35 protein-coding genes are annotated in these 57,541 nt (G+C 48.5%); 19 read left to right on the top strand and 16 right to left on the bottom strand.

What is annotated here, in order from left to right:
* The first annotated feature begins 186 nt into the window (after window positions 1–186).
* On the top strand, window positions 187–1,200 hold the full coding sequence (locus ACTHMC_RS21295; RefSeq protein WP_440416217.1) for a LacI family DNA-binding transcriptional regulator: 1,014 nt from the start codon (window positions 187–189) through the stop codon (window positions 1,198–1,200).
* Between the two features lie 12 nt (window positions 1,201–1,212).
* On the opposite strand, the gene ACTHMC_RS21290 is transcribed toward ACTHMC_RS21295, so the two are convergent.
* Complete coding sequence (locus ACTHMC_RS21290) at window positions 1,213–2,745, bottom strand: hypothetical protein (protein ID WP_440416216.1); 1,533 nt, start codon at window positions 2,743–2,745, stop codon at window positions 1,213–1,215.
* A 176-nt stretch (window positions 2,746–2,921) separates the two neighbouring features.
* On the opposite strand from ACTHMC_RS21290, the gene ACTHMC_RS21285 reads away from it, so the two are divergent.
* Complete coding sequence (locus ACTHMC_RS21285) at window positions 2,922–4,976, top strand: hypothetical protein (protein ID WP_440416214.1); 2,055 nt, start codon at window positions 2,922–2,924, stop codon at window positions 4,974–4,976.
* 151 nt (window positions 4,977–5,127) lie between these two features.
* Here the strand turns inward: ACTHMC_RS21285 and ACTHMC_RS21280 are convergent, their stop codons facing one another.
* The 5 genes from ACTHMC_RS21280 to ACTHMC_RS21260 form a co-directional block, all read right to left on the bottom strand.
* Window positions 5,128–6,183: an alkene reductase gene (locus ACTHMC_RS21280; protein WP_440416212.1), complete on the bottom strand. Its 1,056-nt coding sequence runs from the start codon at window positions 6,181–6,183 to the stop codon at window positions 5,128–5,130.
* Between the two features lie 150 nt (window positions 6,184–6,333).
* Window positions 6,334–8,718, bottom strand: coding sequence for a glycoside hydrolase family 3 N-terminal domain-containing protein (locus tag ACTHMC_RS21275; protein WP_440416210.1), 2,385 nt, complete (start codon window positions 8,716–8,718; stop codon window positions 6,334–6,336).
* 35 nt (window positions 8,719–8,753) lie between these two features.
* Window positions 8,754–9,572, bottom strand: a complete 819-nt coding sequence (locus ACTHMC_RS21270) for an ATP-binding protein (RefSeq protein WP_440416208.1) — start codon at window positions 9,570–9,572, stop codon at window positions 8,754–8,756.
* A 28-nt stretch (window positions 9,573–9,600) separates the two neighbouring features.
* Entirely contained in the window at window positions 9,601–11,751 is a 2,151-nt protein-coding gene (locus ACTHMC_RS21265) for an alpha-galactosidase (RefSeq protein ID WP_440416206.1), read from the bottom strand.
* Between the two features lie 12 nt (window positions 11,752–11,763).
* The gene (locus tag ACTHMC_RS21260; protein ID WP_440416205.1) at window positions 11,764–12,630 is read right to left on the bottom strand and encodes an AraC family transcriptional regulator; all 867 of its coding nucleotides are present in this window, start codon (window positions 12,628–12,630) and stop codon (window positions 11,764–11,766) included.
* Window positions 12,631–13,324: 694 nt separating this feature from the next.
* Here ACTHMC_RS21260 and ACTHMC_RS21255 point away from each other — a divergent pair.
* Both ACTHMC_RS21255 and uxuA read left to right on the top strand, forming a co-directional pair.
* A complete protein-coding gene (locus tag ACTHMC_RS21255; protein WP_440416203.1) occupies window positions 13,325–14,983 on the top strand; it encodes a UxaA family hydrolase in 1,659 nt (552 codons plus the stop codon).
* A gap of 37 nt (window positions 14,984–15,020) precedes the next feature.
* On the top strand, window positions 15,021–16,202 hold the full coding sequence (gene uxuA, locus ACTHMC_RS21250) for a mannonate dehydratase (RefSeq protein ID WP_440416201.1): 1,182 nt from the start codon (window positions 15,021–15,023) through the stop codon (window positions 16,200–16,202).
* A 16-nt stretch (window positions 16,203–16,218) separates the two neighbouring features.
* On the opposite strand, the gene ACTHMC_RS21245 is transcribed toward uxuA, so the two are convergent.
* The gene (locus tag ACTHMC_RS21245) at window positions 16,219–16,641 is read right to left on the bottom strand and encodes a winged helix-turn-helix transcriptional regulator (protein ID WP_440416199.1); all 423 of its coding nucleotides are present in this window, start codon (window positions 16,639–16,641) and stop codon (window positions 16,219–16,221) included.
* A gap of 74 nt (window positions 16,642–16,715) precedes the next feature.
* On the opposite strand from ACTHMC_RS21245, the gene ACTHMC_RS21240 reads away from it, so the two are divergent.
* The 6 genes from ACTHMC_RS21240 (at window position 16,716) to ACTHMC_RS21215 (ending at window position 24,003) form a co-directional block, all read left to right on the top strand.
* Window positions 16,716–17,456, top strand: coding sequence for an SDR family NAD(P)-dependent oxidoreductase (locus ACTHMC_RS21240; protein ID WP_440416197.1), 741 nt, complete (start codon window positions 16,716–16,718; stop codon window positions 17,454–17,456).
* Window positions 17,457–17,576: 120 nt separating this feature from the next.
* On the top strand, window positions 17,577–17,930 hold the full coding sequence (locus ACTHMC_RS21235; RefSeq protein WP_440416195.1) for a hypothetical protein: 354 nt from the start codon (window positions 17,577–17,579) through the stop codon (window positions 17,928–17,930).
* 75 nt (window positions 17,931–18,005) lie between these two features.
* Complete coding sequence (locus tag ACTHMC_RS21230) at window positions 18,006–18,707, top strand: ABC transporter ATP-binding protein (RefSeq protein WP_440416193.1); 702 nt, start codon at window positions 18,006–18,008, stop codon at window positions 18,705–18,707.
* A gap of 12 nt (window positions 18,708–18,719) precedes the next feature.
* Window positions 18,720–21,203 carry a TonB-dependent siderophore receptor gene (locus ACTHMC_RS21225; RefSeq protein ID WP_440416192.1) on the top strand — a complete coding sequence of 828 codons (2,484 nt, stop codon included), beginning with the start codon at window positions 18,720–18,722 and terminating at the stop codon, window positions 21,201–21,203.
* Between the two features lie 20 nt (window positions 21,204–21,223).
* Window positions 21,224–22,648: an ABC transporter permease gene (locus ACTHMC_RS21220; RefSeq protein WP_440416190.1), complete on the top strand. Its 1,425-nt coding sequence runs from the start codon at window positions 21,224–21,226 to the stop codon at window positions 22,646–22,648.
* Between the two features lie 2 nt (window positions 22,649–22,650).
* Window positions 22,651–24,003 (top strand): DUF3526 domain-containing protein, encoded by a 1,353-nt coding sequence (locus tag ACTHMC_RS21215; protein ID WP_440416188.1) that lies wholly within the window; start codon window positions 22,651–22,653, stop codon window positions 24,001–24,003.
* A 148-nt stretch (window positions 24,004–24,151) separates the two neighbouring features.
* Here ACTHMC_RS21215 and ACTHMC_RS21210 read toward each other — a convergent pair whose 3' ends face one another.
* The 3 genes from ACTHMC_RS21210 to ACTHMC_RS21200 form a co-directional block, all read right to left on the bottom strand.
* Window positions 24,152–26,479, bottom strand: coding sequence for a TonB-dependent receptor (locus tag ACTHMC_RS21210; protein WP_440416186.1), 2,328 nt, complete (start codon window positions 26,477–26,479; stop codon window positions 24,152–24,154).
* Between the two features lie 252 nt (window positions 26,480–26,731).
* Window positions 26,732–28,657, bottom strand: a complete 1,926-nt coding sequence (gene nagB, locus ACTHMC_RS21205) for a glucosamine-6-phosphate deaminase (RefSeq protein ID WP_440416184.1) — start codon at window positions 28,655–28,657, stop codon at window positions 26,732–26,734.
* Between the two features lie 102 nt (window positions 28,658–28,759).
* Window positions 28,760–29,344: an RNA polymerase sigma factor gene (locus tag ACTHMC_RS21200; protein WP_440416183.1), complete on the bottom strand. Its 585-nt coding sequence runs from the start codon at window positions 29,342–29,344 to the stop codon at window positions 28,760–28,762.
* Window positions 29,345–29,478: 134 nt separating this feature from the next.
* On the opposite strand from ACTHMC_RS21200, the gene ACTHMC_RS21195 reads away from it, so the two are divergent.
* The 3 genes from ACTHMC_RS21195 (at window position 29,479) to ACTHMC_RS21185 (ending at window position 35,878) form a co-directional block, all read left to right on the top strand.
* A complete protein-coding gene (locus ACTHMC_RS21195) occupies window positions 29,479–30,474 on the top strand; it encodes a FecR family protein (protein ID WP_440416182.1) in 996 nt (331 codons plus the stop codon).
* A 274-nt stretch (window positions 30,475–30,748) separates the two neighbouring features.
* Window positions 30,749–34,255 (top strand): SusC/RagA family TonB-linked outer membrane protein, encoded by a 3,507-nt coding sequence (locus ACTHMC_RS21190; RefSeq protein WP_440416180.1) that lies wholly within the window; start codon window positions 30,749–30,751, stop codon window positions 34,253–34,255.
* 24 nt (window positions 34,256–34,279) lie between these two features.
* Window positions 34,280–35,878: a SusD/RagB family nutrient-binding outer membrane lipoprotein gene (locus ACTHMC_RS21185; RefSeq protein ID WP_440416178.1), complete on the top strand. Its 1,599-nt coding sequence runs from the start codon at window positions 34,280–34,282 to the stop codon at window positions 35,876–35,878.
* 229 nt (window positions 35,879–36,107) lie between these two features.
* Here the strand turns inward: ACTHMC_RS21185 and ACTHMC_RS21180 are convergent, their stop codons facing one another.
* Window positions 36,108–38,012: a CocE/NonD family hydrolase gene (locus ACTHMC_RS21180; protein ID WP_440416177.1), complete on the bottom strand. Its 1,905-nt coding sequence runs from the start codon at window positions 38,010–38,012 to the stop codon at window positions 36,108–36,110.
* A 64-nt stretch (window positions 38,013–38,076) separates the two neighbouring features.
* Here ACTHMC_RS21180 and ACTHMC_RS21175 point away from each other — a divergent pair, with 64 nt between their 5' ends.
* The 3 genes from ACTHMC_RS21175 to ACTHMC_RS21165 are packed head-to-tail and all read left to right on the top strand — an operon-like array spanning window position 38,077 to window position 40,313.
* Window positions 38,077–38,553, top strand: coding sequence for a nuclear transport factor 2 family protein (locus tag ACTHMC_RS21175; RefSeq protein ID WP_440416176.1), 477 nt, complete (start codon window positions 38,077–38,079; stop codon window positions 38,551–38,553).
* 30 nt (window positions 38,554–38,583) lie between these two features.
* Entirely contained in the window at window positions 38,584–39,588 is a 1,005-nt protein-coding gene (locus ACTHMC_RS21170; RefSeq protein ID WP_440416175.1) for a N(4)-(beta-N-acetylglucosaminyl)-L-asparaginase, read from the top strand.
* Between the two features lie 8 nt (window positions 39,589–39,596).
* Window positions 39,597–40,313 (top strand): copper homeostasis protein CutC, encoded by a 717-nt coding sequence (locus ACTHMC_RS21165; protein WP_440416173.1) that lies wholly within the window; start codon window positions 39,597–39,599, stop codon window positions 40,311–40,313.
* 181 nt (window positions 40,314–40,494) lie between these two features.
* On the opposite strand, the gene pyk is transcribed toward ACTHMC_RS21165, so the two are convergent.
* From pyk to ACTHMC_RS21150, 3 genes are all read right to left on the bottom strand, one after another.
* Window positions 40,495–41,988, bottom strand: coding sequence for a pyruvate kinase (gene pyk / locus ACTHMC_RS21160; RefSeq protein ID WP_440416171.1), 1,494 nt, complete (start codon window positions 41,986–41,988; stop codon window positions 40,495–40,497).
* 48 nt (window positions 41,989–42,036) lie between these two features.
* Window positions 42,037–43,020 carry a 6-phosphofructokinase gene (pfkA, locus tag ACTHMC_RS21155; RefSeq protein WP_440416170.1) on the bottom strand — a complete coding sequence of 328 codons (984 nt, stop codon included), beginning with the start codon at window positions 43,018–43,020 and terminating at the stop codon, window positions 42,037–42,039.
* Window positions 43,021–43,413: 393 nt separating this feature from the next.
* Complete coding sequence (locus tag ACTHMC_RS21150; protein ID WP_440416168.1) at window positions 43,414–44,523, bottom strand: DUF2911 domain-containing protein; 1,110 nt, start codon at window positions 44,521–44,523, stop codon at window positions 43,414–43,416.
* 467 nt (window positions 44,524–44,990) lie between these two features.
* On the opposite strand from ACTHMC_RS21150, the gene ACTHMC_RS21145 reads away from it, so the two are divergent.
* The 3 genes from ACTHMC_RS21145 to ACTHMC_RS21135 all read left to right on the top strand — a co-directional run bounded on the left by ACTHMC_RS21145 (window position 44,991) and on the right by ACTHMC_RS21135 (window position 51,895).
* Complete coding sequence (locus tag ACTHMC_RS21145) at window positions 44,991–46,370, top strand: hypothetical protein (protein ID WP_440416167.1); 1,380 nt, start codon at window positions 44,991–44,993, stop codon at window positions 46,368–46,370.
* Between the two features lie 78 nt (window positions 46,371–46,448).
* Window positions 46,449–51,524 (top strand): DUF6443 domain-containing protein, encoded by a 5,076-nt coding sequence (locus tag ACTHMC_RS21140; protein WP_440416165.1) that lies wholly within the window; start codon window positions 46,449–46,451, stop codon window positions 51,522–51,524.
* Window positions 51,525–51,541: 17 nt separating this feature from the next.
* Window positions 51,542–51,895: a DUF1493 family protein gene (locus tag ACTHMC_RS21135; RefSeq protein ID WP_440416163.1), complete on the top strand. Its 354-nt coding sequence runs from the start codon at window positions 51,542–51,544 to the stop codon at window positions 51,893–51,895.
* Window positions 51,896–51,971: 76 nt separating this feature from the next.
* Here the strand turns inward: ACTHMC_RS21135 and ACTHMC_RS21130 are convergent, their stop codons facing one another.
* Window positions 51,972–54,380 (bottom strand): transglycosylase domain-containing protein, encoded by a 2,409-nt coding sequence (locus ACTHMC_RS21130; RefSeq protein ID WP_440416161.1) that lies wholly within the window; start codon window positions 54,378–54,380, stop codon window positions 51,972–51,974.
* A gap of 181 nt (window positions 54,381–54,561) precedes the next feature.
* Window positions 54,562–57,541, bottom strand: a 2,980-nt coding sequence (locus ACTHMC_RS21125) for a type IX secretion system periplasmic lipoprotein PorW/SprE (RefSeq protein WP_440416160.1), incomplete at its 5' end; no start/stop codon positions are given.

The raw sequence follows: 57,541 nt of genomic DNA, 5'->3' as shown, positions 1-57,541 counted from the left end.
ACCAGTTCTCTGGTGTGCTGCGGCATTGTTGAGAAAATAATAGTCGCCATTTATAAAGCGCAGTTTGTCAGAGACTTATAGTTTCTGGCAGGCTGCGTTTTGGCATATCCGCCGGAAATTCTCCGGAAACGATTCCGGAACCGGTACATTATTTATATTTGGAAGCCCCATTTATAAAACTGAAACATGGCAACGGTAGATCTGAAAAGACTGGCAAAAGAACTGAACCTGGCGGTTTCAACCGTGAGCCGGGCTTTGAGAGATAGTTATGAGATCAGTGCGGAAACCAAACAAAGAGTTTTTGAACTGGCGCGTAAGCTCAATTATGTTCCCAATCCATATGCAAGCAGTCTGCGCAAACAAAAGAGCAAGACCATTGCCGTGGTGATACCGGAGATCGCCAATAATTTCTTTGCACTGGCCATTAACGGCATTGAAAGTATTGCCCAGGAAAAAGGGTACCATGTACTTATTTATCTCACCCATGAACAGTACTCCCGCGAAGTGAGCATTGCCCGTCACCTTCAAAGTGGCAGGGTAGATGGCCTGCTGCTCAGCCTGTCTGGTGAAACCAATAATTATGAACACCTGCAGGACCTGAAACAGACCGGTGTGCCCATCGTGTTCTTCGACAGGATCAGTGAATCCCTCAACAGTGCGCGTGTGATCACCAACGATTTTGAAAGTGGCATGAAGGCCGCTGATCACCTGATAGAGCGGGGATGCAGGCGTATTGCGTATTTATCAATTTCCAATAACCTGAGCATTGCCAATAAACGGATGGATGGATACCTGAAGGCGCTGGAGAAGCATGGAATAGCTCATGATCCCAAACTGGTGCTGCAATGCAGCGCCAATGATAACGAGGCCAACTATAAAGCCATCTGCAACCTGCTGAAGAAGAAGAACAGACCCGATGGTATTTTTGCTTCGGTGGAAAAACTGGCTATACTCAGTTACCAGGCCTGTGAGGAATTGAAGCTGCGGATCCCCGGAGATGTGAAAGTGCTGGGCTTCTCCAATCTTGAAACGGCCGCCTGGCTGAATCCTTCGCTCACCACCATTACCCAGCCTGCTTTCGAGATCGGCAAGGAAGCGGCGGCACTTCTTTTTAAAACGATAGAAAAAAAGAGCATGAACTTCTCTGACGAAAAGCTCGTGCTCAATTCAACACTGATCGTTCGTAATTCAACAAAATAATCAGGCTGGAGATTATTTCTTTTGCAGCCTGGCTTCCAGTTGCGCTTTGTAAAGTGATGGAGGTTGCAACCCTTCTTTGTTCAGTCCTTCCCATTCCGCATCCATCCTGTCTTTGAAGCGGCCTGGTGTTTTCCGGCCATTCACGCCGATGGCATAATTCTTTCCGCTGGCCCAGGGATTCTGAACGGCGGCGGCTTTCACCTTGCAGTTCCAGAGCACCTGTGTTACACCGGCCCAGCCATGACCACTGCCGTAATTGCCACGGTCCTGCACATTGATCTCTCCGTCAGTCGTGATATTGTCGTACAGCGTGCCAACCGCCCAGCGGTGGTGTGGCCCGATATCGGCATGTGTGGCAGTTGAAGAACAATTGTAGAATACATTCGGTCCAAGTGTTTTGGCGCCGGTCACATAATCATGGCGGCCGTCGGAAGTTGTACAGTTGAAGAAAAGATTCTGCTGCCCGTCGTTATTGAAAGAATAACGGCGTCCGCCGGTGATCTTTGATTTGTGATCGAAACAGCGGCTGTCAGAGACTGTTATGTTCTTCGCTCCCGGACTTAGATTCACACAGGCATACGCAAAATAGCGGGCCGTAACATTGCGCACCCAGCCGTTTTCGATATTCTGAAAGCTTACGGCATCCCAGGAATGATCTTCCGCAGTATCGCTGCTGGCAGGTGATTCACAGTAAAGGTTCTCGATACCGATATGCTGCAGGCGGCCATCGAATGTGTATTTGAAGAGGGCTGCGCCGCCATAACCGGCATCGATGGGCATCATCACGGGGTTGTCCAGTACCACAGTATTTCCTTGAACGCTGACTATCTGTCTTTCGAACTGAAGATTGTATTCACTGGCCCTCCATTGTTTGGTGCCATTGCGTTCAACGATCTGGTCCATTTTCAGATCGGAGATCCATTTGTCGTTAGCAGCCTGAAAGAGGATCACTTTATCACCTGCGGCAAATTTTGAGCCTTGCTCTACATTTATACTTGAAGCACCGGTTGGTACATATTTATCAGTGATGGCAACGCGGGTGCCGGGAACTTCCCGGATACCGGCTTTGATATTCACATCGATGAGTGGTTTCTGATTGGGGGCAGTGGCGATAAGTTTAGTACCATCTTCCGTATTGCCTTCGCCGCGCAGCACAATGCCGCTGGTATTGATAAGCAAAGAGCCCGGAATATTATAAGTACCGCGTTTCAGCAGGATAGCCCCGCGGAAACCACTGGCATCGGGCTTTTGGGCTGAGAGCTTATCGATAGCAGCCTGGATCTGCTGCATGGCGTTTTCTGAAGGGGAAACCGTGATGGCAACCGGAACATCAGGAATGGGTTTGTTGCTATGATAAAATCCCACGGCACTGAAATCAGGGATGGTATTGCCCTGTTTGTCGGCCCGGTATTCAAGACTGCCGTTCTTCAGTTGTTTGACGAATTTCGATTCCCAGGCAGGCATGCCGGTGAAAGCGATAGCGGATACGGAAGTTGTGATGGCAACCGCTGCGATGAGGCGGTTCCTGGATGGTGATGAGGTCATGCAATCGGGTTTACTTCTTTCTATAATATTCCAACAAAAATCGTTTCGTTGCGTGCTGATGCCAGAATAGTTGAATAATTGGCCAATTACCCGGCGGAGCCCTTGTTCGTATACAAATTCAATCGAATAATTTAGCAAACGCAAACAGGTTGTTTCAGCAACTGCAACTAATATATATGACGAATATTCAAACCGTAAAATTGCTTGCCCTCGCTTTTTTATCGCCCCTGAGTTTGCTGGCGCAAACAGCTCCGGTGGCTGAACAAGAGGACCGCTGGACTATCCGGCCCGATGGCGGCATCCACTGGAAGGTGGAAGGCCGCCTGCCGCATATGGATCATATTGAAATGAGCGGGGAAAAGGTTTCCCTCTGGGTAAGATATGGTGCCGATGCAGAGGGGCGTCCTTCTGTGGACCGTACCATGGTATTCCCTGCGTTCAGGCTGCTGCCGGTAAGGACCATTGCCAGCATGACCTACAATGTTACAGATAATGATCTGCCACGCTTTCTCATCAACGATAAGCCCCTGCGCGCCGCTGTTTACAATGCCACGGTATTTGAAGCCATGCCTGAACAGGCAACGGATTTCGATCATACCAATGGTGTGCTCACCATCAACAGCCGGATCGGAAAGGATAAGAACCTGCTGCTGCGCCGCCGTCTGTATCCTTCAACAGACAAGGCCATTGCCATTGAAGAGTTCACTTTCACCAATACCAGTGCGCAGCCTGTAAAACTGGAAATGGAGTTCCTGCGCAGGGAAGTCAAGCCGGCGAAAGAGCGCTCCACACCTGCACAACACAGTTTTGTAGTAACCACAATGAATGAAGGAGTGGTGAACCTGCAACCTGATGCAACAATTAGTTTTTATGTCGGCTTTGCTGCTGCCAGCCAGGGCAGGCCGGAAGCATCAATTTCTGCCAATGAGTTTCAGAACCGCGTGAACAGGGTGCAGGATATCAAATCGAAACTGGTGCTCGAAACTCCTGATAACCTGCTCAACACCGCCTTCGCTTTTGCAAAGCTTCGCGGTACGGAAAGCATATTTCTCACCAAAGGCGGCTATATGCACGGCCCCGGTGGCTTGCGCTACTATGCTGCCATCTGGGCCAACGATCAGGCGGAGTATAATAACCCTTTTTTTGCTTTCCTGGGAGATGATATCGGTAATAAATCCGCGATGAACTCTTACCGGATGTTCGCAGCTTATATGAACCCGGAATACAAACCCATTCCCAGTTCCATCATTGCCGAAGGTGATGCCGTATGGCAGGGTGCTAAGGATCGTGGTGATATGGCTATGATTGCGTATGGGGCTGGCCGCTACGCCCTGGCAAACGGAAATGCTGATTCTGCCAGCGTGCTCTGGCCACTGATCGAATGGAGCCTGGAGTATCTGCATCGCAAACTGAATGCCGATGGAGTTGTCAGCAGCAACAGTGATGAGCTGGAGGGCAGGTTCCCGGCTGGTTCTGCCAACCTGCATACCAGCATCCTTTATTATGATGCGCTGCGTTCCGCAGGTATGTTGGGCAAATCATTAGGATTGCCAGCTGCTCAATTGAAAACCTATGCCGGAAGGGAAAAAGACATCCGGAAAAATATAGAAAAGTATTTCGGCGCAACCGTGGAAGGTTTTCAAACCTACCGTTATTATGCCGGTAACGATACCCTCCGCGCCTGGATCTGTGGTCCGTTAACGGTTGATATCTTCAACAGGAAACAGGGCACTATCGATGCGCTGTTCTCGCCACGTCTCTGGACGGAAGATGGGCTGGCGTCCCTGGCCGGTAACAAAACTTTCTGGGACCGCTCCACGCTGTATGCATTACGGGGTGTGTTTGCAGCAGGCGAAACACAGAAGGCGCTCGATTTCCTGAAATACTATTCCCGCAGGCGATTACTCGGTGAGCATGTGCCTTATCCGGTGGAAGCCTATCCGGAAGGCAATCAGCGCCATCTCTCTGCAGAAAGCGGACTCTACTGCCGGATCTTTACTGAAGGTGTATTCGGCATGCGCCCTACAGGTTTCAACAGCTTCGATTGCAGCCCAAGGCTGCCAAAAGATTGGAACGAAATGGCGCTGAAAAATATCCATTCATTCGGTCATGTATTTGACCTGAAAGTGGCGCGCGTTGGCCCAGGCAAATTGCAGGTGATTATTACGGAGAATGGGAAAGAAAAGAAGTACAATGTGAAAGATGGAGCAACAGTTGCCGTCAAATTATAATGCTGTAACAAATCAACACTACAGCGGGGCTGGCTCTCAAGAGCCGGCCCTATTTTATTTCGCAGTGTCCAGTCGCTCGCGTCCCCGCGAGTGACTGCAATTCCGGCGCCTCCCGGCGGCACGGTGTTCGCCGGAGACGAAAAAATATAAGTCACTCGCCAGAGGCGAGCGACTGGTCCCCGAGTGTGGGATAATCCGTATAACCTTGAGCACCGCCGCCATACATCTTACCGAAGTCAGGCGCATTCAGCGCAGCATTCAACCTGAATCTTTCCACTAAGTCAGGGTTGGCAAGAAATGATTTTCCGAATGCTACCAGGTCAGCAGCTTTTGATTCCAGTAATGTTTCCGCAGAAGCGGCAGTCTGGCCATTGGCGAGGATCAAAGTGCCGGTGAAGGATTCACGGATAGCGGTGAGCGTTTCTTTGGGAATAAGTTTGTTAAGGGAAATATGGAGATAGACAAGTCCAAGCGCATTCAGCGATGTGGCAAGATGCACATACGTGTCGTGCGTTTCCTTTGCATCGTAAGCCGGCATTTCATTGGTGGTGGCAAAGGGAGAGATCCTGATGCCTGTTCTTTCTTTGCCGATGGCTTTGATACAGGCTGCGGCCGTTTCAATCACGAACCTGCTCCTGTTGATAAGATCGCCACCGTATTCATCACTGCGCGTATTGAAATGCGGGTTGAGGAATTGTTCAAGCAGATAACCATGCGCACCATGTAGCTCGATGCCGTCGAAACCCGCTGCTATAGCGTTTTCTGCGGCCTGTGCATGTTCTCTTACCAATTGTTGAACGTGCTCCGTGCTGAGCGGAACAGGCTCTTTGCCTTCCTGGTGAATTGCTGTTACATGAATGCGTTTCGCCTCTTTGGGGAGATTACGGATCTCATTGATCCTTCCGGTATGCATAAGTTGCACGAAGATCTTTCCGCCTTTTTCATGCACGGCATCGGTGACCATTTTCCAGCCGGCTATCTGCTCTTTGTTGAAGATGCCCGGTGTTTTGTAGTAGCCCAGTCCCTCCTGTGCAGGGGCCGTGCCTTCCGTTATGATCAGCCCGGCAGTGGCGCGCTGCGCATAGTACTCGGCCATCATTGTATTGGGAAGATACCCGGCTGCGCGGGAGCGGGTCATTGGCGACATCACCATATGATTGCGGAGGTCCAGGCCATTGGCGTGAAAAGGAGCGAGGAGGATATTCATGTATAGATGCTGTTTGTGTCCCCTAAAAATAAAAAGACCGGATGAATAATCGGCGTATTCATCCGGTTAATTACGCAGCGCCCAGTAGCTCGCCTCCGGCGACGGAATAAAAGTCACTCGCGGGAACGCGAGCCACTGGGCACACTCAAACTACTTTACGATGAAACTTTTCTTCAGCCTGATATCCGTTGATGAACTGCCGATCTGTACTTCGAATTCCCCCGGCTCTACGGTCCAGTTCATGTCTTTATCCAGCAATGCCAGGTCATCCGGGCTCAGCTGAAAGCGAACAGTTTTTGTTTCGCCCGGTTGCAGGTGGATACGTTCGAAGCCACGAAGCTGTGTTTCATACTGCGTTACACTGCTGATCCTGTCCTTCAGATAAAGCTGCACCACTTCATCACCTTTTACTTTTCCGTTGTTGGTGATGTCTGCAGTAACTGTTACGGAAGCCTGTGCACGCAGACTGTCCGGTGTTACGCTGAGATTGCTGTAGGTAAAACTGGTATAGCTCAATCCATGTCCGAATGGATACAGCGGCCCGTTCACGGCCGTTTTACCATAACCGTTAGGTCCATCGCCGGGCTGCCCTGCGTGTGAGCCTGGTTTGTAAGGGAAGTTCAGTTCCAGTTGTCCGGTGGTTTTAGGAAAGGTAACGGCCAGTTTACCGCCGGGATTATAATCCCCGAAGAGTGTTTCGGCAATGGCCTTACCGCCGGTAGCACCGGGGAACCATGCTTCGAGGATGGCCGGTGTATATTTCTGCGCCCAGTTGATAGTGAGCGGGCGGCCATTGATCAGAACCAGGATCACCGGTTTGCCGGTGGCCTGCATCGCCTGTAATAACTCTAATTGCCTGGCCGGAAGATCAAGCCCGGTCCGGGTCTTGCTTTCTCCTACCATCTTTTCATCTTCTCCTAAAACAATTATTATGGCGTCAGATTTCTTAGCGAGCGCAACTGCGGAGTCTATGCCGGATTGTTCCGCTTTGGTGATAGGGGTTGGCAGGATCTCGCTTTCAGGCCAGTTGGGATCCGTGATTGCACAACCCCTGGTGTATTGCACTTTGATGTTTTTTCCTGCGTATTGCTGCAATCCTTCCAGAACAGAGATCACATGCACATTGGAAGGGCCGTAGCGGCTGATGCTGTGATTGGTTTCAGCAGCCAGCGGACCGGTCACCAGTATCGATCTTGTTTTTGCAGGGTTGAGCGGTAAAGTGTTGTTGTCGTTCTTCAGCAATACCAGCACTTCCCTGGAAAGTTGCTCCTGCATAGCTTTTGCGTCTGCATTGTACACCAGCGTATCCGCTGCGGCGGGATCAGTCACAAAGGGATGGTCAAAGAGGCCAAGCCTGAACTTTACACGGAGCACGGCTGCCACGCGTTCATTGATGGTCTTCACGGAAAGCGAGCCTTCATTGATCAGTTCGCGAAGCGGCAATACATAGTCTTCCGGCTTAGTGAAGTCTGTGCGCACATCCAGTCCTGCTTCCACCACCTGCCGGATGGCTTCCTTGTAATTACCCGCCACCATATGTTTCTTGTATAGAAATTCAACAGCGCGGCTGTCTGATACCACATAACCATTGAAACCATATTGCTGTCTCAACAGTTCCGTAAGAAAATATTTACTGCCGCTGACGGGAACGCCATCATAATCATTATAACTGCTCATCACGCCCATTACATGGGCTTCCTGCACTACGCGGCGAAAGGGGTAGAGGTGAATCTGGTGCAACTCACGGGGGGTGATATGCGGATCTGTTCTTGCGTCGCCATCACGGCCACCCTTGGGCATACTGTAGGCTGCAAAATGTTTGATGGTGCTTGCAACGCCCTGGTGCTGGATGCCCAGTGCCATCTGCTTGCCAAGCTCTGCGATATGGAATGGATCTTCCCCATAACATTCCACCACACGGCCCCAGCGGGGATCGCGGGCCAGGTCAAGGATGGGGGCATATACGTTTGTATAACCGGTGGCGGCTGCCTCGCGGCCTACTACCATACCGGCGTGATACACCAACTGCCTGTTCCAGGTGCTGCCGATAGCAATAGGCGCAGGCAGCAAAGTGGCGCGGTCGTGGTTCAGGCCATGAATGCCTTCATTGGTGAAGTCAACCGGAATACCCAGTCTTGTTTCCTCCACAAACCAGCGCTGCACCGTATTGATAGCAGAAGCATGTTTGCTCTGCGGGAAGGAATACCGGGTTACGGCTTTCTTATTGTAAGGAAGACTGTTCAGATGTTCATCGATATTGGCGATGCCATCTTTCCAGAGGCTTTGTTTCCATTGCGGGGCAGGCAGTTCATCTTTGAGCACGCGGCCAAAACCATAGAGCGTCACCATCTGGCAGGTCTTCTCGTCGGTGTTCATCTGGCTGATCAGGTCACTGATGCGCGCCTCGGTGGGTTGCTTCGGATCTTCATAAATATCCTTCTTCCCGTTCTTGTTGAAATCGATCCAGCCCTCATGATAAATGGAAGATTGCTGTGCCTGCAAAAAAAATGGTACTGCAATAACAGGCAGTACCATAAGAAGCGAATGTTTTTTCACTATAAGCTGTTTGTTTATTTCAGTTGATAAGCTGCAACGGTCTTGCCATTGAATGTAGGCACATAAATGATCTTTTTGGCAGGATCATAACCGATATCAGCTGTATTCTTTTTCTGCTGGTGTGTTTCCAGCAGCGTATCCACTTTCCCGTCTTTATGAACATAAAAGATATAACCTGACCAGGCAGTCACAATGAAATCGCCATTGCCAACAGGCTCCACGCCATCGCCACCCTGTGGCAGTGTGGCAACCGGGGTGATGTTCTTATTCGCATCCGCTTTTCTGAAATCTTTACCTGCAGCGATGTAAAGATCGGTGCCGATGGCTTTCAGTCCATTCACGCCTTTCTGATCTGTGAGATATTGTGTGGGTACATCATTCTCTAATTTCCAGATGATGCCGGTACGGGAATCCGAAACATATACGATGCCTTTACCGGTAATGGTTACATCGTTGAGCATTTTAGCGCTGTCAGGGCTGATCTTCTTTTCGATCTTTCCTTTTTTGATATCGATGATCACGATCTCTGTTACATCGGCCACAAACATGCGGTTCCCATAAATGCCGATGCCCTTGGGGGCATTGAGGCCCGTGATCCAGGCGCTGTCCCATTTCTTTCCATCGGGGCTCATTTTACCCACACCGCCTTTGCCGTCCACGGCCCATCCGGGACCGTCGATCAGCGATACATACATGATCTTGTTCTTTCCATCGAAGTATACGGATTCCGGAATAGCGATAACAGTGTCGGTTTCCCAGATCTTTTCAAGCTGGTGCTGAGCGCTTGCGCCCAGTGATGTAAGGATGAAGGCTGCAAAGAAGATCTTTCTCATATTGAAGAATTTTTAAGTGTGACCATGATCATTCGGCTTCGATCTCAAATACATTGCTGGTTACGGCAAATCCCCTGGGTGCAATATTCAGGCCAATGCTCATCAGGTATTCGCCTGTGTATTGCTTATCATTCTCCGGACTGCCGGATTTGGTGCCGGGGTACAGATTGATCTCCCTGATGCGATAGATCTTTAGGGGATCGAGGCCCTGCAGGCGGACATTCGTAAAGATATTCTTTCTGCGTGGAGTGGTGAAGTACTGGAAGAGAATGCTGCTGGTCTTTGTTTCGTTCACATACATCAGCACGGCGCGATCCTCCTCATAAGGAGATACCAGTCTGTACTGATCGCCCTGCTGGATGACCGGGCTGATCCTTTTGTATGTTTTGATGGCATTGCTGGTGAACTCAATATCCTGTGGCGTGAAAGTATTGGTGCGGATATCATATCCCAGTCTGCCCATCATGGCCACATCCGTGCGGTACTTGAGGCTCTGGTTCTTGCCCATACTTGTAACGTGCGCAGAAATGGTATTGGCGGGAAAGAAATAAGAATAGCCCCACTGGATGAATACGCGCTCCAGTCCATCCGTATTATCACTGGGCCAGAACTCCGTGAAATATTTCATGGCGCCATAATCCGTACGGCCACCACCGCCTGCACAAAGCATGATGGGAAGCTTCGGGTATTTGACGCGGATACGGTCCAGCACCTTGTATAACGACCTCGTATATTCGATGTATAAATGCGATTGTTTTTCTTTCAGATAAGGGGAATATGCATTGGTCATGCTCCGGTTGCAATCCCATTTGATATAGGCCAGTCCGGGATTCTGCGTGAGCAGGTCATCAACGATCCTGAAAACGAAGTCCTGCACTTTGGGATTGGTGAGGTCAAGCACCAGCTGGTTCCTGCCATAATGTTCTTCACGGTTGGGGAGCTTCAGGATCCAGTCGGGGTGGGCTTTGTATAGATCGCTCTTCGGGTTTGCCATTTCCGGTTCCAGCCAGATCCCGAAATGCAGGCCTCTCTTTTCCGATTCATTCACCAGGTAACCGATGCCGTGGGGCAGCTTGGTTTTGTTGGCTTCCCAATCGCCGAGGCCGGTCTTATCGTCATTGCGCGGATGATTATTTCCGAACCAGCCATCATCCAGCAGGAAAAGGTCAACGCCCAGTTTCTTTCCTTCGTCGAACAACTCCACCAGTCTGTTCTCATCAAATTTGGTGTAGGTGGCTTCCCAGTTGTTGAGCAGTACCATGCGCTCTTCTTTTCCATTCAGCACAGCATAGTTGCGTGCCCAGCGATGAAGATTTCGGCTGGCCTGTCCCTTACCATTACTGCTCCAGGTGAATACCATTTCAGGCGTGGTGAATGTTTCGTTGGGTGCGAGAAAATATTCAGAGGCATAGGGATTGATGCCGGAGCGGACCCGCAGGGCATTGCGCTGGTCAATTTCAAAAGTGAACTGGAAATTGCCGGTCCAGTTCAATGTTCCGGCAATCGTTTCACCAGTGTTTTCGTCAGAAGGTCTGTTGAGCGATAAAAAGTAAAACTGCGTTTGATAGAAGTTTGTCCTGGTACCCAGTTTGCTTTCCAGCGATTTGATGCCATGTGTGAGTTGTTCTTCCACCATGTTCACTTCGCGGGCCCAGTCGCCATGGAACTGCGTAAGCCAGTATTGATCTGCATTGAAGTGCAGCATGCCCGAAGCGTACTGCGTGAGCATCACGGGTTTTTTCTCCTGGTGCCTGATGATGGTCTGGCAACTGAACACATCCTCATTGGTCCAGGCGGTGTAATGCAGGGTCACTTCAACAGGGTATACGGGGTCCTTCATCAGGATATCGGTGGTGATCACTGTACCATTCTGTTTACTGCTGTGCGATACATAACGCAGGTCAAGGGATGGGTTTCCATCGTTATGTACCATACGGATGGCGGGCTCGAACTGGTTTTCCATACCGGCTGTGAGATAGGCTTCCCGGCCACCACTGAGCTTGCCAATGCTGGCCTTATCTATCTTTCTGCCGAAATATGATTGCAGTACGCGTTGATTGCCGGCTACATTGAGTACCAGGCTGGCGTTCTTTGTTTCGATGAGGATGGGGGCAATGCGCTGCGCCTGGAGTTGGATGCAGGTGAGTACAGCCAGCACCAAAGCCGGAAATCTGATCATAGAAGGTTTGTGTTAAGCCATAAATTCTTTCTGGTAGTTCAATGGGCTCTTACCGGTGATCATCTTGAAATATTTATGGAAGCTGGTGAAGTTGTTGAAGCCGCTTTCATAACAAAGCTGTTTGATGCTGAGGTTGTTTTCTATCAGCAGCTTGCATGCCTGTCCCACACGGATCTCGATCAGGAACTGTGAATAGGTCTTACGTGTTCTTGATTTGAAATAGCGGCAGAAGGAGTTCGGGCTGATATTGGCCACAGCTGCGATCTCTTCCAGTTGTATCTTTCTTTTGAAGTTCTTGAGTGAGTAATCGTAGATGGCATTCACACGGTCGCTTTCCGCTTCCACAAACTCCTGTTTGAAACCAATGGAGCTGAGAGACGACATATTCTTGCATTCCGCGATGGTATTGAGTGCTTCAATGAGCAGCATGATGCGGAGCGAGCCATCGGAATAGAGCAGATGCTCCAGCAGTTCAGCCACTTTCTGGCGGGTCTTGCCGGTGATCTGCAGGCCTCTTCTCGCTTTTTCCAGCATGGCCTTGATATTGAGGTTCTCGGGCAGTTGCAGGAACTGGTCGCCCCAGAAGTTCTCGGCAAAATGCACCACACGTACATCAGCATTCAGTTTGCTGCCATCTTCAAAATAGGCGTCGTCGAACCTCCAGTAGTGCGGGAGTTGGGGGCCTACCAGCACAATGTCGCCAGGTTTGAATCTTTTGATATTGTCGCCGATGAATTGGGTGCCTTCGCCCTTCTTAAAATGGATAAGTTCAATTTCAGGATGGTAATGCCAGCGGTTGTTAACGTAAGGGACAATGTCCTGCCGAACACTGAACGAATGTCTGGGCGCTTTGGATACTTTCAGTAATTGAGGTCTCATTTCAAAAGGGTTTAAAAGTTAAACCTTGGATTTGCCAGGTACGTGCTGCCCATTGACAAAAAGCAAATTTCCGGAAAAAGCCGATCATTCAGGAAGGAGACGAAAAGGCCGGCCGGCAACAGCGCCGGTTGGTGCACAGCAACGGATGTGCTGGCAGGGATGTGGAAAGTTTCTCGTGTCATGGCAAGACGGTTTTGGTGCAATCCGATATAATAATCTCTGCTACAAATTGAATTTTTTTTTATCATCCGTGCGCTTTTTAGCCTCCCTTTATTTATGCAAACGTTTCCGGTAGGGTAGTGCGTAACCCGTTAATAACCTTGCAACTATCTGTACCAGTGGGTGCTCCGGAACCGCCTTTGCAGTGATAATCAGGCAACTCTGCAACAAGTTGCAATTGATTATGCAATATTTGCAATAAGCCCCTCAGATAGCAGCTGGGACTAATATTTAAGTGATTGGCCAGCATAGTTTATGATCGTATATACATTTCCGTTAGTAAGATCCTGTTTTTTCCTTGATAGTACAGCTGTTTCATTCACTCCGGCTGGCCGGAAATTGAACAATTTTGGCATTCCGGGAACGATTGCGGAATATCTCTGCCAAGATAGCTTACTATTTAGACAATGGGATAGGTTTTTGAACCTGTTGATAGTTATTTATTTGTGCTAAGATTATTATTAAGTACAACACTATGCAGGCTACTCATACATACCTCCAGATACACCCACAGGACAATATACTCGTTGCCCTTCAGGATCTACCTAAAGGAACCCCCATCCGGCACAATGGCCATCAGTTCTCACTGGTGGAACCTGTAGCCGGTAAACATAAATTCACCATCAATGACCTGGTGCCGGGAGATGAGATCTTCATGTATGGTGTACTGGTAGGGAAAGCCGACAAGCCTATTCCACAGGGTGCGGCCATCACCACCGGCAATATCCACCACGCTTCCAGCGATTTTGAACTTGGTCAGCGCAAACTCCATTGGGAAAAGCCCGATGTGAGCAAGTGGCAAGAAAAACATTTCATGGGCTACCACCGCGCCGATGGCAGTGTGGGAACCGCCAACTACTGGATTGTGATACCACTTGTTTTCTGTGAGAACAGGAATGTGGATGTGCTGCGCGAAGCCCTGGTGGAAAAGCTGGGTTATAGTAAGGTGACCGCCTTTCAGCATGATGTGGAAACCCTGGTGAATATGTACCAGCAGGGCGTTTCTGCCGATGATATCCTGGCGGTGGAGCTTTCCGAAAAAGCGACGAACGTCAGCAACAAAAAGGTTTTTCAGAATATCGATGGCATCAAATTCCTCAACCATGATATGGGTTGCGGTGGTACCCGCATGGATGCAGATGCGCTCTGCGGACTGCTCGCCGGATATATCACACATCCCAATGTGGCAGGGGCAACAGTGCTCAGCCTCGGCTGCCAGCATGCGCAGGCCAGTATCCTGGAAAAGGAGATCGCCAAACGTGATCCCCGCTTCAGTAAGCCCCTGGTGATCCTGGAACAGCAGAAAGAGGGAACGGAGCAACAACTGCTCACCAGGGCCATCAAAAAAACTTTCGCCGGCCTGATGGAAGCCAATAAGAATGTAAGGCAACCCGCGCCGCTCAATAAACTCTGTATAGGACTGGAATGCGGAGGCTCCGACGGCTTCTCCGGTATTTCCGCAAACCCGGCACTGGGCTATGTTTCAGACATCATGGTGGCGATGGGCGGCTCCGTGATCCTCTCCGAGTTCCCTGAGCTCTGCGGGGTAGAGCAGGAGCTGAGCGACCGCTGTGTGGATGAAGCAACAGCATTACGTTTCATGGAGCTCATGCGCGTGTATAACGCAAAAGCGGAAGCCGATGGATCCGGTTTTTATATGAATCCATCCCCGGGTAATATCCGCGACGGACTGATCACCGATGCCATCAAATCTGCAGGCGCCGCCAAAAAAGGAGGCTCATCTCCCGTAACAGCAGTGCTGGATTATCCCGAACGCGTAACCAAACCCGGTCTCAACCTGCTTTGCACACCAGGAAATGATGTGGAAAGTACCACGGCCGAAGTAGGATCAGGCGCCAACCTGGTACTGTTCACTACCGGGCTGGGTACTCCAACCGGTAATCCCATCGCGCCGGTTGTGAAGCTGAGCACCAATACTGCACTCTTCAAAAAAATGCCGGACATCCTGGACATAGATTGCGGCACCATTATCAGTGGCACGGAAACCATACCGGAAGCGGCTTCCAGGATCCTCGACTATATCATCGATGTGGCCAGTGGAAGGAAACAACCGAGAGCAGTAGCACTCGGTCAGGATGATTTCATTCCCTGGAGAAGAGGAGTTTCTCTTTAGGACCCTATCTTTGAACAAATAACCATCAGCATCTTATATGAGCGTTGCTTTACCCCGAATGGAACAGTCTTTCCGCTGGTTTGGTCCTACTGACCCAGTAAGCCTCGCGGATATCAGGCAGGCCGGAGCTACCGGAATAGTAACTGCCCTTCATCATATCCCTAACGGAGAACTATGGACGAAGGAAGAGATCCTCGCCAGGAAACAGACCATCGAAAAAGCCGGTCTCACCTGGAATGTAGTGGAAAGCATCCCTGTTCACGAACATATCAAAACGCAGCAGGGAGATTATCTGCTCTACATCAAAGCATACCAGCAGAGCATCCGCAACCTGGCGGAATGTGGCATCAGAATCGTTACCTATAACTTCATGCCGGTGCTTGACTGGACGCGCACCGATCTGGCCTGGGAAGTGGAAGATGGCTCCAAAGCACTTCGCTTTGAAAAGGCTGCCTATATTGCCTTCGATGCGCTGATCCTTCAGCGCACCGGTGCAAAACAGGAGTTCAGCGCTACAGAACTGGCAAGGGCGGAAGCCAGACTGGCTTCCATGAGTGCTGATGAAAAAACATCGCTTCAGCGTAATATCATTGCCGGTTTACCCGGTTCCGAAGAGAGTTTCACCCTGCAACAGTTCCAGCATGCACTGGACCAGTACAAGGGCATCGATGCCGCAAAGCTTCGTTCCAATCTTATATTCTTTTTATCACAGATAGCGCCTGTTGCCGAGGAAGTGGGTGTGCAACTGGCCATCCATCCGGATGATCCTCCCTATCCGATCTTTGGTCTGCCACGCGTGGTCAGCACCGAAGCCGATGTGAAAGCCCTCTTCGATGCAGTACCTTCCAAAGCCAATGGCCTTTGCTTCTGTACAGGTTCCTTTGGTGTGCGCGCAGACAATGACCTGGCGGGCATGGTAGAACGACTGGGCAGCCGGATCCATTTCATTCACCTGCGCAGCACGCAGCGTGATGAAGAAGGAAACTTCTACGAGGCCAATCACCTGGAAGGGAATGTAGACATGTACAGCGTGGTGAAGAATATTGTAACTGTGATGAAGGACCGTAATGCTTCCATCCCAATGCGTCCTGACCATGGTCACCAGATGCTGGATGACCTGAAGAAGAAGACCAATCCCGGTTATTCCGCTATTGGAAGACTGCGCGGTCTGGCCGAACTGAGAGGACTGGAGCTCGGTATCGTAAGAGCATTCAATTAATGGAAAACAGACAGCATTATAAGGCAGCAGCTTTCTTACCGGAAGCTGCTGTTTTTTTAGGGGTAACTGCCTGGGTTGGTTTGGAAGCCGGTTTCGTTTGTCTGTGCCTGTTACCCCAGGCACTCATATGCCGCAGCATCGGCGCCGTATCACGTCCCATATCAGTAAGCATGTATTCCACTCTCGGCGGAACTTCCGGGTAAATGATGCGTTTTACCAGCCCGTCATCTTCCAGCTCGCGCAGTTGCGCAACCAGCATACGTTCAGACACTCCATCGATACTTTTACGCAATTCATTGTAACGCATCGTTCCCTTCAGGAGGGTAAACAGAATAGCCGGTTTCCATCTTCCTCCGATCACGGAAAGTGTATAACTCATGCCACAACTGGCAATAATGGCTTCTTCATTGATGGCGTTGGTGGAGCTTGTTTTCCGCATACTTACTTTTTTGTTAGTACTTAACAATTTTAGCTGTACCTGCAAATATAACAATGCTGTTCTAGTTTTGAGCTATGAAAAATTTATCCAATCAAACAGCCCTGGTAACAGGGGGAAGCCGCGGAATAGGAGCGGCCATTGCAAAACGTTTAGCAAAGGAAGGAGCCAGCGTGGCCATCACATACAACTCCTCTCCTGAAAAAGCGGAGAAAGTGATCGGTGAGATCCGTGCAGCAGGGGGTACCGCCATTGCCATTCAGGCAGACAGTGCCGATCCCAACGCCGTGAAGCAGGCAGTGAACAAAGCGGCTGCTGAACTCGGCGGCCTGAACATCCTGGTGAATAATGCAGGAATAGCTATCTTAAAATCAGTAGAGGATTTTACGCTGGAAGAATTCGATCTGCATACCAATGTAAATATCCGTGCAGTATTTGCCGGCTCACAGGAAGCAATCAAACACCTGCCACGCGGCGGCCGTATCATTACCATTGGCAGCTGTATGGCGGAGCGGGTAGCAGGGCTGGGTGGCAGTGTGTATGCCATGAGCAAGAGTGCGCTGACCGGACTTACCAAAGGTATGGCACGAGACCTGGGACCGAAAGGCATCACCGTAAATCTCGTTCATCCGGGACCGGTAGATACTGATATGAACCCTTCAACAGGGGAAGGTGCGGACTGGCAACGCTCGATCAATGCCCTGAATACGTTTGGTACTGCTGATGATATTGCCGGACTGGTAGCGTATCTCGCCAGCCCTGAGAGTGGTTACATTACAGGTACTGGCGTTGTGATCGATGGCGGAACGAATATCTGATCATCTCAGGGTGTGCCGAAAATATCAGGGTATGCCCTGATTCTCCGGGCACACCCTGATATTTTATTTGCAACAAAGATGCATTTACTTTACATTTGCAACGTTGATGCAAAATGTAAATTGAAAAGAAAGTCCAGATACCGCCACTTTACAGCCCTCTTCCTGACGGCCCTCTACCTGTTCATAGCAACACCGGTACAGTACTGGCATCATCATGTATCTCATGCCGCCACTGAGTTTGCGTCGGAAAATGGTTCAGACCATTCAGATACCGGATCAACAAAGATCCAGGGACAACATGGCGATAATTGCTCCATCTGCGCTCATCATTATGCTGTTTTTGTGGAAGACAGCCATCCACCGCAGCTTGCCTTTTTTCCTTCTCTTACCAGCACTTATTCTTTATATCGCGTTACTGCGATCACTCCTTTGCTGACTGGCTTCTCCAACAAAGGACCTCCTTCAATGCTGTAAATACATTCTCTCTGTAATAGCCGGCAGCTGGTACCTGCTGCTATTGCTATTCATTTTTATTAAATCAATTACATCATGGCTGTATTGCAAGCGATCGGGCTTGGCAAGCAATATAATGGTATTGCTGCGTTGACCGATCTGAACTTATCTGTTCAACGAGGTGAGATTTTTTGTCTGCTTGGCCAGAACGGCGCAGGAAAATCCACCACCATCAATCTCTTTCTTGGATTCACCGAGCCTACCAGTGGAATGGTGATGGTCAATGGCGAAGAAGTGAAACCTGATGGGAAACAAACACGCAGTGCGCTGGCCTATATCCCGGAAGTGGTACAGCTGTACGGTAATCTCTCCGGAATGGAGAACCTGGATTTTTTCAGCAGGATCGCAGGGTTCAGTTATTCAAAAGACAGCCTCCGGCAATTCCTGCTGCGTGCCGGATTGCAGGAAGAGGCGCATCAGCGCAAGCTGGGCGGTTATTCAAAAGGTATGAGACAGAAAGTGGGCATCGCCATCGCATTGTCGAAGAATGCCAGCGCCATTCTCATGGATGAACCCACCTCGGGTCTGGACCCCAGGGCTACAGCGGGTTTTACCGAAATCTGCAAGTCGCTGGCAAAGGAAGGCAGGACCATCTTCATGGCCACCCACGATATTTTCAATGCCGTGAATATAGGTGCACGTATCGGTATCATGCGCAAAGGCGCACTGGTGCATACCGTAGAAAACGGCAATCTTACTGCCAATGAGTTGCAGGAGCTCTACCTCGAAACCATTTAACCCAACCACAACATGAAATATTTTCTAACCCTGATCGGTCTGACCATTTTCTCTGTTGCCGCTACGGCGCAACGAGGACTGCAACTGCAGATCCTTGATGAGAAAGGAGCCCCGGTAAGTCATGCTTCCGTGCAACTCAAACAACAGAAACGGAAACAAGCTGGTGCAAGCAATGAACTGGGCCTGTTAAAATTTTCAGATCTGCCTGCGGGCCATGCGGAACTATCCATCACGGCAGTGGGCTTTGAGTCTTATCAGCAGATTGTTTTGCTGAAGGATACCATGATGGAAATTTTAATCAGACTGAACCCGCTGCTCAAAGATCTGCAGGCCATTGAAGTGGTTGGTCGCAGTGCCCGCAAGTACACCAGTGATTATTCTTTCGGTGCTACAAAGTTTGCGGTTGCCAGCAAGGATATTCCGCAATCGGTATCTGCCGTTACCAAAGAACTGATCGCCGATCTGCGCGCCTTTCAACTGGGGGATGCCGTGAAGATGGCGAGTGGTGTAGTTCCCAGCAGTTATTACAACCAGTATACCATCCGCGGTATGAGCCAGAATGAAGAAGGGCAGATCCTGAATGGCATGCGCACCAGGCAATATTATTTCCTGCAGCCGCTCACTGCCAATATAGAAAGGGTGGAAGTGATCAAAGGACCAGCCAGCGCCACTTTCTCCAGTGTGGATCCCGGCGGCAGCATCAATATCATCACTAAAAAACCGCTGGATACCCACCGGAAAGAGATCAGCATCAGTGCAGGAAGTTTCAGCACCATCCGTGCGGCGCTTGATTTTACGGGACCGCTGGATAAAGAGAAGAAATTGCTGTATCGCGTGAACGGCGCTTACCAGGAAGCAAAAAGCTTCCGTGATTTTGTGGGCAATAAATCATTCCTTGTATCACCTTCCTTCTCCTGGGTACCCGATGATAAAACAGCTTTCAATACAGAGATCATCCTGAGTAATATGAATGGAAATCTCGACAGAGGCCAGCCGATCTTCGGCGCTGTAGCCGGACAAACGGACCTGAAGAGCACGCCTGTAAGTCTCAATCTCTCCGGTCCTGATGATTATTTCAAATCGAAAGAATTCATCATCATGGGGAATTTCAGCAGGCGTATCACGGAATCATTGTCGCTGAATATCTCCTACATGAAACAGACATGGAGTGAGGACCTGCAGGAGCATCGTACCACCAACGCATTTGGCGTGGATCTGGATAATAATCCTGTCAGCTCACTGGCGGGTATGCAGTTCGTGCAGCGCAAACAGAACTGGAATATCGATAACCTTAATGGATACTTAACCTATAAAATACAGACAGGGAAAATTACGCATACCATACTGGCCGGTTATGATCTTCACCGCTGGCAGAAATTAAGAGGTGGAGGACAGAACGCTGCCCGTGGTTACCTGTTGAAGGATGGAACAGTGGCTGCAAGCTTCAATCCCGCACGGGCTGCGGATTACCATACCATCAGTTACGGTGGTTCACTGATCCCAAAACCGAATGTGAATCATTTCGATCTCAGCAATCCGAACTATATTCTTAGAAGTACTTCCGATTATGTATTCAATGTGAGAACGGCGCTGCCTGCGGCACTCACCAGCACGCAGGCGGTGTATATACAGGAAATGATGCAATGGAATCGTTTTACATTATTGCTGAGCCTTCGCCAGGAATGGTTTGAGGATATCACCAACTATAAGGCCGGTGCAGAAACCATTGTGAAGAAAGCTGCACTGCTGCCTCGTGTTGGTCTTACCTGGGCTGCCACCAAAACCGTGAACTTCTACGCTACTTATTTCAAAGGATTCCAGCCGCAGTCGAATACCGTCACCCTGATGCCGAATACCGGTTCATTGAAGACAGGTGCACAGTTCGAGCCATTGAAGAGTGATCTGAAAGAAGCAGGTTTGAAAGCTGACTTATTGAAAGGGCGTATGAGCCTCACCGTGGCATTGTATGAGATCAGGCAACAGAATATCCTCATCAATGCCAATATACCCGCGTTTCCGGATTCTCTCGCCACCAGGGGAGGAGAGAAGAGCAGGGGCATTGAAATGGAACTGGCCGGATACCTGATGCCCGGCTGGCAATTGAGTATGGGCTACAGCTATATCGATGCAGTGATCACGCAGGAAAAAGATCCTGCACTCATCGGCGCGCGAAAACAGAATACACCCATTCACAGCGGAACAGTGTGGACCCGTTATAATTTCCCTGCAACCACTGCTCTGAAAGATCTGGGCGTAGGAGCTGGACTGCAATACAGTGGTGATAAAGTGCCCTGGTTCACCCGTTCTTTCAAACTGCCTGCTTACACAGTACTGGATCTGGCAGTTTATTACAGTCCGGGTAAAAGCAACCTTCAGCTGGCCATGAACATCAACAATCTTCTTGATAAAACCTACTGGCTGGGTGCACAGAATTACCTGCGCCTGTTCCCCGGAGCACCGCGCAATATCATGTTCACTGCCACTTACAGGTTCTGATAAATTGAATTCTTATGCGAATGAAAACTCTGATCTTGTTTGCGAAGCAAATGTATGTGCAGGCCTTCAGGAACAGCGCCAACCAGTTGCTGGGCGGCTTACTGCTCCTTTTGATCGCCTATGCTGCGTGGAATGGAGCTGCCACCTGGAGGCAACAGGTGGATATGCGCCATGCTTATGAAGATACCGTGCGGAAGAACTGGGAAAATATGCCGGACAAACATCCGCACAGGATGGCGCATTACGGTTATCTCGCATTCCGCCCCAAACCATCCCTGAGCTTTTTTGATTTTGGACTGGAAAGTTATACCGGTAACGTGGTGTTCCTGGAAGCTCATAAACAGAACTCAGTGAACTTCTCGGAAGCCGGTCTCAGTACAGGCCTCCTGCGCTTTGGCGAAATCAGCATGGCCATGGTATTACAGGTATTGCTGCCGCTTATGTTATTCTTTATCGGATTTGGTTCGGTTGCTGCTGATCGTGAGAACGGTACGCTTCGCATCCTGAAAGGACAGGGCGCTTCCTGGAAGGAGATCATTTTCGGAAGAGCGCTCGGCCTCTTGCTGATCGGCGGCAGTTTTCTGGTGACGTCATTGGCTGTATTGCTGTTCATCCGTAATGGCAACTCAAGCGGAGATAATGACGATCTGCGAAGATCAGCCTGGCTTTTCCTGCTTTACCTGGTCTATCTGGCAATCATCAGCCTGATAGCTGTACTGGTGTCGGCGCTGTGCAAAAGCAGCAGGATAGCGCTTGTGTCGCTGATCGGGATCTGGCTGTTCTTCACTATCCTGGTACCACGCGGCGCTCATGCCATAGGACGTTACCTGCACCCGTCGCCCTCAAAGATCGCCTTTGAAGCAGGAGTGGAAAAAACGTTGCTGCAAAAAGGCGACAGTCATGATCCCAATGATCCCTACTACAAAGCGCTGAAAGATTCCCTGCTCACTGCTTATGGCGTGGATTCTGTACAGAAACTGCCTTTCAATTACGGAGGCTTTCAGATGAGGGAAGGAGAGCGGATCAGTACCGAAGTGTACAACCAGCATTTCAGGGAACTCCTCAAGGTGTATGAAAATCAGAACAGGTTTGCCGCCTCCACGGCTTTCATCGATCCATTTGTGGGGCTCAGGAATTTATCGATGGCAGTATGCGGCACCGATTTCACCTCTTATGTGAATTTCCAGTTGCAGGCAGAAGACTATCGTTACCGGCTGGCGCAGCAAATGAATGAACTGCAGATGAAGTATATCAGTAACAGTAAAACTTCTGATAGAACCATCAGCAGCGATTTCTGGAAAAGCCTGCCCAAACTGGAATACAAACCTGTAGGCATAACTGCATTGTTCCGTGCTGAATTATTATCGGTACTTGCCCTCACCGCCTGGCTCCTGTTTCTGGTACTGGGCATTGCTGCTTTTTCTGAAAAAATAAAACTGGTTTGATCATGTTCGTATTACAATTGAAGCGATTTTTCCGTTCCGGTATTGCCATCATCGGCTTATCCCTCCTGCTGGTAGCCGGAGTGATCAGCCTCCTGGCAGGGAAGCAGCATCTCTGCAAACAGGCTGCTGCTGTGGCCCTCACAGAACAGCAACAACAACATCATATCCAACGGAATCTGGATTTCTATAATAAGGATATCGGGCTGCTTCTCTATCATTTGAAATTCGGAATTGCCAATAAGGCCGATGGACTGAATGGTCTGTCCATCGGACAACGAGATGTGAACAGCGCTGTGCAGAGCATTACCATCCGTGGACTGGAGAACCAGCGTTATGATACCGACCTCTTCAATCCTGCGGGATTGCTGGCGGGTAACCTGGATTTCAATTTCGTACTCATCTATCTTTTCCCCCTGCTCATTATTGCATTCTGTTATAACCTGGTATCGGAAGAAAAAGAAGGAGGTACCTGGAAACTGCTGCATGTGCAAAGCAGCAGGCCTCTGAAACTGATCATGCAGAAACTGGCTGTCAGGATGATGGCCGTATATGCAGTGCTGGCCATTCTCCTGTTGTTATCGCTGATCATACTGCCCATAGAACTGAACAGCGGATTTGCTGCTGTATCCGTCCTCTCGATTCTGTACCTCCTTTGCTGGTTTGCCATCAGTACATGGATGGTATCATTACGTAGGAACAGCAGTGTGAATGCAGCAGGAATGCTCAGTATCTGGATACTCCTGCTGTTCGTATTCCCGGGCATCGTGAACAATTACCTGGTGAAGGAATATGCAGTGCCCGAGGCCATGCATACTGTAGTGGAACAGCGCGAAGGCTATCATGAAAAATGGGATATGGAGAAAGGACCTGTGATGGAAAAATTCTGGTTGCACTACCCGCAGTTCCGCAAATATCAGTTACCGGATGCCGAATTCAGCTGGCTCTGGTACTACGCCATGCAACAGATGGGGGATGATGATGCGCAGGAGCATAGCACAGAAATGTACGAAAAACTCTGGCAGCGCGAACGTGCCAGTGAGCGGATCGGCTGGTTCATTCCCTCCCTGCATGCACAACAGCAGTTCAATACGGTAGCGGGTTCGGGGCTTCGCAATCAGCTGCTGTACCTGGATAGCACCGCAAAATTCCATGAGCGCCTTCGTATGCAGTTCTATCCGCAGATCTTTGAAGGCAGGGACGCAAAAGAGCTCAACTGGCAGACAGTCAAAATGGAATATTTTTCCGAACCTCCAGCATTCCGCTGGGCTACACTGCTGCTTCCATTCCTGCTGATGGCCGGATTGTTTGCCGCATTAAGCGCCTGGCAATTCAAAATACAGACTGACATACATTGATCGTTTTCTTTCGCTGTGCCCAGTCGCTCGCGTCCCCGCAAGTGACTTCTATTTGCTGGCCTCTGGCGAGCACCGTGTAGCCGGAGGCGACGGAATATCCGTCACTCGCAGGTACGCGAGCGACTGCACCCCGAATAAAGTTCATTCACTAGAACTGGAAGCCCAGGCTGAGGTTGAAACGGGCGCCATTGCCCATCACATACTCCACATCCTGTGCCCTGTACTGGCTTCTTGGAGGATAGTAAGATCTGTTGAAGATGTTTTCGATGCCAAGCGCCACATTGAATGATCTGTTGATCTTATAACCACCATTGAAATTGAAATAAGTCACATCTTTCACCGGAGCTTCGCTCAATCCATACAATCCTGTATTACGTGGCTGGAACCTGTTACGGCTGCCCGTATAAACTGCAGAGAACTGAAGGTTCAATGCTGCAACAGGATTCCAGGAAATAAATCCTGTTGCTTTCGGAGGAGCGATCCTTTCTCCGTTCATATATACTTTGGTTCCATTTGAGGTTTCCGACTTCCCTTCAACATAGGAATAGCTGCCACCTGCGCGTAAGTTCTTCAGTATCCGGGCTTCTGCCTGAACTTCGTACCCATATACTCTTTCAGGCTCACGCTGCGTAACGAACATGCCATTTTGTTCCACGAGGTTAGCACCCAGTTTGGACGTGCTTACAAAATAAGCCCCCTGTATATTTACCGGTCCGATCTGGCTGCTGAAACCGGCCTCATAATTATTCGTGATCACAGGATCTGTAGTGATCTGATCGAGGGTATTCTCTTTTGCAGTGCGCAATACACGCCCCAGCTCATTCAGGCCAAATGCCTGCCCGAAACTGATGAATGGATTGAAGAAATCGAATTTGGTATAACGCAGGCCAGCATTGAACATGGTGGCGCTATAATTGAGCGTACCGCCTTTTATAGCAATACTACCCTCGCCATTCTGTCCTTTTGCAATGGTATTGAAATCTTTCACTTTGATATTCGCGTTCTCATAACGCACACCACCTTTGAATACGAAATCCGCAACATCCACTTTCACCTGCGCGAATGGCGCCGCATTCAACATATTCATATCGGGAATGTATATGCGCCCATCGGTCAGTACCTGGTTGGTCTTATCTTTCAGCAGGTCGAACCCATAAGTAATATCCCCGGAAACGGATCTGAATTTCCAGGGTGTGTTCAAATTAGCGCGCACTCCCTGTTTCCACGACTGGATATAGGTTTGTCCCGGCCCGTACCATGCCGTTGATTTCTCCACATAACGGTTCAGGCTCTGAAATTTATGATCATACACCATTACTTCCAGACTGCTGTTGTATGGCAGTTTGGTATGCTGATAGTTCAGGTATGCATTATGGCTATGAGGGGTGCCTGCAGGTGCGCCCGGATCGATACCCTTAACGCCAACAGCAGGTGATTGTCCGAATACCCCCGCCTTATTGATATAATCTGCATACTGACGGCTCCTGAAAAAATTAAAAGAGAATGTTACCTTCTGGTTCTCATCTATCTGGTATCCCAGTTTGGTGAAACCATTGAAGAGCCTCGTTTCGCTAAGCCCATCAGGCTGCGCGATCACATTGCCTTCCGCATCTTTCTGTGCCCCTGATTGATCATACACGCCACTGATCACATAAGAGAACCTCTTCACCGACCCATGCAAGGTCTGCGACACTCTGTAACCGATCGTATTGTCAGAGTGATCGATATTCCCACTGGTAGTGACCCTTGTGTCTCCGCTGATAGCCTTATTGCCCGAAGGTTTCTTAGTGATAAAATTGATGATACCACCTCCTGACCCATTTCCATAAATGGAAGTAGCCCCTTTGATCACTTCCACTCTTTCAATAATGGAAGGATCGATGGTTCTCAGATCACGACTGCCATTCATCAGAGGCGTCGACTGCGGGATGCCATCGATCAGCACCAGCACTGAGCGTCCCCTCAGAGTCTGGCCGGAATTGGTCGCCTTATTGGTAAAGGTCCCCAATCCAGGCACCGTATTGCCCAATATGGAGGTGATATTCGGATTGATAGCCAGCTGTTCGCGGATCTGCTTCGCCGACAGGATAGTCACCGAAGAAGGGACTTCTTTTATATTCTCTTCCCTGCGGCTCGCAGTTACTACCACCTCATTCAGAAAACCTTCCGACTGCAGCCTCACACTGATATCCGCTTCTTTTCCCTCTTCAATCACCACCGGCAGTACCTGCGTGGCATACCCTGCAGAGCTGACAATGATTTCCTGCCTTCCCACCGCAATGCCGGTTAGCTGGAAATTACCACCAGCATCGGTAATGGTGCTACGTCCTTTCTTAACAGCCACCGTAGCATGTTCCAGGGGCTCGCCTTTTTCGGTGAGTACAATACCTTTCAGAGTGCCCTGTCCTTTCTCCTGAGCATAAAGTTGCGGGAAGGAGGCGAGAAAGCAGAGGGTCAGTAACAGTAACTTGTTCATATTGGAAGTTTGCGGGTGCAAAGTTCGGGGGTGATTGGGGAGAAACGGTAACACGATGCGGAGTTTCGGGTTGCGAGATCGGTAAAAAGATGATGGAGAAGCGGAGTTGTGTTTTTTGTTTTTTGATGTATGTGGGTATGTTTTTGCAACCGCCAAAATCCACCTCCTTTGCGCCGCGCAACCATACAAGCAGAGGCACAAAAAAAGCCGCCCCATAAAGAGGCGGCTAACTATAGCAATAAATTCAATCTTCTAATAATGCCAGCGCACAAAGGCTTCCATTGCTGCATACTTTGTAAGACCCAGCTGTGCATACAGGTTGGCCGTATTGCTGTTGCGGTCTTCTGCACGCTGCCAGAACTCGCGGCTGTCTGATCCCTGGAATGGAACCATGTCTTTCTGCGACTGGTGAATGAAGATGCCATGGCGTTTCTTCATCACCTGGTCAGGGCTCATCGGCACTGCCATTTCGATCTCAGCAATATCCCACTCCTGCCATGCACCCTTATAAAGCCACATCCAGCAGTCTTTCACCCAAGGTTCGTTGGCTTCTTTTAATCTGCGCATCGCTTCAAACACTATCTCCAGGCAAACCTTATGCGTTCCGTGCGGATCGGCCAGGTCACCGGCGCAATAGATCTGCTGCGGCTGGAGCTTGCGGAGCAGCTCCATGGTAACCAGCACATCCTCTTCTCCCATCGGCTTCTTTTCAATGGTGCCGGTTTCGTAGAAAGGCAGGTTCTGGAAATGATAATTATTGTCACTGAGACCTACATAACGGCAGGTGGCTTTTGCTTCGCAGCGGCGGATCAGCCCTTTGATAGCACGGATATCAGCCGTATCGATCTCATTAGATTTTTTGTTTTTCAGGTAGGCCCTCGCCTGGCTGAGGATCTCATTCGATTTGCTGGAATCGATACCGAACATCTCTTCGAAACCTACGGCAAAGTCCATGAAGCGTGTTACGAACTCATCAGTAACGGCAATGTTACCGGAAGTCTGGTAGGCTACATGCACATCGTGACCCTGATCATGCAGGCGCTGGAAGGTTCCTCCCATAGAGATGATATCATCATCGGGGTGGGGGGAGAAGATCACACAGCGTTTTGGATAGGGCTCGCTGCGCTCTGGATGATTCGGCAGGTTTGCGTTGGGCTTGCCGCCGGGCCATCCGGTGATGGTATCGCGCATCATGTAATACACTTTGAGGTTGATCTCATAAGCGTCGCCTTCTTCTACCAGCAGTTCGCTGAGGCCATGATCACGGTAATCGTTATTGGTGAGGCTGAGGATGGGCTTATTGGCTTTGAGGGCCATATTCACCACGGCCTTGCGCACAAGGGCAGGTGTCCAGTCCATTTCACCGGTGAGCCATGGATATTTATAACGGGTAAGCTCAGCGGCGGATGTTTCATCCAGCACAAAACTTACATCGTTGTGTTGCTGAAGGAGGGAGGCAGGGATCTGCTCATCCACATGTCCTTCCACTGCTTTCTGCACAACAGGGGCCTTGGCAGGTCCCCATGCCATCAGGATGATGCGGCGTGCCTTCATAATGGTGCTGATGCCCATGGTAATGGCCAGGCGCGGCACCTGTGAGAAAGTGGCGAACTCGTAGGAGTTGGCAATACGGGTTGAATTATCGAGCGTAACGAGACGGGTTTTGCTGAAGATGCTGGAACCTGGCTCGTTGAAACCGATATGTCCGTTATTGCCGATACCCAGGATCTGGAGGTCGATGCCGCCGGCCTGGTCGATCAGTTCTTCATACTGAATGCAATGTGCCTTGATCTTCTCTTTGGGGATCTCTCCGTTGGGGATGTGAATATTCTTCGGATCGATATCAATATGGTCAAACAGGTTTACATGCATGAAGCGGTTGTAACTCTGCAAAGCATCAGGCTCGATGGGATAATACTCGTCGAGATTGAAAGTGATTACGTTTTTGAAGCTCAGACCTTCCTGTTTGTGCAGCCGCACCAGTTCTGCGTACAATGACTTGGGAGTGGAACCCGTGGCCAGCCCTAATACGCAGTTTTCATTTTTTGCCTGTTTACTGCGGATGAGGGAGGCAATTTCCTGTGCAACAGCCGCAGCGCCCTGTTTCAGGCCGGCGTGAATGCTCACGGGAATTTTCTCAAATGAATCAACCATATCTTGTGTTTTTTGAAGTTGCACGAAATTAACTGCTATTTCAATATTTATGCAATAAAAATTTAGTGCAAACCATTGCATAAAATGTTTGAACACGCTGAAATACAGTGTTAACTAACGATTGTTTCAGAGAAGGATGGTCAGCAGGCTGTAATGCCGGATGAGGATCTTTTTCATGGCTTTCACCGCCTGGTAAAGGAGGTTCCGGGCGGCCTGATAGTTGATGTTCATGATCTCGCTGATCTCCTCATAACCCAGATTCTGATAGAATTTGAGGTATACGATCTCTTTCTGGCGGGTGGTGAGCAGGTTCAGGGCCTGCACCAGCCGGGCCCTTTTTTCTTCCGATTCCTGTACGCCGATCACAAAATCCTCGTGACTGATCTCGAAAACTGCATTTTCCATTGAATCAGACTGCAATTGTGTATTTCCCTTTTTCCTGAGAAGCTTAAGGAGCTTGTATTTCATCGCCTTCAGGAGATAGGCTTTCACGGAGATGCCGGGAGGCGGGTTCTTGCTCTGCCAGAGCTCAATGAAAAGCTCCTGGATGCAGTCTTCCAGCATGGCCGGATTCTGACAGATCTTATAGCCATACCTGAAGAGGTCAGGATAATATTTACGGAATAACCAGCCCAGTGCGTCGCGGTCACCCTGGATAAAAGTCTGCCAGTAATGAATATCCGGCTGGTGTTTCATTTTCACATTGTCCATTGGTTATGGTGTAGCAAGCCCGGTAAACCTACCTGTAAAAAAGGGCAAAACCAATTTTTGGTTTAAAAAAATTAAAAAAAAATTCATTACAGATTATCCATAATGGACACCTGTAAATGGAATAACGCTGTGTTATGGATAAAAACTTTTCAAATATCGAGGATATCATTGCCGACGAACAATTTCAGGCCTGGTATTTCAGAGCGGATAATGAGCTGCGCCGTCAGTTTGAAGCCTGGCTGTCTGCCAATCCGCTGCAGGCCTCACTGGTAGCTGAAGCAAAGGAATACCTTGATCAGTTGGTGATAGCAGAAAGGGAGTTGCCGGAAGCCCAACTCGTAACTGCTCATGAACGCCTCATGGCGGGCATTAGCGTCACGGAAGAATTTCAGGCACCCGCAACCACCGGCGTACTGAAGTCCATCAAACGCTGGTGGTGGGCTGCGGCTGCAGTGATGGTGTTTGCTGCAGGAGGGCTCCTGTATCTCAATCACCAGGCGCAGGAAAGTGTGCAGACCGCTTTCGGAGAATTGAGAGAAAAGCAGCTGCCTGATGGTTCAAGAGTAACACTTAATGCAAATAGTACCATTACTTATACAAAGGGGTGGGATAAGGGAAACGAGCGTGAAGTGTGGATCAGGGGAGAGGCGTTTTTCCATGTGGCCAAAACCCCGGCCAAAAGCAGGTTTGTGGTGCATACGGATCGCTTTGATGTAGTGGTTACTGGTACTCAGTTCAATGTGGTGAACAGGCAGGAGAAAACAAATATCATGCTCACGGAAGGAAGTGTTACGCTGGTAACCCCTGATGGAGTGAAACATCATATGACGCCCGGTGATTTTGTGGAAGTACATAATCAGCAACTGCAGAAGAAAGCAGGCAGCGAAGAGAATATACTCGCCTGGAAAGAAAGGAAATTAATATTCGAGAATACACCGTTACGCGTTGCGCTTGATAAGATACAGGAACATTATGGAGTCAGTATCCGGATAGAAAATGCCAATATCAGCAACGATGTGGTCAATGGGATCTTGCCCAATGACAACCTGGATGTATTGCTGCAAGCGCTGGATGCAACCTATGATTTCCACGTGGTCCGCAAGAACGGAGAGATAATAATTACAGAATAGGAACATTTTCAAGAGCAGGCCCTCCCTTTACTGTTATCCGGTTCAGTATAGCCGCATTGATACTTTCAACAGTTCAATGCCTGCGGGCTATTGCCCGGATCGCAGCAAAGAACGGGGTTCTTCACAGATCAAAAGGATGCAGGCCTGCTGTTGGGGACACAGCGGGATCAGCATCCGGGGCCGGTGGTCCGTCCTCACCACCTGCCCGGTTCAGTGAAAAGGAAGAGCCTGGTTTAAACCCAAAACAGTAACACTATTTTAAAAACGCCGCATTATGAGAAGTTTTCAGCGTAGATCTGGATCTCTTGCCATTGTGCTCGGCATACAACTGGCGTGTTTACCTGCCGCATTCTCGCAGGGGTCGTATGCCTACCTGGACAAGCACAATGTAATCAGACAACATCAGGACAATAAAAAGCAAGACGATAGCAGCCGCAAACAGCAAACCTTATTCAAAGTACTGAAAGAACTTAACCGCACCAGGGGAGTATATTTCCTCTTCTCCGACCAGAGCCTGGGAGAGAAAATGGTGAACCCTGTTAAGAACGATAATGCAGACATAGAAAAGATCCTGAACCAGGTACTGGAAGGAACAGGACTTAAATACAAGAAAGTAAACGAGAAAACTTTTGTGATCCTTTCCGCAAAGGAAAACGCAAAAAATGATTACAACCTGGCGCCGGTTACATTTGCCGGCAATGAGCGTCCGCAGATCAGCCAGACAGCCGATATAGTAAAAGGAAAGGTGACGGACTCCACCGGAGTGGCAGTTACGGGCGTAAGTATAACGGTGAAGAATACCCGAAGAGGAACTACCACCAACGGGGAAGGGGAGTTTACTCTTGAAGTGACAAAAGGGGAAACCCTGGTATTCTCTGCCGTGGGTTTTGCAACCCGGGAACTGGTGGTAGCTGATCAGTCTGTGATCAATATAACGCTGGCGGCGTCAGGTGGACAATTGAATGAAGTGGTGGTGACTGCCCTTGGTATCAACCGCCGTTCCAAAAGCATCACCTATTCCACACAAAAGATCAACGGTGAACAACTCACTACCGTGAAAGATCCTAACCTGATCAACAGTCTGAACGGTAAAGTGGCGGGCCTCACCATCAACAGGAGCTCTTCAGGTGCGGGTGGTTCCGTTAAAGTGGTGATGCGTGGTAACAAGTCCACCCAGAACAACTCTCCACTCTACGTGATAGATGGTATTTCCATGTACAACACTCAGTTAGGCCAGCCGGACAACCCCTTTGGGGAATCAAATGGTTCGGGTAGCCCCGGCCGTGATGGCGGAGATGCGATCTCCAATATCAACCCAGAGGATATCGAAAACATGCAGGTACTGAAAGGCGCATCCGCAGCGGCTCTGTATGGAAGTCAGGCTGCCAACGGTGCTATCCTCATCACTACTAAAAAAGGCAGGTCGGGTAGCTCCCGCGTTACCCTCACCAGCAGTCTCACGCTTGACCGCGTACTGCTGAAACCGGAAGCACAGTTCGATTACGGACAATCCACTCCTGATACGGAGGACGGATGGAGCGCCACAAAGAACGGCACCGGCGATTACACAAACGACTTCTTCAGAACGGGAGCCACCTGGATCAATGGAATCAGTCTCACAGCAGGCACCGATCGGGCACAAACTTATTTCTCCTATTCCAACACGGAGAACAAAGGCGTGATCCCTACCACCCGCTTCAACCGGCATACTTTCACATTCCGCGAAACAGCTAAATTCTTTGATGATAAATTGTCTGTGGACGGATTTGTAACATTAACAAGACAATCAGGTACCAACCGCCCTACAGCCGGCTTCTACAATAACCCGGTTGTTGGTCTCTATTTCTTCCCGCGCAACCGGAATTTCGGAGACTACAAGAATCAGTTCGAGGTATTGTCGCAGCTCAGGCAACTGAACGTGCACAACTGGTGGAATGTGGACTACGACAACAATGTAACGGGAAACGCCTTCTCCCAGAATCCTTACTGGATACTGGAGCGCAACAGGAGAACAGACGGACGTGAACGTGCATTCACTTCATTGTCGCTCAAATACTCCCTTACTCCCTGGTTGAGCATACAGGCAAGAGGTAACTACGATCTCGCCGTGGATAATTATGAATCCCGCATGTATGCCAGCACCAACTCAACACTGGCTGATTACAACGGGCGTTTTATCTGGGCAAGAAGCAAGGATAATATTGCCTATGGCGATGTACTGGCGTTGATCAACAAGGACCTGACACCGGATCTCTCTCTTAGTGCTACAGTAGGCGCTTCCATCAATGATGCGAAAGTGACCGATCAAACGGTGCTTGATTCTTACCGCGCCGTTGATGCCAACAACAATGCACTGGGTCTTTCTGTGGCCAATATCTTCAGCGCACAGAATATCCTTCCCACCAACTCATTGCGTCAGCAATCCGTGATAAGATATCAGACGCAGTCTGTGCTGGGGAGCGCCTCTCTGGGATACAAAGATTTCTTATTCCTTGATCTGACTGCGCGTAACGACTGGTCCTCTACACTGGCCTTCACGCCAAATGTGAGCTTCCTGTACTATTCGGCAGGTGCCACCGTTGTGCTGAACGATGTATTACAACTGCCATCTGTTATTGATCTGGCTAAATTCCGCGCCAGCTACGCTAAAGTAGGTAACAGTATCAGGGCCTTCGCTACTAATCAGCCTGCTTATACACAGAACCCCAATACGGGAGGTCTGGTGAAAGGAACGCAGTCTTCCTTCCCCGGCAGGCCGCTGAAACCGGAAGATAACCGCTCCCTGGAATTCGGTACAGAATGGCGTTTTCTGAATAACCGGTTAGGCATTGACGTTACCTACTACAAAAACGATAACTACGATCAGTATTTTGAGACCCCGGCGCCTGCTGCCTCAGGTTTCACCACTTATTTCCTCAACCTGGGGCATATCCAGAACAAGGGGTGGGAAGTGATGCTGAATGCTGTGCCGGTGAAAAGCCGTGATTTTGAATGGAACACTGCCGTGAATTTCGCTACCAACAAAAACACCGTGGTGAACCTCAGTGCTGAAGGGATCAACAGCAGCGGCGGCACGCCCCAGTTCATCCTCAGTACTTTCGACAATACCTACGGAACAGTGGTTCGTCAGGGGGGCAGTTTTGGAGACATCATTTCCTATGTAGCGCTGAGAGATGATAAAGGCAACCTCATACTGGATGATACCAAGGGCACGCCATTGCCGGACCGCCAGCAGCCTACCCGTCAGGTAGTGGGTAATCCCAATCCTGATTTTACAGCAGGCTGGAGCAATACCATCCGGTATAAAAAACTCACGCTGAACTTCCTCTTCGATGGCCGTTTCGGGGGCGAAGTGATGAGCCTTACGCAGGCAGAACTGGATCTGAAAGGTTTCAGCAAGAAGAGTGTGGAAGCCCGTGAAGCAGGTGGTGTGTTTGTGCGTGGTATCAAACAGAACGGAACTGCTTTTGAAGGAACAGTAAGCGCAAAGGATTACTATGGCGCGATCGGTGGCAGGGATGGTATCGGTGAATATTATATCTATGATGCCACAGCGGTAAGACTGCGCGAAGTTTCCCTTGGTTATGTGGTTCCTGTAAAATGGAAAGGCATCAGGGAACTGAACGTTTCACTGGTTGGTCATAATCTCTTCTTTGTAAAACGCGAAGCGCCATTTGATCCGGAAGTGTCCATGAGCACCGGCAACAGGCTGCAGGGGATCGATGCATTCGGTCTGCCTTCCACCAGGAGCTTCGGAGTGAATGTAAAAGTCGGTTTCTGATCATTCTTTTAAATGCTGAATAACATGAAACGTAATCATAATCTACATAAACGTCTCTTCTGTATCATGGCAGGCATCAGCCTGGCTGCAGCCGCCTGTACAAAGAACTTCGAGAAAATAAATACAGACCCCTACGGTTTGAGCGAGCAGGACCTCAAAGGCGATTATGCGCTTTACGGTGCTCCCTTCAACCAGATCCAGCTGAATATCCATCAGTACACACCTGACTGGCAATACCAGTTACAGCAGAACCTCAACGCTGATATCTGGAGCGGTTATTTCATGACGCCCGTGAACTTTGCCAACAATGTGAACAACACCAACTACGCGATGGTGGACGGATGGAATGACCGGATCTGGGCCACGGCCTACAGCAATGTGATGAGCCCCATTCAGGCAGTGATCACCAGGGCGAAGAATGATAACTATCCCAATTTCGAGGCCTGGGCGCTGATCCTGAAAGTGCTGGCCATGCACCGTGTAAGTGATTATTTCGGCCCCATCGTATACTCCAATTTCGGTAAGATCAATGCAGATGGCAGCGTTACTTACGACTCCCAACAGGAAGCATACAATGCTTTCTTCAAAGACCTGGATGATGCTGAAGCCAAACTGAGGCCTTTTGCAGAGAACCCCAATGCGGCGCTGGCATTTGCCAAATTCGACCTGGTGTATGCCGGCAATTATACAAAGTGGATGAAGTTCCTGAACTCGCTTCGCCTCCGCCTGGCCATCCGCATTTCAAAAGCAGATGCCAGCAAAGCGAAGACCGAGGCGGAAAAAGCACTCTCCAATTCTTTTGGGGTGATCGAGACCAATTCAGAAGATTTCATCATCGATAGCAAGACCATCAATAATCCGCTCAATATCATCTCCACCAACTGGGCCGATATCCGGATGAACGCATCGATAGAATCATACCTTGTAGGTTACAATGATCCTCGTCTTCCCATCTATTTCCAACCTGCTACCGATCCGGCGCTTACCGGGCAGTTCAAAGGTATCCGCAGTGGAATTCAGATGGATGATGAAGTTACTTATGTGAACTTCTCCCCACTGGGAGGTTTCGGTACCAAAACACCGATGCTGACCGCAGCTGAAACATGGCTGCTGCGTGCGGAAGCCAAACTCAATAACTGGACTGACGCCGGTGTTCCATCCGTGCAGGCCGCGTATGAAAAAGGTATTCAACTGTCGTTCTCGCAATGGGGACTGAGCAGTGCCGCCTTTGATAATTACAAAGTGAGCACGGCTACGCCCAAAGCATATGTGGATCCGAAGAATGCAGCCAATAATGCTCCGGCCGGTTCAACGGTAAGCCCTCAGTGGAATGCCGCCGGCACCACAGAGCAGAAGAGAGAGCAGATCCTCACACAGAAATGGCTGGCCGTTTATCCGGAATCCTGTGAGGCCTGGGCCGAGGTGCGCCGCACCGGTTATCCGAAGATATTCCCGGTAGTGGTGAACAACAGCGGTGGTATTATACCGAACGGACAGTTCATCAAGCGAGTGAATTTTGTGATCAGTGAACGGGATAATAACCAGGCTGGATACCAGGGAGCAGTTGTAAAACTGGGCGGAGCGGATAATATCAATACCCGCCTCTGGTGGGATAAACCTTGAGAGTTGTTGTTAATTATAAAGGAATAGTAAAACCTTAGACCAAACGATCAATAGGGTAAGTCAGGCTGTCCTCTTCGAGGGACGGCCTCTTTTTTTGTGTAAGCATGAGGTCACAAATTGTGACCTCATGTCAACATGGCCGGATGAATCAGTGGTAATTTGAGACTTTAATTCATTGCTTCAAAATAGTCCGTATCCGGTCAAATTCGTTTGCGCATTTCCGTTATTTTTATGGAATTACCGGTAAAATAATGGAACTGCTATTGGCTGCATCATGATGGATCTTAATAGTGGCCTTCTTAAAGTCTGCATCATCGCAGGTGTAAATGTTCACAAACTGCTGTGGGTTCCTGTCGAATAATGGGAACCAGCTGCTCTGGATCTGGATCATCAGTTTATGTCCTTTTTTGAAAGTATGCGCAATATCGGGCAGTTCAAACTTCACGCGCTCCGGCTTATTGGGCTTGAATGCTTGCGGTATGGCGAAACTGTTACGGAACCTGCCGCGCATGATCTCTCCGCGCACCAGCATCTGGTAACCACCCATGGGGTAGTCTCCAGTTCCGGCAGTACGGCTGGTGTTGGTTTGCTGGCCGGGATACTTGAAATCATCCGGAAAAACATCTATCACTTTCACTACATAATCAGCATCTGTGGTGGAGATGGAACTGATGAGATCGGCAATCACAGTACCTCCGATGGTAAGGTCCTGTTCCAGTACCGGTGTTTCAAAGCTGAGTACGTCAGGTCTGCGGCTGGCGAAGCGCTGGTCGTCGATCATGTATTCGCGGGTGCGCACATAGTGCACATTGTCTGTGTAGGGAACAGGTGCATTGGGATCGCTGACATATTCAGTGTAACTGTTTTTACCGGTGGGTTTTTCCCAGCTGAGTTTTCCGTTTGCCTGCAGGTAGAGGGCTTTGTCTGTTTTATCGGCAGGTGGCCATTGGCTGAGGTGTTTCCATTCGTTGGCGCCGGTAAAATATACCGTGGCTTCAGCCAGTTTGGAAATATCGCCCTTGCCTTTGAGGTAGTAATTGAAATAAGGGATCTCTATTTCGTTCTGGTAATAATGAGCGGTATTGTCACCAAACCTCACATTACCCAGTTTGCTGCCATCCTGGGTGGTCCATTGTCCATGCCACCAGGGTCCCATCACCAGTTTGTTGTTGTTCTTCGCTTTCTTTTCGATGGCTTCATAACAGCGCCAGGCCCCGAAGCAGTCTTCTGCATCAAAAGTGCCGCCTACTATCAGGGTAGCGGTGGAAGCCGGAATGGCCTGCACGGAATTGCGGATATCACGGGCTTCCCAGAAAGCATCTCGGTTGGGGTGTGCAAACAGGTCTTTCCAGAAAGCGATGCTGTCGCCCGTCAGGGCCATGAAATTCTTCAGTGCTCCTATTTTGAGGTAGGTAGTGTAATTGTCGTTGGAAGGCAGTTTGACGTTCACGGTGGGACGGGCTGTAGTGGGCACGGGGCGCGGGTGTCCGAAGCCTGCCGTTACGTAGAAAGCAAATGCGTCTATCAGGGCGAATGCGCCGTTATGATGGAAATCATCTCCCTGGAACCAATCCGTCACCGGGGCCTGCGGGCTGGTTGCTTTGAGTGCAGGATGCCCGCTCATGGCCGCCATGGTGGAATAGAAGCCGGGATAGGAACCTCCGAACACGCCCACATTGCCGTTGTTGTTGGCCAGGTTCTTTACCAGCCAGTCGATGGTATCGTAGCTATCGCTCGCCTCATCGATATCCTGGTTGGTCTTTTTGTTGGGGTTGAAAGGCCGTACATCCACAAACTCTCCCTCACTCATCCATCTTCCGCGCACATCCTGGAAAACAATAATGTAATTTTCCCTCGCGAAATAACGGAAATCCATTTGCCAGAGACGGGAGGTGAACTGCTCTCCGTATGGGCTGCAGGTATAAGGAGTGCGTGTCATGATAATGGGATGCTTTTCCGTTGCATCTTTGGGATGATAAACGCTGGTGAACAATTTTATACCATCCCGCATGGGAATTTGAATCTCTTTTTTGGTATAATTGTTCAGTATCCAGGCTGAATCCTGGGAGAACTGCTGCGCAATGGCGGCCAGCACCAGTAACTGGCTGGCGAGCAGTAGCGATAATTTTCTCATAGTAAACCGTATTTTTAGTGGTTTAAAAGTAAACAATGTTGATCAACACAATCCGGAGAAAAGTATGCAACGGTATGAACAACTCATAAAAAAATTCTATACGTGTTTCGGGCAGCGCGATTATGCCTGCATGAACAGCGTTTATCATCCTGATGCCACTTTCTACGATCCGGTTTTTGAGAACCTCAATGCAGACCAGGTGAGAGCGATGTGGGAAATGCTCACCAAAAGGGCAGCAGACCTGAAGGTGGCCGTTAGTGATATCCAGGTGGATGCAAAAGGTGTGTATGGTTCCTGCCGTTGGAAGGCCGAATACATATTCACCGGTACGGGCAGAAAAGTGATCAACGATGTGAAAGCCAGTTTTAAATTCCAGGATGGACTCATCATCGAACATATGGATGATTTCGATCTCTGGAAATGGAGCAGGCAGGCGCTGGGCATCAGCGGACTGTTGCTGGGATGGAGTGGTTTTGTGCAAACGCCTATCCGTAAAAAAGCCAAACAGGGCCTCCGCAAGTTCATGGAGGCTGCATCATAGTGCGATATCTACAGACCTAAACAACAACACATGAGTACACGCAGGAAATTCCTGTTCAGTTCCGCTGCTGCGTCCATTGCAGCCCTGGCGGGAAAAAGATCATTTGGAGCTGCATCTTATCAAACAAGAAAGAACGATCCTGTTGTAGTTTCTACCTGGGACTTTGGAAAGGCAGCCAATGCCGAAGCCTGGAAAACCCTCCGCAACGGCGGTTCCGCGCTGGATGCTGTGGAGGCAGGCGTGAAGATCCCCGAAGCTGATCCCAACAATCATACGGTCGGTTATGGCGGTTATCCAGACCGGGAAGGGCATGTTACCCTGGATGCCTGTATCATGGATGAGCAGTATCGTTGCGGCGCAGTGATGTGCCTGGAACATATCAAACATCCTATTGCAGTAGCAAGACTGGTGATGGAAAAAACGCCGCATGTACAGCTGGTAGGAGAGGGTGCCTTGCAGTTTGCGCTTGCCAATGGTTTTCAGAAAGAGAACCTGCTGACACCGGAAAGTGAAAAGGCCTGGAAAGAATGGCTGAAGGAATCGAAGTATGAACCGGTGATGAATATCGAGAACCAGAATAACCTGCCTGGAGGTCCATACAATCATGATACTATCGGAATGCTGGCCATGGATGCAAAAGGGCATCTGAGCGGCGCCTGTACCACCAGTGGTATGGCATTCAAGATGCGCGGCAGGGTGGGGGATTCTCCCATCATTGGTGCAGGATTGTATGTAGACAATGAGGTAGGTGCTGCAACCTCAACTGGGGTAGGAGAAGAAGTGATCCGCATTGTAGGATCGCACCTGGTGGTGGAACTGATGCGCCAGGGATATACACCAAAAGCTGCCTGTAAAGAAGCTGTAGAGCGGATCGTGAGAAGGAACCCGAAAAAGGCAAAGGATATACAGGTGGGTTTTCTCGCAATCAATAAGAAAGGCGTATACGGCGCATATGCATTACAGAAAGGTTTTACTTATTCTGTGAAGAGCGGCCGGGAAGAAAAGATCTATGATGCAGAAAGCAAATGGAAATAACAAACAATATGGCGGTATTAGAAATCTGTGCTTACAATATTCAGTCGGCGCTCATTGCTGAGCAGGCTGGCGCCAACCGTATTGAGCTTTGTGCCAGCGCTCCGGAAGGAGGTATTACGCCTTCTGCCGGTACGCTCAGAATCACCAGGGATCAATTGTCCATTCAGCTGTATCCGATCATCCGCCCGCGCGGAGGAGATTTTTTATACGATAAGTACGAGTGGGCGGTCATGAAACAGGATATTCTTTTATGTAAATCCATTGGCTGTGAAGGAATTTCCACCGGTGTACAACTGGCGGATGGAAATATCGATGTGGATGGCATGAAAAGGATCGTGGAATGGGCTTATCCCATGGAAGTCACCTGTCACCGGGTGTTCGACAGTACACCGGATGCATTCAGGTCTCTGGAAGAATTGATCAGCTGTGGCTGCGAGCGTATCCTCACCAGCGGTCAGGCACCTGCAGCACCCGAAGGAGCAGTCTTGCTGGCGAAACTGATAGAACAGGCTGCATCGCGGATCATTATTATGCCGGGCGCAGGTGTGCGTGCTTCCAATGTCAGGGCGCTGCGTGATGCAACACAGGCAGTTGAGTTTCATACATCCGCAAAGAAACTTATCAATTCTTCCGTTCAATACCATAATCCTGCCATCCGCGATACAGGTGATGTATTTGAAGCAGATGCGGAAGAGATCAGAAGAATTATTGAAGAATTGAAATAGCGGGGAGCACTCGTCCGACTATGGCGAGTGAGCAATATTTGTTCGCCTCCGTCGAACACCGTGTAGCCCGGAGGCGGCGGAATAGAAGCCACTCGCGGGGACGCGAGCGGAAGGGCACAGCAAAATAAAAATGGGACTGATCGATAAGGTCAGTCCCATTTTTGTATTATAACGATGATGATTAATCGATTTTTGTGATCTTGATCACGTTAGTGGGCAAATGCTGGTCAACGGGCACGGAGCCGGTGTTCACCACCACGTCACCTGCTTTTGCGAAGTTACGTTCTTTCAGGATCTTGATCTGGTCGAAAATGATATCATCCAGGCTTTCCTCTTCGTCATAGAAGAAGGCGCGTACGCCCCAGCTGAGACTGAGCTGGTTAACCAGGGAGCGTTCCTTGGTGAAGATATAAAGTGGTGATTTGGGACGGTAGCTGCTCAGCATGAAAGCGGTGTATCCGCTCTGCGTCATACCGATGAGGCCGTCGGCCTGTGTGTCGTGCGCCAGTTTACAGGCATTGTAACAGATGGCATCGCTGAGGAAGCTCGGTGAATGCGGTTGCGGCTTCAGGTCTTCCTCGCGGTTATAGCGGTATTCTGTTTTTTCCACTTCAAGGATGATGCGGCGCATGGTTTCCACTACCAGGGTAGGGTGTTTACCGGTAGCTGTTTCGCCGCTGAGCATTACCGCGTCAGCGCCTTCCAGTACGGCATTGGCCACGTCCGTGATCTCACTGCGGTTGGGCTTCACGCGATCGATCATGCTTTCCATCATCTGGGTGGCAACGATCACGGGCTTGGCGCGGTGGATACATTTGCGGATGATATCACGTTGCGCCATCGGAACTTTCTCCACAGGAAGTTCAACGCCAAGGTCGCCACGGGCTACCATCACACCATCTGATTCGATGATGATATTGCGGAGGTCCACCAGGGCGGAAGGCATTTCGATCTTGGCGATCACTTTTGATTTTGAATTCCTGGCTGCCAGTCTTTTCTTCAGGTCAACGATGTCTTCCGCCTTGCGAACGAAGGAGAGCGCCACCCAGTCGAGCTCCTGGGCAATGATGAAATCCAGGTCGGCAATGTCTTTTTCGGTCATGGCTGGCAGTGAGATCTTGGTGTCTGGGAGGTTCACGCCTTTCTTGGGGAGAAGGGTGCCGCCGTAGGTCACTTTTACTTTCACTTCGCCGGCTTTGGTGATGTCAACCACCTGTACTTCCAGTTTGCCATCGTCGATGAGGATCTTGTTGCCGATCTCCACATCCTGGTGCAGGTTGGGATAAGAAACATAGATGCTGTCCTTCGTTCCTACCACTTTTTCTTTGGACTGGAAGGTGAGGATATCACCGGGAAGGATGGGCAGTGCGCCATTCTCGATATCACCTACGCGGAGCTTTGGGCCCTGCAGGTCGCCAAGTATGGCAATATTGTATGGTTCTTTTTTATTGATCTCGCGGATATAACCGATGATCTTTGCCTTGTCTTCATGATCTCCGTGAGAGAAGTTGAGGCGGAAGATATTCACACCGGCTTTCACCAGGTCAAGCAGTTTCTCGTAAGTGTCGCAGGCTGGTCCAACAGTGGCTACAACCTTTGTACGATGCGTGCTATGCTCTTTACCTGCCGCATTGTTCATCTCTTCGTGCAGGTATTTTTTTATGTCTCTTGCCATTTGTTCAGTTTAGATTTTTCTCGGTATTCTGTTTAGGTACTGGGTTGATTAGCTGGCAAGGATCTTCACCATTTTGATCCAGTCTTCGCCGATCCTTTGTTTGCTTTTCACTGCTTTTTCAAGCAGGGTGTACTGCAATTTATTATTGACGATGCCTACCATCACATTGTGTTTACCCTGGATGAGGCATTCAACGGCTGCAAAGCCCATGCGGCTTGCGATGAGCCTGTCCAGACAGGTTGGTGCGCCGCCGCGCTGGATATGTCCGAGGATACATACGCGTGTATCTGCAGATGGAAGTCTTTCCTTCACCACTTTGGCTACTTCATTGGCCCCGCCGAATTCTTCGCCTTCGGCTACCACTACCATGTTCACCAGTTTTTTACGGCGCTCTTTTTCCTGGAGGGAAACGATGAGCTCTTCGATATCGGTCTTGCGTTCGGGGATGAGGATATGCTCAGCACCGGTTGCAATACCGGAGTGGAGGGCGATATAACCGGCATCGCGGCCCATCACTTCAATGATGAAGAGGCGGTCGTGCGCATCGGCAGTGTCGCGGATCTTATCGATCGCTTCCACCGCAGTGTTCACTGCGGTATCGAAACCAATGGTGAAGTCGGTACCTGCAATGTCTTTATCGATAGTACCGGGGAGGCCGATACAGGGAATGTCGAACTCGCGGCTGAAGATATCCGCTCCGCGGAAGGAGCCGTCTCCGCCGATCACCACCAGGCCGTCGATGCCCAGGGCTTTGAGGTTGTCATAGGCTTTTTTACGGCCTTCGGGCTGCATGAATTCCTTGCAACGGGCTGTTTTCAAAACTGTTCCGCCGCGTTGGATGATATTCGCCACACTGCGGGAGTGCATGGGAACAATATCATTTTCAATGATGCCGGCGTACCCGCGCATGATTCCGAATACTTCCATTCCATAATAAAGTCCTGTTCTCACTACAGCGCGAATGGCGGCATTCATCCCAGGTGAATCGCCACCGGAAGTTAGAACTCCGATTTTCGTTACCTTTTTTGCCATGAATTTAATTCTGTTAGCAGTTTGTTATTAATCTTCGAAAAAGAGACATGGTTCCTTAAAAACTATCTACGTTTTTGCGAAATGAGGTTCAAAAATAAGGTTTTGTTTCCGTTACACAAACGCAAGAACCTGAATCGGAGGGAAGTATTGAGATTCATTTGCTTCCGCGCTGTGCAACGAATGGTTGTAAGTTTTGCACGCCACAGGTTTTGCGACAGGCCGTAAAATGTCCGCAAAAAACGGCAGCTGCGGGAAGCCGCGCCGGGCGGACTTTTGCAGGATCCTGATTATTGATTATCCGGACAATTGAAAATAGAAAACGGGATTGACGTTCATGGAAACTTTCCATTCAAGCCAATCCCGCTTTGAAACGGATATTTATTTCATTTAAAATTAATTCACGTCTTTTCCTTCTCCCAGCATTTTAATAAGCCTTTCAACGTTCATTTTGTTGGCATTATCGGGCGCCTGCGGTAATGCTTTATTAGCGAATTCCATGGCTTTCCTGTAATTACCGATGGCAGAATAGCCCCTGGTGAGCCCCATATTGGTAGTATAAGTATTGGGATGTTTGTCGTAGTTGAACTTGAACACATCAAATGCTTCCTGGTTTTTCTTCTGAGCCAGCAGCTGGCGGGCATAGTTGTGTACTTCAACGGGAGAGCCGAGTGCAAGCGCATCTTTCATGATAGCTTTTGCTTCATCGGCACGGTTGAGTTTGGTGAGGATCAAAGCCTTTGTGCTGAGGTTTCTGAAATTTTTTTCTCCTATAAAAGCGCCATTGATGGAATGATCCACCCAGCCAAGGGCTTCTTCCAGGTTCACATCATGCATCAGGCAGAAAGTGGCTGCCTGGTTGAAGGACTGCCAGCCGGGATTGAAGCTTCTTTCGCCCCTCAGCTCTTTCCTGAAGGAGGCAAGCTGCAGGTTTACGAAATCCGTTTCGATACGGATGGGGATAGTCAGCTTTTCCCAATCCAGCTCCAGGGTGGCACCGGTTTCCGTCTGATTGGTGAACTGGTATTGCAGGAATTCCACTTTTTTATCGGAGGCCACAGGCTTGACGGTTACGCGGAGGGCGTCTTCCTTAGGATCGTAGAAGAAGCTGCCCCAGCTGGTAGAGTTCTTTGAAAAGATCACTGTGCATTCGGCAGGATCATAGGCGATGAAGAGACCATATTTTCCTGCCGGGAGATCTTTGCCTTCCACTTTTACATCGGTGGAAAATTCCACGGTTGTATTCTCATTGGCGCCGGCACGCCAGGGAGCGGATTTGCTGGTACCGAAGCCCAGGTCGGCAAAACCTTTATGAACCAGTCCTCCCCAGACCTGGCCATCACGTCCTTTTACAGCCGGACGGTCGTAATGAACGGTCACATCGGTGATGCCTATACGCTCTCCAACAAGTGCTTTTTTATTGCCTCCGTCCGGCGGGGTATTGAGTTGGGAAAATGAGGGGAGGGCCAGCAGCAAAGCTGCGGCAGCAAGTATTGATCTTCTCATTGTATACAGTTTTTAGTTGATACAAGCTACCGAATCGGTTGGTGATAAAGCGCTGAATTTACACCGTCCGGAGAAAAGAAAGGATGAAAGGTTGAAATTGTTGACTGGGTTTAAATGTAGTCTGGGTGCGGGTTTTGATAACTATTTTGTCTTTTGTCGACGAGCGTTTCTGATAGAATGCCCAATGACGGTTTTGAGATTACGAAATACCGTTTTGGTAGAAATAGCAGGGATTATGTATGTCGGGTACATGGAATCCATTAAAACCCGGTAATCTTTTTTTTCATTGACCTGTTTTTCCCTATTTTGCCGCCCAATTCATCTGCCTCCAATCAGTTGGTCAGATAAAAGATGAAACAGATTTTCCGGTAAGTTTTCAGCCCCATCACAGAATTGTCATTAGTGCTTTCGGGTTAATGCCTGAGAGGCTATGCTATTTTTTTCAAAAAACCACTAAACCAAAAATAATGAAATGTAAGTTTTTGTTAGCCGCAGCCCTGCTTGCCACTTCAGCAGCGAACGCTCAGAATACTAATCCCTGGCCTTCTACCGGTAATGTAGGTATTGGAACCACCAGCCCGGGTGCGGGATTACATATCAATAACTCCACCTCAGGAGTAGACCTGCTTCGGCTATCCGATGGGACCTATCAAACGAACTTTCGTCAACATTCATACACAACGCTCATTGAAGCTTCTGCAATCTTCAAGATAAATTATGGCAACGCGGCGTCACGCAGTTATTTTCAGATGGATGGGAACAACGGTAAGTTTTGGATTTCCACTAACTATGGTGCGTTTGTCAATGGATACGAGGGTTTCAGAATCGGATTTGGGGAAAAATTCGGGTTTTATACTAATGGGAGCACAGGGCCATACAATGCGATTGGTGCTAACAGGATTGACAACAATAATACCGGATTGACATTTTTTACCCGTAATGCAGGCACAGAAGCAGAAGTGGCGCGTATAACCAGTACCGGCAGACTTGGTATTGGTACTATAGCCCCGGCCACTTTATTAGATGTGAATGGTACTGTAACCGTCAATAATTCTATTGTTGGTGATGTGTCTCATGCCTATGTTTTACTGAGTAATGCAGCTGGAGCCAAGTTGAACTGGGGAACAGGCACTACCCAATCTGCTGTAGTCTGCGGAGGACCTGTTACTTTCCAGACGAACAACCTGGAGCGCATGCGCGTGAATACAAATGGCAATGTTGGTATAGGAACAAGTGGCCCTTTAGCTAAATTTCATGTTATTGGCTCAGTGAGGCTTGAATCCCTGACCAATGACAATACCAAAACTTATGTGATCAGTTCCGATGCGGATGGTAACCTGTTCAAAAGAGAAGCATCTACCCTGGGAGGTAGTTCAGGTTCTTCATGGTCTTTAACCGGATCTTCCATATCAGGGACAGATAAATTCGGAACCACCAACAACGCAGCATTACCGATCATTACTAATGGTATTGAGCGCATGCGTATTACTGCCTCCGGAAGAGTGGGTATCGGAACCGATAATCCGCAGAGCGAACTGGCTGTTAATGGTGATATCTATGCGAAAAAAGTAAAAGTCACTGCCGCCGGCTGGCCTGATTATGTATTTGCCGATGATTATCACCTGCCAACACTGGCAGAAGTGGAAGCCTTCATCAAAAAGAATAAACATTTGCCGGCAGTGCCTTCAGAAAAAGAAGTAAAAACCAATGGTGTTGACCTTGGCGATAACCAGGCCATTTTGCTGAAGAAGATCGAGGAACTGACTTTGTATGCGATAGAGCAGCAGAAGCAGATTGAAGAGATGAAGAAAGATATTGAGAATATGAAGAAGAGCAAGGGGCAGTAGGTTCCAACGTTTCCGGATACCTGCAGCTGATCGGCTGTTTTACGTGTTGATTGATTTACATTTTATCCTAAGTAATAAATGTGCAAACTTTATTCTGTATTATTCCTCTTTTTTTTAGTGCCAACCTGCTTGTGGGCCCAGGTGACGCCTCCTTCTCCTTATAATCCAGGTTCGAAAGTCAACTATATCCGTACCTGGGATGCCACTGCGCCAGAGATAGACCCTGCTGTGCTGATCACACGTCCTCTGAAGGATGTAAAACAGACTACAGTTTACTTCGATGGACTGGGGCGTTCCTTACAGACCGTAGTGAAAAATGGATCGATGGTAACTGGAGGGAACCCGGTTGATCTGGTAATGCCCGTGGTATATGATGCTTTTGGCAGGGAAGAGTATAAATATCTGCCGTTTGCTGCTAACGGAACCGGTGGCAATACATCCCTTACAGATGGTAATATCAAGCTCAACCCGTTTCAACAGCAGGCAGCTTTTGCGACGGTAGAATATCCCGGAGAGACTTACTATTACTCAAGAACACAGTATGAGGCATCGCCTTTGAGCCGTGTTGAAAAAACGTTTGCCGCAGGTAATAGCTGGGTTGGGAATAACAAGGCCGTTGAGATGATACATTGGATAAATACCGCTGCTGATGATGTTAAGATATGGACTGTTACAGATCAGGCAGGTGGTCTGGCAAGCTACGCAGTTACTGGTATTTACGGAGCTGGTGCATTGTATAAAAATGCAACCAAAGATGAAGACGGAAACCAGCTCCTGGAATTCAAGGACAAAGAAGGTAAGGTAATTCTCCGGAAAGTCCAGCTTGGTGCAACTTCGGATGATGGTCTGGGAAAAGGGTATGATGGATTCTTATGCACCTATTATATTTATGATGGTCTTAATAACCTGCGCTGTGTGATTCAGCCAAATGGAGTGGAGCTGATCAAAAGCAACTGGTTATTAACGGATGCTACCATTCTTGCAGAACAATGTTTCCGGTATGAATATGATGAGAGACAACGATTGATCATTAAAAAAATACCAGGATCCGGCGAAATGTTTATGGTATATGATATACGTGACAGGCTTGTGTTTACGCAGGATGCTAACCAGCGGCTTTCACAGCAATGGCTTGCCACTTTACACGACCCTTTAAATCGTCCTGTTTTAACAGGTATGATCAACTATGCGGGCAGCCGTGAACAGTTGCAGTCAATGGTATCAGTGCAGACAGGTGGTACCACCAGTGGGGGAAGTAGTATACCTTCCGATCCTGTATTATTTGAGCCTACCGGTAGTCAGATGATCTATGCCACCAACAGTATCACTTTTGACCCCGGATTTGTAAGTGCTGATGAAGCTGAGATAGTGGCGGAAATTATCAATTCAGCAGGAAGTTCTGATGAAGTGCCGGTTATCATAGAGGGGATGTCTGTCAATCGCAATCCTTTACCTGCCGGAGCCACGCTGGATCCATTAACTTTCACCTATTATGATAATTATCAGTGGGCTTCATCGCTCAATAGCGAACTGAAAAATTTTAATGTCAGCGTTGTGTCCGGGCATTTTCAAGCACCATCAAATCTATATCCATATCCTCAGGCTCTTGTTTCTTCTGCAAACACAATGGCTGCCGTAACCGGAAATAAGGTTCGTATACTTGGCAGTAATCCTGCAAAATATATTACCTCTGTAAATTTTTATGATGAGCAGGGGAGGTTGATCCAGTCCCGCTCTCAGAACAGTACGGGAGGGTATGATGCCCTTACAACGCAATACACTTGGGTTGGGCAGCCGCTTGTGAATGTATTACAGCAGCAAAAAGCGGGTGCGAATTCACAAACCAATGTGATCATTTCAAACACTACCTATGATGATCTGGGGAGAGTGCTTGAAACTACCAAGAAGTTTCAGAATAGCCTTGTCAATAACAATGCTGTTTCAGCTTCAACAACAATTGTAAAGCTGGAATACGATGCACTTGGTAAAACGAAGAGAAAATTATTAGGAAAGAAGCCTGGAGAGGAGAGTAGTCCTTTGGCTGTTCAGGAATTTGATTACAACATCAGGGGATGGTTGTCTTCTATCAATAAAAATTATTTGAGCTCCGGGAACTCCAATCAGTATTTTGGAATGCAACTGGGGTATGATAAAAATCCTGTAAGTGGCGCATTCAATCCCGTATTCAATGGAAATATTGCCGGCGCGCTCTGGAAAAGTGAAGGAGATCAACAATTGAGGAAATATAATTTTTCTTATGATGCAGCCAATCGCCTGACTGGAGCGGATTTTAATCAGTTTGTTTCCGGAACAGGAGCTTCTGCAGTTTTTGATAAATCTGCCGGAATTGATTTTAGTGTTACCGGGCTTTCTTATGATCCCAATGGGAATATCCTTCGTATGCAGCAATATGGGTTAGTTGGTACTTCAAGTAAGTTGGTGGATGATCTGAAATACACGTATCAGTTAAATAGTAATAAGCTGAAAAGTGTTACTGATTTCATGAATGATCCATTGACTAAGCTGGGAGATTTCAGAACGGCAACTACACATACGCAGTCTTCCGCTAAAACATCGCTTACTGGTGGTTCGTCACATGTTGCGTTTGAGTCTATTACAGATTATGAATATGATAATAATGGTAATATGTTCAGGGATCAGAATAAGGCGATCAACAATATAGCCTATAATTTTCTCAACCTGCCTTCTGTTGTGACTGTTGCCGGCAAAGGAACCATTTCATATGAATATGACGCTTCCGGTAACAAGCTTAAGAAAACAACCCATGAAGCTAATGCTACAGTTCATCTTAATGGAACAGACTATACTTCGGATATTACTACCACAACATTGTACCTTCCCGGAGTAATTTATGAAGCGAAATCTTATAGTAATGCGGCTTTGAGCTCGCTTGGTAATGAGGACAGGATGCAGTTTGTGATACATGAAGAAGGGAGAGTAAGGTTACGTAGTACAGATAATTCCTGGCAATATGATTACATGCTGAAGGATCATTTGGGAAATACCCGAATGGTATTGACAGAGGAACAAAATATTCATTTCTATCCTGCAACAACTTTGGAGGGAACTTTTGGTGCTTCCGGCAACTCTATGGTGAATCATGAAAAACAGTTTTATAAAATAGATCCCTCACGAATTACTCCGGAGTCTGCAATTCCCTCCTGGAATACCCCTTCTGCTGAATCTGTAGCAAATACGAAGTTGTATTATAACAATAATGGTAATCCTCCTGCGAATCTGAGTTACCCGGAAGGATGCACTCCAGCACAGACTGATGGTAGTAACAACCTATATAAGCTTAATGCAACAACCAATCGTACAGGACTGGAGTTTGCAATCAAAGTAATGGCTGGGGATAAAGTGGATATTTTTGGTAAGTCTTATTTCTTGAATACAGGCACCGTTAACAATTCTAATTCAACAGCATTGGAGCTTGTATCTATTATGAGCAGTTTGCTTGGGGCTCCTGCAAATGCAGCTGCTGCTAAAGGGCTCTCTGCTTCTACACTGACTGCTGTAAATGCCCCGCTTTTTCCTGTCAATAATTTTATTCGTGGGAATAATAATGAAACAACTACTATTCCGAAAGCATATATCAATTATATTTTCCTGGACGAACAGTTTAAATATGTAAGTGGTAATGCAAGCCGGGTGAGGAACAGTGGCCAGGTAACGGATCATTGGGTATTGGATGCTGCTCTTCAGAATATCTCTGCGCCTAAAAATGGATACCTTTTTGTTTATGTTAGTAATGAAAGTAACTTAGATGTATTCTTTGATAATTTGCAGGTTATTCATAAGCCTGGACCAATTTTAGAAGAAACGCATTATTATCCATTTGGGTTGACGATGGCGGGGATAAATAGTAAGGCTATTGGAAGTCCGGATAACAAGTACAAATATAACAGCAAAGAAAAGCAGGAGAATGAATTTAGCGATGGCAGTGGTTTGGATTGGTATGATTATGGGGCTCGAATGTATGATGTACAGGTTGGACGATGGCATGTTGTAGACCCATTACAAGAAGACGAATATTGGGCAGGGATTGATAAAGAATATAAAAGTGGCCTGGAAGAGAAAAGGTATATAGAGGAAGATATCCAATCTGGGAGAAATGCAGCTGATATATTTAATGTGTTCGGTTATAAAAACATCATAACAGCTGAAAATTCAGCCATGCATTACAATGAAAGCCTTTATGCTTATGTAGGTAATAATCCTATTAGCTATATTGACCCCTTGGGACTGGATAGTGCAAAACCACAGATTTTACCTTCAGTAACTGTTGTTGGAAGGAAGTCGTCTTCTTTTGCTCCGAGTGGACTTATTTTTGGGACTGGATTATATATTTTAGGGCAACCCCTTAAAATGCTCAAGCCAGTTGGGGCTTTAGGCTCTGAAGCAGGGTCTTCTATAGCATCAGTTGCTCTAAGTAGTAGATATCCACAATCATCAGCACCCTTAAAATCGGGAGCCCGAAAAGTTTTAAAAACTGTCGTAGGAAAGAAAACTGCTGCCAAAATTGTAAATAGTCTAATCGGAGCTAGTACAATAGGGAGGTTAGGCGGAAGGTTAGTGCCAGGTTTGGGGCTGGTAATGGCTGCAAGCGATGTGTGGAATGTATGGTATCCGGCCGCAAAGGGAGGGATTGAGTCATATAACGAAGCACATCCTATTGAAAAGCCTGGTAATCTTATTTATCATATTTGTTTTAAGTCTGGTACATTAGTGTTTGGAAAGAATGGCTTGTTGCCAATAGAAAATATAAGGGTAGGAGATAGTGTTTATTCGTTTAATGATATTTCACAGCAGGTTGAATTAAGTAATGTAGTTCGACGATTTAATAGAGTTACTATTGGTATTTATGCGATATCGGTCGGTAGTGAAGAAATATTCGTTACTGCTGAACATCCCTTTTTTGTTGAAAACAAGGGTTGGGTCAAAGCTGCAAATTTGAAATCAGGATATAGACTTAAGGATATCTATGGTAAAGTTGTAATTGTTAATGCCTTGAAAAGAATTGAAAATCAAGTGGAGGTCTTTAATATTGAAGTAGATCGTAATCATAATTATTTTGTCTCAGGTAGTGCAGTTCTTGTTCATAATAAAACTATTCCCGAGGATACTAAATAATAATTGCAATAGAAGAAATGATCAACAATATATTCGATAGAATAAAAAGTTTCATAATTGAAAAAGCACATGTAGAGGCTTGGGAAGTAATCAAAACAGCTTCATTGCAAAATGATTTAGGTATTTATGGTAATGATGCTGTTGAATTCTTTAATGCATTCAGTAAAGAATTCAGTGTTGACGTTTCCGGATTCGTGCTCGATGATTATTTTGATGCAGAAGCAAGCAGTGATTTTATGGGAGTAATTTTTAAACTCTTACCAAAAAAGATTCAGGGGAATTATCCTCATAGAAAAAAGGAATTTACTGTTGAACACCTTATTAAGGCTGTTCAAGCAGGAAAATTAAATGAACAAGTGATTGCTAGTTAGCGTATTTATAAAACGAATAAAACCTGTACAGATCTGTACAGGTTTTATTCGTTTTATAAGTGTTCTTTTATGAATGTTAATTCCCTTCCTTCTTCCCAAATATCCTCTTGAACAACCCTGGCTTCTTCTTATCCTCCGGCATTACCGCTTTGGCTGAATCCTTTTTTGCTGTAGGCACCTGGTTCTTTGAATTGGTGGCTTCCTGCAGCACCTTTTGTTCTTCCATGGCCTGCCTTGATTCTGTAGGAATGTTCTGCGTATCCGGAGTGCCAAGGAAATCATCGGCGCCGCCATTGCCTACATTCTCACCTTCAGCGCCGGGAGGCGGTGTTCTGTCGATGATATTGTAGTAATCATAATTGCTTTCAGATTTCATATTCTCAGGCTGCACAAACTTTGCGGATTTGTCAAGCCCCAGGGTCTTGTCAGCAAATGCCTTCTGGAAGAAGTACTCCCAGATAGGACGGGCAGCCTGTCCACCTTCACCGAGACCGCTTTCCAGCTTGATGAAACGGTCGTCACAACCGATCCATACACCACCCAGCAGTTGCGGAGTGAAGCCCATGAACCAGGCGTCGGAGTTGTCGTTGGTGGTACCGGTCTTGCCGCCCATTTCGGCCACGCCTAATCTGCCACGCAGGCCGGCCGCGGTACCCACATCCACCACGCCCTGCATCATGCGGGTCATGGTATAGGCAGTTGACTGGCTGATCACTTCTTTACGCTCTGTGTCGAAGCGGGCCAGCACATTCCCATTCTTGTCTTCAATACGGGTGATATACACCGGTTTGGTAGAGAAACCACCGGTAGGGAATATGGAATATCCCCACATCATTTCGAAGAGTGAAAGATCACAGGAGCCCAGCGCAATAGATGGATATGGATCCACCCTGGTGGGAATATTGATCTGCTTCAGGAACTCTGCAAAACGTTGCGGAGTGGTTTGTTTGATGATATAGGCAGCCACTTCGTTCACAGACCAGGTAAGACCGCTGGCCATGGTACGTGTGCCTGTTTTGCCACGGTTCTTGGCCGGAACATAACCAAAACCGGGGAAGTATTGCTGTGTAGCCTCACACTGTGTTTCAGGAGTGAAACCATATTCTTCCACTGCCAGTGCGTAGAGGTAGGGCTTGATGGAAGAACCTACCTGACGCTTGGTTTTGAGATTGGCGTGGTCATATTTGTAATTTTTGAAATCGATACCACCCACCCAGGCTTTCACCTGGCCGTTCTGCGGGTCAGTGACCATGAAAGCTGTCTGCATCATTTCATGGTGGTACTTGATGGAGTCCATTGGCGTCATCACTGTATCCTTCTCACGTTTAGGGTTCCACGCAAATACCTTCATCGGCACTTTTACATTGAACGACTTTTTGATATCCGCATCGCTCATCTCAGCATCTTTGCTGTTACGCCAGCGGTCGCTGTTCTTCATGGCTGTTTCCAGAACTTTCTCCCTGCCTTTCCAAACGGCATCTGTTTTAATGCTACGTTGGGAGCTCAATACGCGTTGCAATACGGGCAGGTGTTTTGCCACTGCTTCTTCTGCATAGAGCTGCATTCTGGGATTGATAGTGGTATAGATACGGAGACCATCTTCATAAATGTCATAAGGATCGCCATTGGAGTTCTTGTTTTCTTTAGCCCATGTCCGCAGATCGCTGCGCAGTACATCCAGGAAATAGGGAGCAATACCATTGCTCTCGTCCATTTTTTTATAGTTCAGCTTGATGGGTTCTTTCTTCAGGTCTTTGGCAACTGCATCGCTCACATAATTGTTGCGCACCATCTGATCAATTACGGTATTTCTTCTGTCGAAAGACGCTTTGTAATTGGTGCGGGGATTATAAGTAGCGGTGGCTTTCTGCATGCCAATGAGCACAGCTGCCTCTGAAACAGTAAGGCGGTCGGGCTCTTTGGAGAAAAAGGTGCGGGATGCATTCCGGATGCCATATACGTTATCTGAAAAGCTTACTGTGTTCAGATAGAGCGCAAGGATCTCCTGTTTGGTGAAGTTGCGCTCCAGCTTGATAGCAATGATATTCTCCTTGATCTTCTGGATCACGCGCTTGAAATAGTTACCTGACCGGCTGTCGAACATATTCAGCGCCAACTGTTGTGTAATGGTGCTGCCACCTCCATCGCGGCCCAGTTTCAGTACGGCACGCGCAAGTGCGATGCCGTCGATCCCGGAGTGATCATAGAAGCGTTCATCCTCGGTAGCTACCAGGGCTTCGATCACGTTCCTGGAGATGTCGCCATATTTCACGTAGCTGCGGTTGCCGCGTTCCTTGTAATATTTTCCCATGGGAGTACCGTCATCCGCAAACACTTCGGAGGCCAGGGTGATGGAAGGGTTTTCCAACTGGGCCAGGGAAGGCATTTTACCGAAAACGCCCAGGTTGATCAGCACGAGCAGCAGCACAACGGCCAGCAGCCCGTATAAACAAATGCGCCAGAAGATCCGTACAGGTCGCGTCATATAATGAAAATTAACATTTTACAGGTGATGATAAGGCACCCACTCTATTGCAAAAATTGCACCCGAAAGATATATCAAACGGTTTCAGGTGCAAAGGCGATCCGCGAAAATGAATAAATTATTGTTAATGGTACAAACCTGTCAGTAAATCAAGGATTTACTGACAGCTTTGCGGAACCTTTTAAAAACGTCCGGGGAAGGATTCTGTCAGCCATTTTTTATAGGCTTCAACATCTTTGGTCTCTTTCAGCAATTCCATATTGGGCGCCGTAATGATCATGAAGCTGTACTTTGCGGCGGGTAACCAGGGGATCTCATTCGGCGCGGCCTTACGGGCCTTGTCCATATAATCCAGGGCTTCCGCTGCATTGGTGAAGCTGCTCATCACCACCAGTTTCACTGAGTCACTCAGCACTTCATTGCTGATATTGATCGGCTTATTGTAGAATTTCGTTTTGTTGTAACGGTTGAAGGCATTGCGGGTCTCTGTCACATATACATGGTCAACCCGGTTCATCACAATCACCACGGAGTAGGGGGCATGGATATCCAGCACATAAGCTTTCTTGCCTTTGGCTGTTTCCGCATCATAATTCACACGGAGTGTATCCAGCGGATTCACATATGGCTTCTCCTTTGGTATAAAGCCTGGTACATTGGTGCTGGGGGCAACACCCGGTGCTTTGATGGAAATAGTGTCCTTCCCTTTTCCTGCATCCTTTCTGCCGGGAACCCTGGTAGATGCATAATCCTTGTCGGGGTCCACTTTCTGCTCCTCTTCTTCCACCTTCGGGGGTTCAGGTTTTTTAACGGTTACCACCACTTCATCCGATGGAAGGGCTAAACTGTCTTCCTTTGGTCTTTCAATTTTCAGGTTGGTGAGGTATTCTTCAATTTCCTTTCTTCTTCCCAGTACATCGATCAGGGTTTGAGCCCTTGCCGCCAATGGTGAAGCAGGGTAGAGACTGATGATCTGACCCAGTACGTTTTTGGCTGTATCATCCTGGCGTTCGTGGATATGGTAAACGCTCTGGATGTAGAGCAACTGAGGCGTCCAGTAATTGGTGCCATGGATGCTGTCGGCCGCTTTCTTCTGTGCCAGCGCTTCGGCAAAATTACCCTCGATGAAGAGGTTGTAAATAGATTCGTATTTGCGGGTAACGGCAGCTTTCTCCGCAATTTCTTCAGGAGTGCCATTGGGATGGCTCACCGTTTTCTCGAATTCAGTGCCGGGATATTTCTGTTTCAGTTCCTGGGCAACTGAATTGGCTTTCTGCTGCATGCCCAGTTTGTAATAACAATAGTAGAGATGGTAGAGGCCTTCAGCACGTTTGTCGCTGTAGTTGAAACGTTCCAGCCAGTTCTCCAGAACGGTGATGGCAGAAAGGTAATCCTCAATGCCTTCCGTCAATACGATACCAAGCTTCAGCTGTGCTGCTTCAATGGAGTCGTTGGATTGCTTCATTTGTAATTCGGTCAGGGGTATATTCCTGAGGAGGCCCTCATAGGTTAGCGCGCTTCCTTCTGGGTTGGCTTCGCCTGTTTCCCCGGTATTGGGATTGAGGGTGGCGGAGCGACTGTCTCCCGGCACCGGCGCATTATTGGTGCTTTGCACGATGGCGGAGGCCCTTCTCCAGTTATCTACGTTCTTACGGTTGCCCCATTTGCTTTTGAATGACGAGAATCCTTTACTTCTCAGTCCCTGGTTCTGGAAATACCATTCACCTTTTGCTTCAGCGCTGCTGCTGAACAGGTCGGGTGGCGGCGTATTGGGATTGCTGTTATTGGCAACGGCGGGATTCACGAATGCTTCGTCCTCTTCTTTCAGCCCCTGCGATTTGCGCAGTTTGCGTGCCATCTTTCTGATGATGGCATCACGTTCCGCTTCGGGCAGGGAGGCCAGTTTCTGCAGGCTGTCCTGTCTGAAGATCACGTTCTCCTGTTCCACGAGGTTGCCCAGTGCCGTTTTCCTGGCAGCAAAAGCTTCGGTGGTGAGCACCGGATGCGTGTTCAGGGTTGTACTGTCGTAGTAGCTTTTTGACTCGGCATATTTTTTCTCTCCGTAAGCAATGTCTCCCAGCTGGATCCATGCACGGGAGATCTGATCGTTATTGCTTTCGGGGGATTTGTACCTGGTGGCAATGAGCAGCAGTTGCTTGGCTGCCTCGATATTACCCCGCTCCAGTTCAATCTGCGCGGCGGTGTAATAGATGAGGTCGCGGTAGTTCATGTACTTCTCGCGGCGGCCCATTTTCAATAGTGCTTCGATATTTTCGTTCACCACTTTTTCATCTCCTTTGTTCATACGGATGCTGTTGAGGCGGCCATGAACTTCCAGTACAGGATTGATGGTGTGGCTTACGGCGCGGCCATAGAATTCGGAAGCACTGGCCGGGCTGCCTGCTTTCTCATAAAGCTGTGCAATAAGGTATTCCCATCTTGCGCGTTCTTCTTTGTTGGCTGCATTGTCCAGCGCCTGTTCCAGGTGAACGGCAGCACTGTCGTGCATTTCCTGGGCATAGAAATATAATGCTCTCACTTCCTCGTAAGCCGGGCGGAGGCGTTCGGGGAAATTGGGATCTGTTCTCAATTGTTCAATAAGGCCTGAGGCTTCGGGGTATTCCTGTTTGGCGATATAGGTCCGGATCTGCCAGAGAAAGGATTCATTGCGGCTGGGCGGTGAGCTCCAAACGCGTTTGGGCAGCCGGTTATCTTCTTTGGTGGCTATGGAAAAGGCATTGCCTCCTTCGGTGGCATTACTGCCGATGGGAATATCATATCCGTCTTTTTCCTTGGGAGCGAATGCATAGTTCACATACTGGAAAGTGAAATAGGCGGTATCGAAATCCTTCTTGTAGTACAATGCCTGTCCCATGATCATGTACAGGTTATCGATCCATGCGTTACGCAGGTCATGGATCAGGATTCCGGCATTGGCTTTGTAGATGATGGAGTCCAGATCACGGTCCTGGGATGTCTGGTCCAGGTCGTAATTATAGAAGGAGAGGAGTTTGGTATAGTCGTCGCGGTGCATTGCCTTGGCGCGGTCCAGCAGCTGGGTGAGCCTTTCACGGGCATTGAAGTGCCAGTTGAATTTGGTAACGCCGTTCTGGGTGAATTTCCGCCAGAGCGTCCATTTTTTCTCTTCTGTTTTTTCTGAG

Source organism: Pseudobacter sp., from assembly GCF_051955275.1.
In the GTDB taxonomy this organism is placed as follows: domain Bacteria; phylum Bacteroidota; class Bacteroidia; order Chitinophagales; family Chitinophagaceae; genus Pseudobacter.
This window is presented reverse-complemented; position numbering and strand designations above follow the sequence as displayed.

Coding starts and splice junctions, on each gene's coding strand:
- ACTHMC_RS21295 (WP_440416217.1), top strand. CDS start 187: ATGGCAACGGTAGATCTGAAAAGACTGGCAAAAGAACTGAACCTGGCG.
- ACTHMC_RS21290 (WP_440416216.1), bottom strand. CDS start 2,745: ATGACCTCATCACCATCCAGGAACCGCCTCATCGCAGCGGTTGCCATC.
- ACTHMC_RS21285 (WP_440416214.1), top strand. CDS start 2,922: ATGACGAATATTCAAACCGTAAAATTGCTTGCCCTCGCTTTTTTATCG.
- ACTHMC_RS21280 (WP_440416212.1), bottom strand. CDS start 6,183: ATGAATATCCTCCTCGCTCCTTTTCACGCCAATGGCCTGGACCTCCGC.
- ACTHMC_RS21275 (WP_440416210.1), bottom strand. CDS start 8,718: ATGGTACTGCCTGTTATTGCAGTACCATTTTTTTTGCAGGCACAGCAA.
- ACTHMC_RS21270 (WP_440416208.1), bottom strand. CDS start 9,572: ATGAGAAAGATCTTCTTTGCAGCCTTCATCCTTACATCACTGGGCGCA.
- ACTHMC_RS21265 (WP_440416206.1), bottom strand. CDS start 11,751: ATGATCAGATTTCCGGCTTTGGTGCTGGCTGTACTCACCTGCATCCAA.
- ACTHMC_RS21260 (WP_440416205.1), bottom strand. CDS start 12,630: ATGAGACCTCAATTACTGAAAGTATCCAAAGCGCCCAGACATTCGTTC.
- ACTHMC_RS21255 (WP_440416203.1), top strand. CDS start 13,325: ATGCAGGCTACTCATACATACCTCCAGATACACCCACAGGACAATATA.
- uxuA (WP_440416201.1), top strand. CDS start 15,021: ATGAGCGTTGCTTTACCCCGAATGGAACAGTCTTTCCGCTGGTTTGGT.
- ACTHMC_RS21245 (WP_440416199.1), bottom strand. CDS start 16,641: ATGCGGAAAACAAGCTCCACCAACGCCATCAATGAAGAAGCCATTATT.
- ACTHMC_RS21240 (WP_440416197.1), top strand. CDS start 16,716: ATGAAAAATTTATCCAATCAAACAGCCCTGGTAACAGGGGGAAGCCGC.
- ACTHMC_RS21230 (WP_440416193.1), top strand. CDS start 18,006: ATGGCTGTATTGCAAGCGATCGGGCTTGGCAAGCAATATAATGGTATT.
- ACTHMC_RS21225 (WP_440416192.1), top strand. CDS start 18,720: ATGAAATATTTTCTAACCCTGATCGGTCTGACCATTTTCTCTGTTGCC.
- ACTHMC_RS21220 (WP_440416190.1), top strand. CDS start 21,224: ATGAAAACTCTGATCTTGTTTGCGAAGCAAATGTATGTGCAGGCCTTC.
- ACTHMC_RS21215 (WP_440416188.1), top strand. CDS start 22,651: ATGTTCGTATTACAATTGAAGCGATTTTTCCGTTCCGGTATTGCCATC.
- ACTHMC_RS21210 (WP_440416186.1), bottom strand. CDS start 26,479: ATGAACAAGTTACTGTTACTGACCCTCTGCTTTCTCGCCTCCTTCCCG.
- ACTHMC_RS21200 (WP_440416183.1), bottom strand. CDS start 29,344: ATGGACAATGTGAAAATGAAACACCAGCCGGATATTCATTACTGGCAG.
- ACTHMC_RS21195 (WP_440416182.1), top strand. CDS start 29,479: ATGGATAAAAACTTTTCAAATATCGAGGATATCATTGCCGACGAACAA.
- ACTHMC_RS21190 (WP_440416180.1), top strand. CDS start 30,749: ATGAGAAGTTTTCAGCGTAGATCTGGATCTCTTGCCATTGTGCTCGGC.
- ACTHMC_RS21185 (WP_440416178.1), top strand. CDS start 34,280: ATGAAACGTAATCATAATCTACATAAACGTCTCTTCTGTATCATGGCA.
- ACTHMC_RS21180 (WP_440416177.1), bottom strand. CDS start 38,012: ATGAGAAAATTATCGCTACTGCTCGCCAGCCAGTTACTGGTGCTGGCC.
- ACTHMC_RS21175 (WP_440416176.1), top strand. CDS start 38,077: ATGCAACGGTATGAACAACTCATAAAAAAATTCTATACGTGTTTCGGG.
- ACTHMC_RS21170 (WP_440416175.1), top strand. CDS start 38,584: ATGAGTACACGCAGGAAATTCCTGTTCAGTTCCGCTGCTGCGTCCATT.
- ACTHMC_RS21165 (WP_440416173.1), top strand. CDS start 39,597: ATGGCGGTATTAGAAATCTGTGCTTACAATATTCAGTCGGCGCTCATT.
- pyk (WP_440416171.1), bottom strand. CDS start 41,988: ATGGCAAGAGACATAAAAAAATACCTGCACGAAGAGATGAACAATGCG.
- pfkA (WP_440416170.1), bottom strand. CDS start 43,020: ATGGCAAAAAAGGTAACGAAAATCGGAGTTCTAACTTCCGGTGGCGAT.
- ACTHMC_RS21150 (WP_440416168.1), bottom strand. CDS start 44,523: ATGAGAAGATCAATACTTGCTGCCGCAGCTTTGCTGCTGGCCCTCCCC.
- ACTHMC_RS21145 (WP_440416167.1), top strand. CDS start 44,991: ATGAAATGTAAGTTTTTGTTAGCCGCAGCCCTGCTTGCCACTTCAGCA.
- ACTHMC_RS21140 (WP_440416165.1), top strand. CDS start 46,449: ATGTGCAAACTTTATTCTGTATTATTCCTCTTTTTTTTAGTGCCAACC.
- ACTHMC_RS21135 (WP_440416163.1), top strand. CDS start 51,542: ATGATCAACAATATATTCGATAGAATAAAAAGTTTCATAATTGAAAAA.
- ACTHMC_RS21130 (WP_440416161.1), bottom strand. CDS start 54,380: ATGACGCGACCTGTACGGATCTTCTGGCGCATTTGTTTATACGGGCTG.